45 protein-coding genes (1 of these 45 running past the window's edge) are annotated in these 57,671 nt (G+C 58.5%); 26 read left to right on the top strand and 19 right to left on the bottom strand.

The window, feature by feature from the left end; all coding sequences use genetic code 11:
• Both modA and Q1A00_RS11875 read right to left on the bottom strand, forming a co-directional pair.
• Positions 1-91, bottom strand: the 5' portion of a protein-coding gene (modA, locus tag Q1A00_RS11880; protein WP_299756982.1) for a molybdate ABC transporter substrate-binding protein. 698 nt of this gene lie to the left of the window's left edge; only the first 91 of its 789 coding nucleotides appear in the window; its start codon is at positions 89-91; its stop codon lies off the left edge, out of view.
• Between the two features lie 13 nt (positions 92-104).
• A complete protein-coding gene (locus Q1A00_RS11875; RefSeq protein WP_299645020.1) occupies positions 105-653 on the bottom strand; it encodes a PadR family transcriptional regulator in 549 nt (182 codons plus the stop codon).
• A gap of 305 nt (positions 654-958) precedes the next feature.
• Between Q1A00_RS11875 and Q1A00_RS11870 the strand changes: the two genes are divergently transcribed.
• A complete protein-coding gene (locus Q1A00_RS11870) occupies positions 959-1,882 on the top strand; it encodes a molybdopterin-dependent oxidoreductase (RefSeq protein ID WP_299756979.1) in 924 nt (307 codons plus the stop codon).
• 47 nt (positions 1,883-1,929) lie between these two features.
• Here the strand turns inward: Q1A00_RS11870 and Q1A00_RS11865 are convergent, their stop codons facing one another.
• From Q1A00_RS11865 to Q1A00_RS11835, 7 genes are all read right to left on the bottom strand, one after another.
• Positions 1,930-3,549: a glycine--tRNA ligase gene (locus Q1A00_RS11865; protein WP_299645018.1), complete on the bottom strand. Its 1,620-nt coding sequence runs from the start codon at positions 3,547-3,549 to the stop codon at positions 1,930-1,932.
• A gap of 209 nt (positions 3,550-3,758) precedes the next feature.
• A complete protein-coding gene (locus Q1A00_RS11860; protein WP_299756976.1) occupies positions 3,759-5,099 on the bottom strand; it encodes an RNA-guided endonuclease TnpB family protein in 1,341 nt (446 codons plus the stop codon).
• 189 nt (positions 5,100-5,288) lie between these two features.
• Positions 5,289-5,921: an IS607 family transposase gene (locus Q1A00_RS11855; RefSeq protein WP_299756972.1), complete on the bottom strand. Its 633-nt coding sequence runs from the start codon at positions 5,919-5,921 to the stop codon at positions 5,289-5,291.
• Between the two features lie 57 nt (positions 5,922-5,978).
• A complete protein-coding gene (locus Q1A00_RS11850) occupies positions 5,979-6,950 on the bottom strand; it encodes a hydrogenase (protein ID WP_298406973.1) in 972 nt (323 codons plus the stop codon).
• Positions 6,951-7,072: 122 nt separating this feature from the next.
• Entirely contained in the window at positions 7,073-7,747 is a 675-nt protein-coding gene (gene hypB / locus Q1A00_RS11845; RefSeq protein ID WP_298490592.1) for a hydrogenase nickel incorporation protein HypB, read from the bottom strand.
• Positions 7,744-8,088 (bottom strand): hydrogenase maturation nickel metallochaperone HypA, encoded by a 345-nt coding sequence (hypA, locus tag Q1A00_RS11840; RefSeq protein ID WP_298406979.1) that lies wholly within the window; start codon positions 8,086-8,088, stop codon positions 7,744-7,746. Before hypA ends, hypB begins: the two co-directional genes overlap by 4 nt.
• Positions 8,089-8,190: 102 nt before the next feature.
• The gene (locus tag Q1A00_RS11835) at positions 8,191-9,054 is read right to left on the bottom strand and encodes a DUF1641 domain-containing protein (protein ID WP_298406981.1); all 864 of its coding nucleotides are present in this window, start codon (positions 9,052-9,054) and stop codon (positions 8,191-8,193) included.
• 366 nt (positions 9,055-9,420) lie between these two features.
• On the opposite strand from Q1A00_RS11835, the gene hypF reads away from it, so the two are divergent.
• The 3 genes from hypF to Q1A00_RS11820 all read left to right on the top strand — a co-directional run bounded on the left by hypF (position 9,421) and on the right by Q1A00_RS11820 (position 17,828).
• Complete coding sequence (gene hypF, locus Q1A00_RS11830; RefSeq protein WP_299756967.1) at positions 9,421-11,748, top strand: carbamoyltransferase HypF; 2,328 nt, start codon at positions 9,421-9,423, stop codon at positions 11,746-11,748.
• Positions 11,748-14,135, top strand: a complete 2,388-nt coding sequence (locus tag Q1A00_RS11825) for a DNA methyltransferase (RefSeq protein WP_299756964.1) — start codon at positions 11,748-11,750, stop codon at positions 14,133-14,135. The genes hypF and Q1A00_RS11825 overlap by 1 nt, the downstream gene beginning before the upstream one ends.
• Before the next feature lie 336 nt (positions 14,136-14,471).
• A complete protein-coding gene (locus Q1A00_RS11820) occupies positions 14,472-17,828 on the top strand; it encodes an ExeM/NucH family extracellular endonuclease (RefSeq protein ID WP_298406990.1) in 3,357 nt (1,118 codons plus the stop codon).
• Between the two features lie 188 nt (positions 17,829-18,016).
• Here the strand turns inward: Q1A00_RS11820 and Q1A00_RS11815 are convergent, their stop codons facing one another.
• A complete protein-coding gene (locus Q1A00_RS11815) occupies positions 18,017-18,490 on the bottom strand; it encodes a glutathione peroxidase (protein WP_298406992.1) in 474 nt (157 codons plus the stop codon).
• A 301-nt stretch (positions 18,491-18,791) separates the two neighbouring features.
• On the opposite strand from Q1A00_RS11815, the gene Q1A00_RS11810 reads away from it, so the two are divergent.
• From Q1A00_RS11810 to Q1A00_RS11775, 8 genes are all read left to right on the top strand, one after another.
• A complete protein-coding gene (locus Q1A00_RS11810; RefSeq protein WP_298406995.1) occupies positions 18,792-20,345 on the top strand; it encodes an ATP-binding protein in 1,554 nt (517 codons plus the stop codon).
• Positions 20,346-20,360: 15 nt separating this feature from the next.
• Positions 20,361-20,993: a metallophosphoesterase gene (locus Q1A00_RS11805; protein ID WP_298406998.1), complete on the top strand. Its 633-nt coding sequence runs from the start codon at positions 20,361-20,363 to the stop codon at positions 20,991-20,993.
• Between the two features lie 445 nt (positions 20,994-21,438).
• Complete coding sequence (locus Q1A00_RS11800) at positions 21,439-22,353, top strand: DUF4032 domain-containing protein (protein WP_298407001.1); 915 nt, start codon at positions 21,439-21,441, stop codon at positions 22,351-22,353.
• A gap of 51 nt (positions 22,354-22,404) precedes the next feature.
• Positions 22,405-24,903 (top strand): glycosyltransferase family 39 protein, encoded by a 2,499-nt coding sequence (locus Q1A00_RS11795; RefSeq protein WP_299756959.1) that lies wholly within the window; start codon positions 22,405-22,407, stop codon positions 24,901-24,903.
• A complete protein-coding gene (locus tag Q1A00_RS11790; protein WP_298490591.1) occupies positions 24,900-26,015 on the top strand; it encodes a winged helix DNA-binding domain-containing protein in 1,116 nt (371 codons plus the stop codon). Before Q1A00_RS11795 ends, Q1A00_RS11790 begins: the two co-directional genes overlap by 4 nt.
• A complete protein-coding gene (locus Q1A00_RS11785; RefSeq protein WP_299756957.1) occupies positions 26,006-26,830 on the top strand; it encodes a ligase in 825 nt (274 codons plus the stop codon). Before Q1A00_RS11790 ends, Q1A00_RS11785 begins: the two co-directional genes overlap by 10 nt.
• 132 nt (positions 26,831-26,962) lie before the next feature.
• Positions 26,963-28,141: a serine hydrolase gene (locus Q1A00_RS11780; RefSeq protein WP_298407011.1), complete on the top strand. Its 1,179-nt coding sequence runs from the start codon at positions 26,963-26,965 to the stop codon at positions 28,139-28,141.
• 756 nt (positions 28,142-28,897) lie between these two features.
• Positions 28,898-30,325: a hypothetical protein gene (locus Q1A00_RS11775; protein WP_298407012.1), complete on the top strand. Its 1,428-nt coding sequence runs from the start codon at positions 28,898-28,900 to the stop codon at positions 30,323-30,325.
• Positions 30,326-30,549: 224 nt separating this feature from the next.
• Here the strand turns inward: Q1A00_RS11775 and Q1A00_RS11770 are convergent, their stop codons facing one another.
• Positions 30,550-31,926 carry an FAD-binding oxidoreductase gene (locus Q1A00_RS11770; RefSeq protein WP_298407014.1) on the bottom strand — a complete coding sequence of 459 codons (1,377 nt, stop codon included), beginning with the start codon at positions 31,924-31,926 and terminating at the stop codon, positions 30,550-30,552.
• 236 nt (positions 31,927-32,162) lie between these two features.
• On the opposite strand from Q1A00_RS11770, the gene fni reads away from it, so the two are divergent.
• Positions 32,163-33,203 (top strand): type 2 isopentenyl-diphosphate Delta-isomerase, encoded by a 1,041-nt coding sequence (gene fni, locus Q1A00_RS11765; protein ID WP_298407016.1) that lies wholly within the window; start codon positions 32,163-32,165, stop codon positions 33,201-33,203.
• Between the two features lie 18 nt (positions 33,204-33,221).
• Positions 33,222-34,400, top strand: a complete 1,179-nt coding sequence (gene recF / locus Q1A00_RS11760; protein ID WP_298407018.1) for a DNA replication/repair protein RecF — start codon at positions 33,222-33,224, stop codon at positions 34,398-34,400.
• On the opposite strand, the gene malQ is transcribed toward recF, so the two are convergent.
• Entirely contained in the window at positions 34,382-35,896 is a 1,515-nt protein-coding gene (gene malQ, locus Q1A00_RS11755; RefSeq protein WP_298407019.1) for a 4-alpha-glucanotransferase, read from the bottom strand. The two genes, recF and malQ, sit on opposite strands and share 19 nt — an antisense overlap.
• A gap of 57 nt (positions 35,897-35,953) precedes the next feature.
• Here malQ and Q1A00_RS11750 point away from each other — a divergent pair, with 57 nt between their 5' ends.
• Positions 35,954-36,358 carry a hypothetical protein gene (locus Q1A00_RS11750; RefSeq protein ID WP_299756953.1) on the top strand — a complete coding sequence of 135 codons (405 nt, stop codon included), beginning with the start codon at positions 35,954-35,956 and terminating at the stop codon, positions 36,356-36,358.
• 36 nt (positions 36,359-36,394) lie between these two features.
• On the opposite strand, the gene Q1A00_RS11745 is transcribed toward Q1A00_RS11750, so the two are convergent.
• Complete coding sequence (locus Q1A00_RS11745; RefSeq protein WP_298482808.1) at positions 36,395-36,898, bottom strand: hypothetical protein; 504 nt, start codon at positions 36,896-36,898, stop codon at positions 36,395-36,397.
• Between the two features lie 423 nt (positions 36,899-37,321).
• Between Q1A00_RS11745 and Q1A00_RS11740 the strand changes: the two genes are divergently transcribed.
• The 4 genes from Q1A00_RS11740 (at position 37,322) to Q1A00_RS11725 (ending at position 42,170) form a co-directional block, all read left to right on the top strand.
• On the top strand, positions 37,322-38,539 hold the full coding sequence (locus Q1A00_RS11740; protein WP_298407027.1) for a BMP family protein: 1,218 nt from the start codon (positions 37,322-37,324) through the stop codon (positions 38,537-38,539).
• A 63-nt stretch (positions 38,540-38,602) separates the two neighbouring features.
• A complete protein-coding gene (locus Q1A00_RS11735) occupies positions 38,603-40,102 on the top strand; it encodes an ABC transporter ATP-binding protein (protein ID WP_298407029.1) in 1,500 nt (499 codons plus the stop codon).
• A 34-nt stretch (positions 40,103-40,136) separates the two neighbouring features.
• Positions 40,137-41,159 carry an ABC transporter permease gene (locus Q1A00_RS11730; protein ID WP_298407031.1) on the top strand — a complete coding sequence of 341 codons (1,023 nt, stop codon included), beginning with the start codon at positions 40,137-40,139 and terminating at the stop codon, positions 41,157-41,159.
• Positions 41,160-41,183: 24 nt separating this feature from the next.
• A complete protein-coding gene (locus Q1A00_RS11725) occupies positions 41,184-42,170 on the top strand; it encodes an ABC transporter permease (protein ID WP_298407033.1) in 987 nt (328 codons plus the stop codon).
• Between the two features lie 39 nt (positions 42,171-42,209).
• Here Q1A00_RS11725 and glgA read toward each other — a convergent pair whose 3' ends face one another.
• The gene (gene glgA / locus Q1A00_RS11720) at positions 42,210-43,424 is read right to left on the bottom strand and encodes a glycogen synthase (protein ID WP_299756947.1); all 1,215 of its coding nucleotides are present in this window, start codon (positions 43,422-43,424) and stop codon (positions 42,210-42,212) included.
• Positions 43,425-43,536: 112 nt separating this feature from the next.
• On the opposite strand from glgA, the gene Q1A00_RS11715 reads away from it, so the two are divergent.
• The gene (locus Q1A00_RS11715; RefSeq protein ID WP_366144868.1) at positions 43,537-44,148 is read left to right on the top strand and encodes a LysE family transporter; all 612 of its coding nucleotides are present in this window, start codon (positions 43,537-43,539) and stop codon (positions 44,146-44,148) included.
• 86 nt (positions 44,149-44,234) lie between these two features.
• Positions 44,235-44,876: a thiamine diphosphokinase gene (locus tag Q1A00_RS11710; RefSeq protein ID WP_298407039.1), complete on the top strand. Its 642-nt coding sequence runs from the start codon at positions 44,235-44,237 to the stop codon at positions 44,874-44,876.
• A gap of 48 nt (positions 44,877-44,924) precedes the next feature.
• Here Q1A00_RS11710 and tyrS read toward each other — a convergent pair whose 3' ends face one another.
• A complete protein-coding gene (gene tyrS / locus Q1A00_RS11705) occupies positions 44,925-46,097 on the bottom strand; it encodes a tyrosine--tRNA ligase (RefSeq protein WP_298407041.1) in 1,173 nt (390 codons plus the stop codon).
• A 129-nt stretch (positions 46,098-46,226) separates the two neighbouring features.
• Positions 46,227-47,549 (bottom strand): response regulator, encoded by a 1,323-nt coding sequence (locus Q1A00_RS11700; RefSeq protein ID WP_299756943.1) that lies wholly within the window; start codon positions 47,547-47,549, stop codon positions 46,227-46,229.
• Between the two features lie 240 nt (positions 47,550-47,789).
• Between Q1A00_RS11700 and Q1A00_RS11695 the strand changes: the two genes are divergently transcribed.
• Together Q1A00_RS11695 and glnA are read left to right on the top strand one after the other, a co-directional pair.
• On the top strand, positions 47,790-49,442 hold the full coding sequence (locus Q1A00_RS11695; protein ID WP_298490590.1) for a DEAD/DEAH box helicase: 1,653 nt from the start codon (positions 47,790-47,792) through the stop codon (positions 49,440-49,442).
• A 140-nt stretch (positions 49,443-49,582) separates the two neighbouring features.
• Positions 49,583-50,917, top strand: a complete 1,335-nt coding sequence (gene glnA, locus Q1A00_RS11690) for a type I glutamate--ammonia ligase (RefSeq protein WP_298407047.1) — start codon at positions 49,583-49,585, stop codon at positions 50,915-50,917.
• Between the two features lie 27 nt (positions 50,918-50,944).
• Here glnA and Q1A00_RS11685 read toward each other — a convergent pair whose 3' ends face one another.
• Both Q1A00_RS11685 and Q1A00_RS11680 read right to left on the bottom strand, forming a co-directional pair.
• Positions 50,945-51,559, bottom strand: coding sequence for a TetR/AcrR family transcriptional regulator (locus tag Q1A00_RS11685; protein WP_298407049.1), 615 nt, complete (start codon positions 51,557-51,559; stop codon positions 50,945-50,947).
• A 48-nt stretch (positions 51,560-51,607) separates the two neighbouring features.
• Entirely contained in the window at positions 51,608-52,990 is a 1,383-nt protein-coding gene (locus Q1A00_RS11680) for an MFS transporter (RefSeq protein WP_299756938.1), read from the bottom strand.
• Between the two features lie 139 nt (positions 52,991-53,129).
• On the opposite strand from Q1A00_RS11680, the gene Q1A00_RS11675 reads away from it, so the two are divergent.
• The 3 genes from Q1A00_RS11675 to Q1A00_RS11665 are packed head-to-tail and all read left to right on the top strand — an operon-like array spanning position 53,130 to position 56,829.
• Positions 53,130-54,533, top strand: coding sequence for a lactate racemase domain-containing protein (locus Q1A00_RS11675; RefSeq protein WP_298482800.1), 1,404 nt, complete (start codon positions 53,130-53,132; stop codon positions 54,531-54,533).
• A 7-nt stretch (positions 54,534-54,540) separates the two neighbouring features.
• Entirely contained in the window at positions 54,541-55,578 is a 1,038-nt protein-coding gene (locus Q1A00_RS11670; RefSeq protein WP_299756935.1) for a peptidase C39 family protein, read from the top strand.
• Between the two features lie 48 nt (positions 55,579-55,626).
• Entirely contained in the window at positions 55,627-56,829 is a 1,203-nt protein-coding gene (locus Q1A00_RS11665; RefSeq protein ID WP_298482798.1) for a glycosyltransferase family 4 protein, read from the top strand.
• Positions 56,830-57,103: 274 nt separating this feature from the next.
• On the opposite strand, the gene Q1A00_RS11660 is transcribed toward Q1A00_RS11665, so the two are convergent.
• A partial coding sequence (locus tag Q1A00_RS11660; RefSeq protein WP_299756932.1) for a tetratricopeptide repeat protein occupies positions 57,104-57,671 on the bottom strand: 568 nt, incomplete at its 5' end.

Below are 57,671 nucleotides of genomic sequence, written 5' to 3'. Positions count from 1 at the left end.
CCGTAATCTCGGTAGATGCAGTCGCTTGGGATGCACCACAGGCGGTTAACATCCAAAGTGCGAGCAACAATATGCTCAATGATTGCGTCATACCACCGTTCCTCTTAGCTTTCAATCACCTCTACCGACTGTTGGCATTTTTCCAACCATACCAACACAGCCTGCAACTGGCCCATGCGGTACTGTAATACCACCCGTTCAAACGAATCGGCTGGCAATCCCTTGCTTTTAGCCTCGTACTCAGCCAGCCAATCCCGGCAACAAACAATCTGCCGCGTCAGTAACTGCGTCGCTACGACTGGCCCTTCACGCCGGGCAAAGTAGTATTTGGCCAAAAATTCCAACCGGATGTCACGGCCACGCGGCACCGGCGTGCTTAACCATTCGGTAAAGGTGGCTTCACCCTGCTCGGTCAACGAGAGGATTTTGCGCGGTGGCCGGCTGCCCTGTCCTTCGAGATGGCAACTGAGATATCCTTCCGCTTCAAGCCGATCAAGCACGGCGTAGAGATGGCTTTGCTTAATTCGCCAGATACAGCCTAACCCATCACACGCTTGAACTTGCTGAAATAATTCATACGGATGCATGGGGCGCTGTCGCACGAACCCCAGCAGAGCTAGCTCAATGGTGAGGGGCTGTTTCTGTGAAGGCATCGCTTACCCCTTGCCGCCGCTGACTACCGTTGCGCAGATACTCATCGCAGCAACGTTACCTTAGAACGCTGCTGAAATCAGGCCCGACCATGAGCTGTGAAGCTAGCGTCACGCAACGTGTTGTGATTTTGTATTTTGAATACTCACAGTATGAACACTATACCGTAACCTTTCATCCCTCGTCAAATTGACCAGCACGGCTAAACGTTTTGTAGTCTCGACACCGGTAATTGTCATCATTTTTGCAGCCGGCGCCACTATACTGCCGGTAGTTGACCAAGCACTCTAACCTAACGGATGCTCGTATGTCACTTGAGACGTTCCCGTTCACCTCGCCAATCCAATCGCTGGTCAAAGACAACCGGCTCCGCCAGCGCTCCGACCACCCGCTGATCCTTGACCCACCACTTGCGATCCTCGATGCAACAGTGACGAGCATTGAGCACTTCTTTGCGCGCAACCAGCAACCGATACCAGATCTTAGCGCAGCCACTTGGGAATTAACGATTGATGGGCTCGTCCGGCATCCACTGGTAATTGATTACCACGACCTGCTCCACAAACCGGTCAGCAGCTTCTTTGCAGTACTCATTGGGCGCGATGATGGCAGCGACGATAGTTACGCCGCGATTGCCAACGCCGAGTGGATCGGCGTGCCAGTTGCGCTCTTGCTGGAAGCTGCCGGCGTCAAGCCGCAGGCGGCTTTTGCCGCCTGTTCGAGCTATGGTACGCAGCCGCAGGTATGTTATGTCCCGCTTGCTAAACTCTGGCAAGATGCGATGCTGGCGTATGCGGTCAATGGCCAACCGCTGCCGGCACTGCACGGCGGGCCGGTACGGCTGGTTGTGCCCGGCTGGGCTGGCGCGTATTGGATGAAATGGATCGAGCGGATCACACTGATCTCAACCGAAGCAGCGCCGCCTGCCGCGCACCGCGATGGTTCGTTAGCCATTGACTGCCGGCTGTTCAATCTCGGTGAGGTCATCCAAGGAAACAATCACCAACCGCTACGCGGGGTGGCATGGTCGGCGGGGCAGGGCATTGCCCGCGTGGCATTGGCGGTTGACGATGGGCCGTGGCATCCAGCCACCCTCGCTAGCGATCTTGGCCCGCGCGCATGGCGACAGTTTAGTTATCACGATCCGGCGGCCATCAGCCTGAGCCGCCAGATAGCGGTACAGATCACCGATGGGGCCGGCCAGACCGTAGTGTACCATTGGCTTCTGTAGCGCCGCACGGTCATACAAACCGTACCGCCGCGCGGTGCTACCGGGAGCTATACGCGAAGCTTGTCGCGGAGATATGCCTCGAGTTCGGCGATCGGCACCCGCTCTTGAGTCATGGTATCGCGATCGCGCACCGTGACTGTGTCGGCCAAGGCCGGGTCTTTGCCCTGCCCGATGGTGTCGAAATCGACTGTGATGCAGAAAGGCGTGCCAATCTCGTCTTGCCGGCGGTAAAGTTTGCCAATCGCGCCGGTGTCGTCATAGACGGTGCGCATCTCGCCGCCAAGCTGCAACCGGCGGCGCACCTCTTTGGCGGTGGCGACCAGTTGGTCGTGGTTGCGCTTGAGCGGGAAGACTGCCGCTTTGATTGGCGCCAGCCGCGGCTTGAGCCGCAAGACAGTGCGGTAATGCTCGTCGATCAGCGGTTGGGCTTGCCCGCGCAGTTTCTTGCCCACCTCAATCTGATCCGCTCCCGGCATCGCCAGCAACTGCTCGACTTCGGGCAACCGCTCGGCCAACGCTTGGCTGAGTTCTTCGCCACGGGCCAGAATTGCATCACGTGACTCGGCGCTAATCTTCTCGTTGCGACCAACCGACTTGAGGAACGATTGCAGCGCCTCGCCAACCATCACTAGCTTGTCATCCGGCAAGGCTTTGGTCAACTCTTCGGCATACCCTTCACACAACACCGCCAGCATAGCACGCCCCACCCCTGCCGACGGCTCGATCACATACGGCACCACGTGCCGGCCACTAGCCTGATCGAAGTAGGTCAGGCGGGCAATGCTATCCTCGTTGCGATTGACGCGCGCGGTCAGGTTAAGCTGATCTTGATCCTTGCTGTGCGAGCCGAGATCGTAATCGGTGCGATTGGCAATCCCCTCAATCTCTTGCACACCGATATTGGGATAGTCGTACATCAGGTCGAAGGTGCGTTTCGAGTAGTGAGCCAGCTCATCGGCGGGCACATCGTAGATCGTGATCCGACGGCGCGGAATGCCGATCTGCTCCCACCACGCCAACCGCGCTTCGAGCCAACGCTGATGCCAAGCTTCGTCGGTGCCGGGCATCACGAAATACTCAATCTCCATCTGCTCGAACTCGCGCACGCGGAAGAGGAAGTTGCGCGGGTTGATCTCATTGCGAAACGCCTTGCCAACTTGAGCAATCCCAAACGGCAGTTTGCGGGCTGTGGTGGTGAGCACGTTAGCAAAATTCACAAAAATGCCCTGCGCGGTTTCCGGGCGCAGATACGCGAACGAGCCGCTATCGGCCACCGGCCCGATCTGGGTGCGGAACATCATGTTGAACGGGCGCGGCTCGGTGAGATCACGCGAACCGCAATTGGGACAAACGCCGTCGATATGGTCGGCGCGCCAGCGCATCTTACACACACGGCAATCAACTAGCGGATCGTTGAAGGTCTCTTCGTGACCAGAATACTTCCAGACCAACCGGTTCATCAAGATCGCGGCATCCAGACCCTCCATATCATCGCGCTCATAGACGTTGGTGCGCCACCAATCGGCGATGATATTATTTTTCAATTCAACCCCGAGCGGGCCGTAATCATACACCCCCTGCAACCCGCCATAAATCTCGCTGCTGGGGAAGATAAAGCCGCGACGCTTGGCCAGCGCCACAATCTGATCGAGTGATGTAGCCGGCACAGCGATTCCTCCTTCGCACACAATAAAAAAAACCGGGCGAACATGTCGCTCGGGGACGCATCACACCTGACGCGCGGTTCCACCCCGGTTAGCGGCGCTTGCCGCTCACCTCAACGCCAATTACGGCTCCCCGGCGCCGTTCCGCCATTCTGAGCCGCCGGGCTCGCACCGTCCCCGGCTCGCTGGACGCTCATCGCGACGTACTGCTATCAAAAAAGTGCGCAAACCTGCGCACGATTCTTTTCCTGCCCCGAAGCGTCTTGCAGACCGCATTCGTATCTGGCAGGCGTTACTTTCCCGACTACAAGAGAGACCGCCTCTCTTGCAGTGCCGCCGTTACCGGCCAAGCTCGCCACGGGTAGGGCAGTTACGGTTGCCAGCCGTTGCAGGTTGAGCGCAGCATTGAGGTCGCGGTCATGGTGTGCACCGCATTGCGGGCAATCCCAATCACGGTCGCTCAATGTCAGCGCGTCGTTTTTGTAACCACAGACCGAACACAGGCGGCTGCTCGGATACCAGCGATTGGCGACGATCATCCGGGTTCCGTAGCGTTTGGCCTTGTATTCGATCTGCGAGCGGAACATGCCAAAGCCCACATCACTGATGGCGCGGGCGAGTTTATCGTTCGCCAGCATCCCCTTGACGTGCAAATCCTCGATCACCACCGCTTGGTTTTCGCGGCAAAGCCGAGTTGTAAGCTTGTGGACAAAGTCTGTTCGGATATTGGCAATGCGAGCATGTAGTCTTGCCACTATCTGAGCTGATTTCCTGCAATTGTTCGAGAGCGTTAGTCGCATGCCTTTTGGCATGCGCTGCTTAGGCAGAAAACCAGCATGTATTTTCGCCGCTTCGACCTTACGGCTCAACCGCCTGCTGCGAATGCGCAACCTGCGCAAGGCTGATGTGAGCGGCTTCGGAGCTTGGATAGCCTCACCGCTGGAGAGCGTAGCTGCCGACTTGATGCCCAGATCAACGCCGACGGTGCCATGCGCCGTCCTTCTACGGTAAAACTGCGCATCAGGCACATCGACATGGATTGCGACATACCAACGATCCGCCGTGCGCGACACCGTCGCACCCAGGATTTTTCCCGAAAAGCGCAACGTTTCGGTCATCAATACGTCGCCGATCTTGGGCAAGCGGATGGTCTTGCCATCGAGCTTGAACTTGTCGTTCGCAACGTAGCAACTGTCACGGCAACGACCCTTCTTCTTGAACTGTGGGGCGTGCGCCGGTTTTCCTGCTTTGATGTCGGCGAAGAACCGATCCCATGCGTTTGCCAGATGAGCAAATGGTCGTGCATGGGCATCCCGATGGATGCCACGCAACCAAGGCTGACCGTTTTCATCGAGCCATTGTGGATCGCTGTATTTGATGGCGTTGAACTGCTTTTTCAGCGCCATCGCATTCGGCTTGAGGCCTGCCTCATATTGCTTGTTCCACTCAGCCAGCGCCCAGTTCCAGACGCGCCGTGCCGCACCGCAAGCGCGCTTGAAGTAGTCCACCTGCTCTGGTGTCGGGCAAAGGGCGATTTTGTGGGTCAGGTGCATGGCTTACTCATATTTCTCGTCAGGAGAACGTCAGACTACCACGCCAGTCTCGACGCATCCGACCCGACCGTCGACATCTTCTGGTCTTCAACGCCCTCAATGGCTGTTGCCACAGCAGAAGATATGCGTTCGTCATGTCGCGTGAATGCCTCTTTGGGAAGCACATCGCTGTTCAGCGGGAAATCTGATTCAATTCGATACGTCATGAGCTGCATCTTGGTTCAGCGCTTCGTTCAGGTGTTTCCGGTAGTTCCGCAATCCGGAAAGCCTAGACGAAAAGCAATGCACAATGGTCATCAGGTCTTGCACCATTTCCTGTTCTGGCGCGAGACGCTCTTGATTGAGCACCAGCACCTCGCATCCGTGGGATGGTGCGTCGTGCTCAAACCACTCGAAACCGAAGCGAGTACGCCGGTCACGGTGGGCAAGGATCAGGGTCTTCATTTCCCGCCGACCACGTTCGTCCATCAGCTTCAGAACCTTCTTACGCTTAACGGTGAGACCACCGCCTCCTTCCTCGATGAATTCGACATGTGCCAACCCCTTTGCTACCACAAACTCTTCCAGCACCTTGCGCTGATGTGCCAAGTCCGGCTTCGGTGCCGCACTTGATACACGGCAGGAAGCGACGATCCGCGTTGGCTCGGATACCGCCTGCCGCACGCCAATGAACTCACGCAACGGTGTCTCGGTGTAACGACGGCGATTGCTGCCTGTTCGTGCCACCGGAATCAACCGCCCTTCGCGTTCGCATCGCTGCAAGGTTTTGACCGAACAGCCCAGCAACTTCGCCGCCCTGCCTCTATTCATGGTGGTTTCCATAAACACAATGATACACTATTGCGCACTATATGCAATACTAGAGTCGAGCTCCCTAGCTTATACAACAAACATATCCTCTTTTGCCCACTTCGGCGCTGCCACTCGCGCCGCCGCTGCGAGGGCCATATAGCTGACCGGATCGGTGCCGGTTGGCACTTCCTTCGGAATCGCGCCACTGATCTTCTGGGTCTTGAAGACGGTGCCGGGGGCCAGATCAAAGAAGGGGAACTCTGGCTCGGTGCAGCCGGTGCAGGGCATACCGGCGCGAGTCTTCGACGACTGGCGATTCCAGAGGATGCGGTTGCAGGGCGAGCGGGTCATCGGGCCGCGGCAGCCAAACTCGTAGAAGAGACAGCCAGTGCGGGTGCCCTGCCCAAATTCGAGCGTCGATTGCTTGTACTCGAAGAACTGCACACGGGTGCAGCCGGTTTGGGTGAAGCTGGTAAAGAAGGTCTGTGGGCGTTGCAAATCATCGAGCGCGATGTCGGCAGCGCGGCCACTGGCGACGGCGACCAGAATCTGCGTCACCCAATCGGGGTGGGCAGGGCAGCCGGGGATGTTAATCACCGGCAAGCCAGCCTTCGAGCGCCAGTTGGGGCCAAGAAAGCCACCGAGTTCACGCTTGTGGAATTGGAGACCAGTAGACTGGCTGGGGTTGGGGGCCATCGCCGGGATGCCACCCCAGCAGGCGCAATCGCCGATTGCAACCACAATGCCGGCCTGTGCAGCCAACTCGCGTACCCATTCTTGCATCGGGCGATCGGCGAACATGTTGTAGCGGCCAGTGCCGTTTGGCGCCTGTATCACCGATCCTTCAAAGACAAAGATATCGAGCGGGCGCGCGCCGCTGGTGCAATCGTGGAAAATCCGCTTTGCGTTTTCGCCCAACTCCATCCCAAGCGACGGGTGCCAGAGAATCTCGATACCGAAATCGGTCACCAGATCGCAGGCGCTAGGCTCCTCGGCGTTGAGGAACGACATCGTGTTGCCGCTACAAGCGCCACCCTGTAGCCAAAGCAGTGTTGCCATTCAACCGTCTCCTTGTCATCACAACTACAACCCGGAACCAAAAGCTACATCGCGATGATAGTAAGAACCACAAACTTACTTATCCGACTATCAAAACCTTTGGTACGCTTTGCGCCTTTGCGTTAACCCCTTTGCGCCTCGAAACGCTCGCGAAGCCATACTAGCCACTCATCGAGACCACCTTCGTGACGGGCAGATGTCGCAATGATCGGCGCGAGCGGGTTAACAGCGCGAATATTCTCTTCGGCCATTGCGCGATCAAATCCCACCGGCTCAGCTAAATCCATCTTGGTCAACAACACTGCATCGGCAGTAGCGAAGGTTGAAGGGTACTTCAAAGGTTTATCTTCGCCCTCGGTTGTCGAAAGCAGCACGACTCGGGTTGCTTCACCGAGGTCATATCCTGATGGGCAAACCAGATTACCAACGTTCTCGATAAACAGTAGATCAAGCTCGTTCAAATCCCAACCTTCAAGGTGGCGCGCAACGATGTCTGCCTCAAGATGACACATATCACCGGTCTGAATTTGACGCACCAAACCGCCACTCCGGGCTAATCGGCGGGCGTCGTTATCGGTGGCGAGATCGCCAACCAGTGCCGCTACCCGGTATTCGGCCAGCAGCGCGCGCATCGTCGCTTCGAGCAGGCTGGTCTTGCCGGCGCCGGGGCTAGAGAGCAGGTTGACTACAAACACACCAGCGGCGTGAAAGCGGCTGCGCAGCTCGGCGGCGAGTTGGTCATTCTTGCTCAACACACCCTGTCGAATCTCGATCAACCGTTTGGCTTCGTAACTCATGGCGTCTCCAATGCCACTAATTCCAATTCGCGCCCGTGAACGATCTGGCCGGAGGGTTGGTTGCACTGCGGGCAACGAAACAAGCGCGGGTTCGGTAAGGTCACTTCGGTGTTGCAGGTGGGGCAAAAGACTGTTACTGGCACCTCTTCGATCATCAATTCGGCGTTGGCCAGAGGCGTGCCTTCGGCGGCGATGGCAAAACTGAAGCGCAGCGCATCGGCGACCACGCCGGCCAGTGCGCCTATTCGTAAATGAACGGCGCTGATCTCATCTGCGCCAGCTTCGGCAGCGGCGGCGCTGGCAATCTTCACGATGTTGTAGGCGATAGATAATTCGTGCATAGGTTTTGAATGTAAAGGCGCAACGTGCGCAAAGGACACAGCTTAAGCATAGCAGTACTCTTCCCGCCTTTGCGTTGGCGTCCTTAGCGTCTTGGCGCTCCTTCACTTCAACGAACTGCCAAAGCGGCGACCAAATTCGACGATCAGGCCAGCGGCGCGTTGTACATCGGGGTCGCGCAAAGCGCGGAGTAGCCCGAATAGACCGACGGGTTTTGGTGACTGGCGCAACGTCTCGCGGCTGGCAACGAAGGCGTCGCCGGCTTCGCCGACCAGTTTCACCGTGTCTGGGTGGAACACCCCCGAATCGAGTAGGGCATCGAATTCGGCAGAGGCAATGAACGGCTCGATCTTCTCAATCACCTCGATAAAGTTAGGGGCAACTGCCACAAGTCGCGGGAAGTACGGCAAGAAGGCGATAAAGGCATCTATCAGCTTATCAGGCGTGATCGCGCTATTGCTCAGCACAACACGCAATTCTTCGACCGAACTACGGATATTCTCGGTCAGCTCATCACCACGGGCAAGCAGGTGATCAAGTGCGCTCACAAGGAAGGCGAGTAACTCGCTCTGGCTGAGCAATCGGTCGAGTGCCGCGAGGGTTTGTGGTTTGCTAAGCGTGACGAGCAAGCGCTGAAAGGCCGGTTGGCTAGTGAGCGTTGCGAGTTGCTCAACCGTATCGGTCAACTGCGGCAACGTGCGCGCCAGCCGCACCAGTTGGCCGGCGATCTCGCCACTCTCCGCCGGCAGCGCCGCGCGCAACTCTTGCATACTAGCCGCCACATTATCGGCGATCACTTCACCGCGTTGCAAGAGACTATCAACTGCACCTGCTGAAAAAGCAAGCAATTCGGCGTGGTCGAGTAAGCGGTGAAGGGCAGCAGCCGTCTGCGGTTCGTTCAGCCGGTCGAGTAAGGCGGCGGCGTTCAGCGGACGGTCGGCATACGTGGCGGCGCCATTGCTGCTCATGGTGTTCCTCTTACAACAGTGATTGATGGCGAGTACCAACAATTGGTTGACGCTTAGAAGTCTGTACCTCCTTCGCGTCTCTGTTCCAGATTCAGCGCATCTTGGCGAGTGGCGGCATAGCCAATTTGTAGAGTGTAGAACGTGACTATTAGCACAAATTATAATCGTCGCGAACTGTTAACGTCAAGTAGCAGCTTCATAACCATAGGTTACGACAGCGGTGCATTTGTTCGTAGGTATGGTGTGCAAAACCATAAGTCAGCGTTGCATAGAGATGTTGGGATAATAGTCCATTCTGACTTCCTCTCCTTCCACGCTTTGCACCCTCGCGCCTTTGCGTTTATCATCCATCGTATGGAACCAGCAATGATCAATTATCAGCAGCGGCGCTGGCGGATCAGTGTGCGCGGCATCGTGCAAGGCGTCGGCTTCCGGCCCTTTGTGTTTGGCTTGGCTGAACGTTGGGGGCTGGCCGGTTTTGTGCGCAACGATAGCGCCGGCGTGACGATTGAAATCGAGGGTGAGGAGGGCTTGTTGCACGAGTTTGTAACGGCGCTGCAACGCGAAGCGCCGCCTCTCGCCCGCATCGAGCAGGTGAGCGTTGAGCCGCTGGCGTTATTGGGCGAGCGCGAGTTTGTGATCGCGGCCAGCCAAACGCAGGCCCAACGCCGCACGCTGATCGCGCCCGATACCGCTACCTGCGCCGATTGCCTGCGCGAGATTACCGATCCAACTGATCGCCGCTATCGCTATGCGTTTACCAACTGCACTAACTGCGGCCCGCGTTTTACCATCGTGCTCGATGTGCCCTACGACCGCGCCAACACGACGATGCGTAGCTTCCCGCTCTGCGCGCGGTGCCGAGCCGAGTACGAAGACCCGCGTGACCGCCGATTTCACGCTCAGCCAACGGCGTGTCCGGTGTGTGGGCCGCAGGTGCGGTTTTTCAGGGGTGCAAGCGGGGTAGAGATGGATTCGCATTCCGATCCGCTGATCGCGGCGGCGACCGCGCTTGCGCACGGTCAGATCGTGGCGATCAAGGGGTTGGGCGGCTACCATCTGGCCTGCGCCGCCGATGACGAGGCGGCGGTGCGCCGGTTGCGCCAGCGTAAGCAACGTGAGGCACGACCGTTGGCAGTGATGGCGTGTGATGTGGAAATGACCGCACGGCTCTGCGTGATCGATCCGCAATCACATGCCTTGCTGACGAGTCCGGCCCGCCCGATTGTGCTGATGCCGCGCCGGCCTGACGCGCCGGTTGCGCCGTCGGTTGCGCCGGGGATGCAGACGTTAGGGGTGATGTTGCCCTACACGCCGTTGCACTATCTTCTGTTGGCCGATTATGCTGCGGTCATTGGTTCGCAGCGGGTGGCGGCGATTGTGCTAACCAGCGGCAATCTGAGTGATGAGCCGATTGCGTATGAAGATGAGGATGCAGCGCAGCGGTTGGGTGCAATCGCTGATGCCTTCCTGACCCACAACCGCCCGATCCACATGCGCTGCGACGATAGTGTGGCGCGCGTAGCCGCCGGCGGGCCGCTCCTCATCCGTCGCTCGCGCGGGTATGCACCTACGCCGATCACGCTGGCTCACGAGCTGCCCTGCCCGATCCTCGCCTGCGGCGGCCATCTCAAGAACACCTTCGCTCTCGCTCGCGGGCGCGAGGTCTTTCTGAGTCATCACATTGGCGATCTCGAAAATCTGCCTACGCTGCGCTCGTTCCACGAGGGGATTGCTCACTTTCAACGGTTGTTTGAGATTGTGCCCGAGGTAGTGGCTTTCGATCTGCACCCCGGCTATCTAGCTACCCAAGCGGCACTCGCAATGCCAATTGAACGTAAGATTGGCGTGCAACATCACCACGCCCATATTGCCGCTGTGCTGGCCGAATACGGTCACACCGGGCCGGTAATCGGGATTGCCGCCGATGGCAGCGGCTATGGGCCGGACGGAACAGTGTGGGGGGGTGAGGTGCTGGTAGCGACCTGTGCCGAGTATGAGCGTGTCGGTCATCTTAGGCCGCTGACCTTGCCCGGTGGTGAGCAGGCGGTGCGCCAGCCGTGGCGGGTGGCAGCAGCGGCGCTGGCTCAGCTCTACGGCCCTGATTTCTGGCGACTTGCGCTACCGTTTACCCGGCAGCTCGATCAAGCGGCGTGGCAGGTGTTGGCCCGTATGATTGAACGGAGCCTCAATAGCCCGCGCACTTCAAGCCTTGGGCGGCTCTTCGACGCTGCCGCCGCACTGGCCGGCATGGGCCAGATTGCCCGTTACGAAGGCGAGCTGGCTATTCTCTTCGAGCAGATCGCCGATCCACAACAGCCGCCTTATCCAATGCCACTCCGCGAACCGGCCATTACTGGCGGGCCGTTTATACTTGACGGACTAGCGCTGCTGGCGGCGCTGGTTGATGATCTGCGGGCCGGGGTTGCACCGGCGGCAATCGCCGGTCGGGTGCATCACGGGGTTGCGCAGGCGCTCTTGGCGGCTTGCCGGCGGGTGCGCGATGAGCGCGGTCTCACGACTGTCGCCCTCAGCGGCGGCGTGTTGCAAAATGTCTTACTTCTGGAGACGCTGGCCGATGCGTTGCGCGCCGATGGCTTTACTGTACTGATCCCGCGCCTTGCCCCGCCGAACGATGGCGGCTTGGCGTTGGGGCAGGTGGCAGTGGCTGGGGCGCGGTTGAGGTGTGCGTGATGGAACATTGTCTCACTTCCGAACGAATCGCTGCCCATTTCTACACCGAACTGCAACCGTCTTACGTCAGCTTACACGCTCGCATACAGGGCATTGCATGTGAACACGAGCGGCGCTGGTATGCGACGGTGCTGCTGTCACGGCTGATTGTGCTCTGGTTCATCCAAACCCAAGGCTGGCTTGACCGCAACCCGGCGTATCTGCCTGAACAGCTAGCGTGGAGTCGTACCCACTTCGGCCCGGATCGTTATTACCGTGATGTGTTACGCGCGCTCTGGTTCGATGGGCTGGGCCGCGTGCGTGATGAGCGCGACGCAGCGACCAACCGTCTGCTCGGTGATGTTCCTTACCTTGGGAGCAACCTCTTTGTTCCGCATCCACTCGAAGTGCAGCATGGCGATACAATCACCATTCCAGACAGTGTGTTCGAGCAGCTTTTCACCTTTTTCAGTCAGTGGTGCTGGTATGTGCATGGCCGACCGGGGCGGCACGAACGCGAGATCGATCCTGAGATTGTGGGTTACGCACTCGAACAAGCCATCAACCAAAAGGAGCTAGGCGCCTATTATACACACGACGACGTTAGCGCCTACATTTGTCGCGCCACTATCATCCCGGCGCTGTTCGATAAGGCCGGGCTGTCGTTAGCACCGCTCGCCTTAGCGCAGAACATCCGCCGCTACATCTACCCAGCGATGCAGCAAGCCGTCCCCTTACCAACCGAAACTGACCGTGAACAAGCTGCGCGGCATTCCCAAGTAGCGGCCATTGTCGCGGCGGCAACCAGCGGCCAGCTTGTCACGATCAACGATGCGATCACCGCCAACCTTGACCTTACCGCGCTCATGGCCGATCTGATCTCGCAGCTCGATCCGCATCGCCTCTTGGCCCTCTTCACCGCACTCGTCGGCGATCCGCACGGCGGGTACCCTCCGCTCAGCGTGCTTGATCCAACGGTTGGCTCAGGCGCATTCTTGCTCGCCGCCCTGCGTGTACTGACACCGATCTACCATGCTGTGCTTGGACGGATAGCCACTATTCAACCAGATTGGCTCGCATCACACGAAATAGGCGCTGACGCTCATCGCAGCGACCAGATTATCAAATGGATTGTGGCACATAATCTGTACGGCGTTGATCTCATGCCAGAAGCGATTGAGGTCTGCAAATTGCGCCTCCTGCTTGTGCTTATTGCCGAATATGCTAACGTGGGCCTGCGCACACCGTTGCCCAACCTCGACCACACTATCCGGCTAGGTAACGCGCTGGTGGGAGAGGGAAACGGCTCTATCGAGGCGCACCCGTCGCCTGCTCAATATCACCACACCCAAACCTTCAATTGGCATGAGGCGTTCCCTACAATTCTTGCCAATGGCGGGTTTGACGTGATTGTCGGTAACCCGCCCTACCTTCCCTACCGTAACGTCAAACACAACTACCGCATTGTAGAGTATCAGACGGCAGGCAGCGGCAACCTCTACGCCTTTGTCATCGAACGCGCATTGCAGTTGCTTAAGCCGCACGGCAGATTTGGCATGATCGTCCCGATCGCGTCGGTCTCAACCGAGAGGATGCGGCCGCTGCAACAGCTCTACCGCAGCTATACTCAGTGGCATAGTCACTATGCAGTGCGACCGGGAAAGCTCTTTGCCGGTGTTGATATGAACCTCACCATCACGCTCTTACATCAGTCGGACGGTGAAGCGCGCGTGTACAGCACTACCTACCACCGTTGGTTCAATCGCCCACCGAGCGACCGACCGTTTCTCTTCGCCAAGCTGAGCTACTGCCGTTGGGATGGTATCACTACCCATGCCAACCCACTCCCCAAGATCGGCTCACCGATTGAGATTGCCATCCTGACCACTATGCATCAACACCGGAAAAAACTCAAAGACTTCATTGTCGAACACGGCACACCGATCTACTACCATTCTGGCGGTCGTTATTGGCGCAAAGCCTTGCCCGAAAAACTCTCATCCCACTATAAACCTATCACGGTACCCGTCCATCTGCGACCGATCGTATTCGCCTTGCTCAATAGCCAACTCTTTTACTGGTATTGGATTGTTAATTCCAACTGCATGGATGTTGTCGCTCGTGAAGTTTTGGAACTTCCGGTTTTTGATCTGAATCTGGTGGATGTGGAACCGTACTGCACCCTTGAACGCGAACTACTCGCGGTCTACGCGGCTCACCGCTGTCACCGCATCCGTCGTGGCGAGAGGATCAACACCGGTGAAATCAACTTCGACGCTAAACCGGCCAAACCGATCCTCGACCGGATCGACCGTCAGCTTGGTCGAGATTACGGTTTTAACGCCGAAGCAGTCGATTTTATTCTCAATTACGACATCAAATACCGAATGGGGCGAACGATCGATTAAGGTAAAGGGCACAAAGGAGGTAACCGCAGAGGCGCAAGGGGAACGTAATCATGCTCTGTATCTTTGCGGTCTTCGCGTCTTAGCGTTATGCCTCCTCTGCACAGCACTGCACGTGACGTTTTGTTCATCATGACAATGACAAAAATGTCATGAAATCGTTTATCGATCCCAACAATTCCTTAACACTGATTTCAAGGTTTACTGCTATCATTGCTACGCTTGATTATTCAACCATTGCGACGTGGTGTACCTTGTCTGCATCCCCTCGCAAACCCGCCGCATGGCCGTGTCGCTGCTGGGTAGTATGTTCGCCTGTCATTCAACGAGGTGCAGGGTATGCATGCTGCATTTGGCGGAATCCGCCGCTGGGTCGGGTTATTGCTCGTAATCGCGTTTGTGTTCGTACCGTTCGGGGTTGGGCTACCGGTCGTGCGCGCAGTAAGCGCCGATTTGGTCATTAGCCAAGTGTATGGCGGCGGTGGCAATAGTGGTGCGCCGTACACAAACGACTTTGTTGAACTCTTCAACCGTGGTACAACAACCGTCTCGCTGAGTGGGTTATCGATTCAATACGCCAGTGCCACCGGCACCGGCAATTTTGGCAACAATCCGGTCGTGCTTTTAAGCGGGTCGCTCGCTCCCGGCCAATACTATCTCGTACAATTGGCCGGTGGTGCGGCGGGCGCACCGCTGCCGACGCCCAATGCGACTGGTGCAATCAATGCAAGCGCGAGCGCTGGCAAGTTTGCGCTCGTCAATAGCACCAGCGGCCTTGCCTGCAACGGCGGTTCAACGCCGTGTACGCCGGCGCAGTTGGCGCTGATTATCGATCTAGTCGGTTACGGCAATGCGAACTTTTTTGAAGGTGCGCCTGCGCCAACGCTAAGCAATACCACGGCTGCGCTGCGCAACGGCAATGGTTGTGTCGAGACCGATAACAACGCGAGCGATTTCAGCGCCGGGCCACCCAATCCGCGCAATACCAGTAGTCCGGCCAATCCGTGTAGCGTGCCACCGCCTCCGCCGCCGATGACGGGCAATTGTCCCGATGTGCCGAATGTGAGCCTGATCAGCCAGATTCAGGGCACGATCGACATTTCGCCCTGTGTGAGTGAAGAGGTACTGGTTGAAGGCGTCGTGGTCGGTGACTTTGAAGGGCCATCACCCAATCTGCGCGGCTTTTACGTGCAAGAAGAGGTTGCCGATTGGGACGCTGACCCACTGACGTCAGAGGGTATCTTTGTCTTCAACGGCAACAACAATAACGTGAACCTCGGCGATCTGGTGCGGGTACGTGGCACAGTCAGCGAATTTCAGGGCCAAACCCAGATCAGCGCCACGCAGATCACCGTCGTCGGCACCGGTACCGTCGATCCCGTTGATGTAACGATGCCTTTCCCCAGCGCCGATTATCTCGAACGCTACGAGGGCATGCTGGTGCGCTTCCCGATGAAGTTGGTCGTTACTGAGCATTTCCAGCTTGGTCGGTTTGGGCAGGTGGTGATGTCAGCGGAAGCACGCCTCTACCAGCCGACCAGCCTTTACCCGCCGGGGCCGTTGGCAGCGGCAGTGCAAGCGGCTAACGACCTGAACCGGATCATTGTCGATGACAATCTCCAAAACCAGAACCCCGACCCGATCCTGTTTGGTCGCGGCGGTAATCCGCTCAGCGCGAGCAATACGCTACGCGGCGGTGATAGTGTGACCGGTCTCATCGGGGTGATGACCTATACGTGGTCGGGCAATGCGGCGAGCGGTAATGCCTACCGAGTACGGCCGGTCGGCGATCTAAGCGATCTGTGGCCGGGGGGTGGCGTGCCGGCTTTTGCCGCCGATAATCCGCGACCGACTGCACCTCCCAGCGTTGGCGGTAGCATCACCGTCGTCGGTATGAACCTCCTCAACTACTTCAATACCTTCAGCGGCTGCACCAATGGGCTGACCGGTAGTCCAACCGGTTGCCGCGGAGCCGAGAATGCTACTGAGTTTGCCCGCCAGACAAACAAGACTGTCGCGGCCATTGTTGCACTCAACCCTACTGTGCTAGGTGTGATAGAGATAGAGAATGACGGCTATGGCCCGAATAGCGCCATCGCCGATCTGGTCAACCGGCTCAATGCAGTGACTGCGCCGGGGACGTATGCGTTTATTGATGTGGACGCAGCAACCGGGCAGGTTGATGCGTTGGGGAACGATGCGATCAAGGTCGGTATCATCTACCAGCCAGCGCTAGTCACGCCGGTTGGCCAGACGGCGGCGCTCAACACGCCGGCATTTATCACCGGCGGCGACAGCGCACCACGCAATCGGGCGGCGCTGGCGCAAGCATTTGCCGAGAATGCCAGTGGCGCACGGTTTGTAGTCACGGTCAACCACTTCAAGAGCAAGGGCAGCGCCTGCGATACCCCTGATGCCGGTGATGGGCAAGGTAACTGCAACATCGTGCGCACCAATGCGGCCAACGAGCTGGCAGCATGGTTGGCAACTGACCCAACCGGGGTGAACGATCCAGACGTGTTGATCATCGGCGATCTCAACAGCTATGCCAAAGAGGATCCCATCCGGGCGCTGGAGGCGCAAGGCTACGAAAATGTGATCGAGCGCTTCGGCGGGCCAAATGCGTATTCGTATGTCTTCAACGGTCAGTGGGGCTATCTCGACTACGCACTGGCAAACGCCAGCCTGAGCGCCCAAGTGAGCGGTGTAGCTGAATGGCATATCAATGCCGATGAGCCGTCGGTCCTCGATTACAACACGAACTTCAAATCGGCCAACCAGATCAACACGCTCTATGCACCCGACTTTTACCGCACCTCGGATCACGATCCAGTGGTTGTTGGTCTCAACCTTGATGGTACACCGCCGGTCACGGCGGCTAGCATCAACGGCCCAACGAATCCGCTCTGCCCGGCCAACTGCTACGCTGGTAACGTCACAATCACGCTGAGTGCGACCGATGATCGGTCAGGTGTGGCTGCGATCACCTACCGCGTGAATGGTGGTACGTTCCAGCCCTACACCGATCCGTTCACGCTCAGCGGCGAGGGTACCTACACGGTCGAGTTCTTTGCCCGCGATGGAGCCGGGAATGTTGAACCAGTACAAACCGTTACAGTGGAGGTGCGTCCCTTTCCGGGTTCACCTACCCTTGATACGTTCGACCGGGCCAACGGTCGCTTGGGATCGAACTGGAGTGGCGCAACCCAGCTTGACCAGTACCGGATTGATGGCAATGCGGTGACAGTCGAGAAGGGCGGGCTTGCGTTGTGGCGGCCAACTATGTTTGGGCCAGATCAAGAAGCCTTCATGCGGTTGACGGCGATCGACCCGAATGGTCAGCACCACACGCTGGCCCTGAAGGTGCGCGGGAGTGGCGGACGGAATGGCGCGCTGTTGGTGAGTTACGATGCGGTCAACCAACACGTGGTCGTCGAGGCCTTCGTACCGGGACAGGGTTTCGTGACTGTTGCCACCTTTGCTGCAACTGTTGCTAACGGTGACACTCTCGGTGCGCGGGCACGGGCCGATGGCACCGTTGAGGTTTTTGTGCGCTGTGCACGGATCGGTGTGGCTGATACCCGACCTGCTGCCGGTAACCGTTACGTAGGCACTGGTGGCCGGATCGGCGTCTGGTTCTACAACAGCGGCGGCGCCGGATTTGATGACTTCGGCGGCGGCGATCTCGTGCCATAAGGTTGGAACAATATGGAGTGCGGCAGTCAAACTGCCGCATTCCACAACGCAATATAGCGGAACACAACATCTCGGTATGTAGTGCGGCAGTGCCACTAGCGAGAGAATAGAGACGGGATGTGAAAATGGCATGCGGCAGCTTGGCTGCCGCATGCCACATGAGCAACCGCCAAGATCCCATCATTTCATCATAGTAACTCTACCATCTCGCGCTCAACCACGCCAACAGTATCGGTCGGCGCAAAGCGGCGCACCACACGACCGTTACGGTCAATCAGAAACTTCGTGAAATTCCACTTGATGGCAGTGCTGCCGAACAACCCCGGCTGCTGCTCTTTGAGATAAGCAAAGAGCGGATGGGTGTCTGGCCCATTCACGTGGATCTTCGCAAAGAGCGGAAACGTTACTGCATAATTGCGGGCGCAAAAGGATTTGATCGTCGCTTCATCATCAGGTTCTTGATTGAAATCGTTGCTCGGAAACCCAAGCACTACCAACCCGCGCTCGCGATAGCGCCGGTAGAGCGATTCGAGATCACCGTATTGGGGGGTAAGACCGCAGTGGCTGGCAACATTGACGATCAACAATACTTTGCCGCGATAAACCGAAAGGGCGAGCAGATCACCGTCGCTAGTGTAGGCTGAGAATTCGTAGATGCTCATCAGCGATGGCTTTAAATATTTGAAATTTCAAAAATGGACCTTAAATAGTATGATCGGATTTCGCCGAATTGTCAACCCGTCATACCGGCGGGCAATGTGGTATGCTGATGGCAATCGGTACAGGCATCGCTCCCGCTGTCGAGGGTGATGGCTTCGCCGCCGGCGGCGGCTCGTGAGGATAAGTGATGAGCGACGAGGATTGATCCCGCAGCAATCTTTTCATGCAATAACAAACGAGAAATTCTGTACAGACAGCCTAAAAAACTCTTATCAATTTACTTAAATTTCGTATCGTAGGTGTATGACTGATATCAACGACAAACTTGCCCCAACTACCCTTGCCTCTACCCCCGACCAATCTCCGGCGGTGCCAGTGCGCTGGCTGCCGTGGCAGCGTTTGCGACAGAGCTTGGTCGCTGTCCCGTTTCGGGTGCGGTTGACGTTGCTCTACACCAGTCTCTTCTCACTTGCGCTGCTTGTGATTGGGATTGGTGTGCATTTTGCGGTGGCGCAAGCACTCTACTCCGGCGTCCAACGTGATCTCACGTCGGCGACCCAACAAGTGCGAGCAATCCTTAACGCAGTTGGGTTGCAAAGCATTCGCACCCCGAGTGGCCAGTTGCAACTCTTTCTCGATCGGGATTTCATTCAGCTTTTTACTAATCGCAATATCGGCGCACAATTTTTTCGGCCTGATGGTACGTTGGTGAGCAACACTCCGAATCTCGAACCATATATGCTGCCGTTGCCGCCGGAAGCGTTGCAATTAACCTCAACCGATACGAACGGGATCACCATTGTGCGCGATGTCAACGGCGTACCGGTCAAATCACTGATTACTCCGGTTGTCTTACGTGATGGGCAATTGCTCGGTTTCTTGCAAGTCTCCCGCCCGCTTGATGATGTAGCTGATACGTTGACGCTCTTGCAGCAAATTCTGCTTGGCGGCGGGATGATTGCCTTGATCGTAACGGGTATTGGAGCGATGTATCTGTCGAAGCGAGCGTTACGCCCAATTGAGCAGATCACTTTGACCGCGCAGAGCATTGTGCGGGCCGAGGATCTCGGTCGCCGGATTCCCGAACCGGCCCAACGCGATGAGCTTCACCAATTGACCGTGACAATTAACGAGTTGTTATCGCGTCTTGAACAGCTCTTTTCCACGCAGCAGCGGTTTGTGGCCGACGTTAGCCACGAGTTACGCACACCCTTGACGGTGATGCAGGGCAATCTCGAAGTGCTCGATCGTGGTGCCGGCGATGATCCGGCTTTGCTCAAAGAGGTGATCGGCGATATGCGGCGCGAAACAGCACGTTTAATCCGCATGGTGAATGATCTGTTGCTGCTCGCCCAAAGCGAGACGCATGTCGCGTTGCGCCACGAGCCGGTTGAGCTTGACACCTTGCTGCTTGAGGTGTTTCGCGAGCTGCGCCCGCTAGCCGGTCAGGTGCGGTTACGGATCGGCGCTGAGGATCAGATATTGGTCTATGGCGATCGTGATCGGATTAAGCAGGCGTTGTTGAATTTAGGGGTGAATGCGTTGCAATACACCCCACCGGGAGGGTTGGTGGTGTTAGGTCTCGAACGCTACGAGCAGTTTGCCTGTCTGAGCGTAGCCGATACCGGTGTTGGCATCAGCGAAGCTGAACTTACCCATATTTTTGACCGCTTCTACCGGGTTGATCGCTCGCGTTCGCGCCATAGCGGCGGGGCCGGGTTGGGGTTGTCGATCGTGAAGTGGGTCGCCGAAGCGCACGGTGGCTATGTGACAGTGGCGAGCGAAGTGGGGCGCGGCAGCACGTTCGCCATCTATTTGCCGTTGCCCGATCCGGTTGCGTTGTCTGGCGCAGAATAGAGTACAATAGGCGGCATGCGCACGCTTACGATTAGCGACGAAGTCGTCCCTGCTGTCTATAGTCTGAATATCAAACAACGCTTCGCTGATGTCCAACTCGTGCTGGCCTGCGGTGATCTACCGATCTACTATCTCGAGTTTGTGGTGACAATGCTCGGCCAGCCTTGCTTCTACGTCTGGGGTAATCACGACTCGCCAGAAGTGCAGGCTGATGGACAAGTTGTCAGTTATGCGCGCGGTGCACTCTGCGTGGAAGATCGGGTAGTCTACCATCAAGGACTGTTGATCGGCGGTTTGGGCGGTTCGATCCGCTACAAGCCCGATGGTCATCACCAATACACTGAAACGCAGATGATGCTGCGGGTATGGCAAATGGTGCCGCGCTTATTGCTCAACCGGCTGCGCTACGGTCGCTATCTCGACATCCTGCTCACCCATGCCCCTCCACTCGGTATTCACAACGGCCCCGATTATCCCCATCGCGGCTTTCGGGCATTGTTGTTCATGATGCAGTGGTTCCGTCCCCGCTACCTCATCCATGGTCACATCCATCTTTCCTACGGGTTTGGTCACACGACTGAAACGAAGTATGGAGATACGCTGGTCATCAATACGGCCGGCTATCGGGTACTCGATATTGTGGTGTGAAGTTGAGCAGGGTATCGTAGGGGTGATTGTCAGTATGCCTATCGAATACCCTCGCGAGCAGAGCGCACGGCGTAGGGCGGCATTTGTTCCATCCATTATATTATAGAGTGCGGAGTAAATGCCGCCCTACAGTTAGAGTAACTTATCTATCATATGGCGGCATAAATGCCGCCCTCCAATTAGGGCAACTTATTTCCGCAGGGTGGTGTTTACTCTGCCCCTCCCCCCTCTTCCCGCAGGGGGAGAGGGGAATGGTGTTTTTGGTAGGGCGTGGACACCGTAGGGATGGGTTTGCAATCCGTCCCTACCTTACCAAGACAGTTTTCTGAGCAACCTTCTATGTTGCAATCACATCCATCCCATGGTACGCTACCCGTGACAACGGCCGCCGACGCTGTCGGTCGATCACCTAATAGGGTTATCATGAGACCGAAAGGAGTGGCCAATGTCAGCCATTCAAGCGATCGTTCACGACGAATTCACCCGCATTCGCCGCGACCAGATGCTGCGCGAGCTGCTGGCGCTGATTACGCGCCGTCCCAACGAGCTGTTGCCGTTCGATGAGGTGCGAGCGCGGCTAAATGTCCGTGGCCAACACTACCTTGGTCATCAGACGGTGCCGCTCGATAAGATCATCGGCAGCGAGGGCCGGTACAGCGATTTCGACCGTCAGTTTGCGCCTCGACATAATGCTAATCGATTCCGCTGGATGAGCATCGATCGTGCTCATCACGAAGGAACACCGTTGCCGTCAGTCGAACTGTATAAATTGGGTGATATTTATTTTGTAAAAGACGGCCATCACCGTATCTCGGTGGCGCGCTTTCAAGGCCAGCGCGAGATTGACGCGATTGTCACCGAGCTGGTGGTTGATGTGCCGCTCGATCCCAATCTCAGCTTGCGCGATTTGCTCTTGAAAGAGGAGTATAGCGACTTTCTAGAGTGGACTGGTCTAGCCAATTTGCGCCCCGATCAGCGGATCGAGTTTAGCGAACCCGGTGGTTATCTCGATTTGGTGCGCCATATTAATGCCCATCGCTACTATCTGGGCCAAGAGTTGGGGCGGCCAATATCGCGCGAGGAGGCGGTGGCGAGTTGGTACGATAACGTCTACATGCCGGTGATTGAGGTTATCCGGGCGCAGAATGCGCTACGCTACTTCCCCGGTCGCACCGAGGCCGACCTCTACCGCTGGATCATGGATCACCGCTGGTATCTGCGTGAACGCAACGGCGGCGCCGATCCGGGGCCGTTGGTGGCAGCGTCGGATTATGTACGGCTTTTTGGCCGGCGCAGTTTGGCGGCGATTACCGATTGGCTGTTGGGTGCGTTGCGGGGGAAGGCTGCCGGTGCAATCTAAGCGATTAATCTCTCGCAGCCGCGGTTGCGCCGTTTCCGATAGGAAGCTATAATGCGCAGCGTGATTAGAACGCTTGCACGCCCAACCCTTTCGTTCCAACCAGCCTTGTTGTTGCCAGTGGCGTTGACGCTCATCGCCATTGGTTTGTTATGCTTCTCGCCTATTCGTACCTCACACGCTTGGCGCGTTGGTGAAGATCACGAGCCGGTGCTTGTTGGTTTTTATACCAACGAGCAGAATGAGACTGACCTTTTTCGTTGGTCGCAACCGCGGGCTGCATTATTTCTCTACGGCTATCGCGGCGTGCCGGCACTGGTCGAGTTGCGCTTGGCTGCGCCGCGCCAGCCGGGTGTTTCTCATGAACAGGTAACCTTTTCGTCTCAAGATGGGCCATTAGGCATTACGACAGTAGCACCGTATTGGCGGCGCTATCATTTCCTCGTTCCGACCAATCCTATTGGCGAGACCACCCTGCGCTGGGAAACTCAACCATACGTTGCGTTGCCTGATGTACGTGAGTTGGGCGTGGTATTAAGCAGTGTGAGTCAGGTACCCTTGGCTGATCGTCCCCCGCTCAGTGCTCAGACGATTACTTGGAGTATTCTGCCATTGCTGGCATGGATGGTAGGTATTGCTTGGCGTTGGCCACCTTATTGGCGCAATTGTGCTGCATGTTTAGCCCTGTTGCCGGCAGTTGGGTTAGCGTGGTGGCCGGTTACGGCTGAGTATTGGTTGCCAATGTTACCGTGGCCGTGGTGGCCAGTGGTTCCATTGCTGGTATTGGTGATGTGGCCTGTGCTTACTGGTGGTTGGTATTTGATGTGGCGTCCTGTTCATCTATGGGTTGCGTCTCGACCGTTAGTAGGCTGGAGTGGGCTGGCAATCGCCTTTGCGAGTATCCTAGTCTTACGCGCTGGCGCATCTGTATGGCTGTTCCTACCGCTTGCCATCGTCGGTGTCGGTGTGGCATGGCCGCTCTTCACCAATCAGGAGGATGTGTCTTCATGGCCGATTGGTAAGTTACTGGTTGTTATCACTGGTATTGCCTTAGCAACACGACTAGTAGGGCTCGAGCAAATGCCACTGGCGTTGTGGCGTGATGAAGCACGTCATGGGCTGCTCGCTTTGCAGATTTGGACAGAGCCAACCTTTCGTCCGATTTATGTGCCGGGTTTCGCCGATCTACCAGCGCTGCTCTTTTATCTGATGGCGCCGGTGGTGGGGATGCTGGGACCAAATATGTGGAGTGTGCGCCTAGTGAGCGCAGTTGCCGGCGCCTTGACACCGCTGGCACTCTACTGGTTTGCTGCGCCATTGATTGGCCGGCGAGCGGCAATGTTGGGTGCAGCCTTGCTGGCTTGGGCCTCGTGGTCATTAAGTATGAGCCGCTGGGCCTTCCCTGCCACGCTCGATCATCTGCTGGTGCTGACGGCGGCTGGATTACTGTGGCGTGGCCTTGATCCGGTGCGGCGCGGTTGGTGGTGGTACGTAGCCGGTGCAGCGGCGTTAGGGGGGCTGGCTGTTTATACCTATCACACCGGACGGCTTGCACCGGTGGCATTGATAGTCGTGGTGCTCATTCGGTTGGGCCGCGATCCAACACGCTGGCGGCTGGTCTGGTCGCGGTTGGTGCTGGCAGCGCTGTTGGGGGCACTCGTCATTGCACCCCTCGTCTGGTACATTCTCAATGACAGCACCGGTTTTAATCAGCGCGTTGGCATAGTCTCAATTTTCCAAGCGAGTGATCTTTACCGTCACCGTCCACTTGATTTTCTTGCCGAGAACATTGTTCGCTACGGCTTGATGTGGCACGTGCAGGGTGAAGCCAATGGTCGCCACCATTTGCCGCTGGTGCCGATGGTTGATCCGGTGGTTGGCCTGCTCTTGCTAATCGGCGTGGGCTTGGCGTGGCGCGCGCGGCGCACGTCGGCAGTTGTATTGCTGGCGCTGTGGCTGCTGTATTACCTGCCGGGCTTGTTGAGTTTCAACGCGCCGCATGCGATGCGCTCGCTCGGCACCCTCGCACCGGCCTGCGCGCTGGCCGGGTGGGGGCTGAGCCGGTTGGCAGCCGGTGCGCAGTGGCGGCACTGGTTAATCCCCGCCGCGCTGGCGGCAAGTTTGGCCGTGAACCTGTGGGTCTACTTCGGTCAGATGCCGCACGACCCACGAGTGTATGGCAAGTTTGATCGAGCCGAGACGGTGATGGCCCAGCTTGTGCGTCGCGCTGCTGCGCCTCATGATGCCGCTCAGACCGTGCCCGTCTATCTGCCGCGCGAGTGGGCGCTCAGCGATACTGTGCGGTTTCTGACAGCACATTTACCGCTAGAACAACGGCCACGAATTTGGCGCGGCACGCTTGATCCTGACAGCGATGCGCTGGTCATCTTGCCTGCTTTTGCCAATCCTGATGAAGTTGCTGCAGTCTTGAGCGCACTTGGCCCAACCGCCGTCGAGATTGTGCCAACCCCTACCATTCCCGCCAACGCCGAACCGCTGGTGCGCGTCTTTGCTCGCGGTGCGGCCGCCCGTGCTGTGATGAGGTCGCCATGAAAGCGGCGGTTGATCTGCGTGTTGCCCAAGCAACAGTGGCCCGGTTTGTGAACAATGGCTTGCTGACACCGTTTATCAGCCCGGAAGCTGCCGCTATCCACCTCGCTGGGGTGCAGGCCCAGATGTTGCCTGCCGCTGGGTTGGCGCTATGGAATCGCGTGCCGGCGTTCACGGCGGCTCAACTGGATCATCTGCTCTACCACGAACGTTCACTGGTGCGGTTGTGGGGCCAGCGTGGGACGTTGCATCTCTACGCGGCGACTGATTGGCCGCTGATTTACGCGGCGCAGGCGGGCCGCGCCACCTATTGGGAGCAAGAGGCGCTGCGCGATGGCTGGGATGCGGCAGAGTATGAGGCGTTTATCGAACGCGTTGCGCGCTGGTTGGCCGAGCACGAGACGATGGGGCGCAGCGATTTGCGCCGTCTCGTCCCCGAGATTGATGATCGCCATTTATCAGGCTGGGGCGGCATCTTTGCGATTCTCACGCGGCGTGGTCTAGCTTGTAACGCTGCACCAACTGGTGGTGAAGCCCGTATGGCTCACCGACTGCGCTGGCGGCCTGATCTTCGCTGGGATCCGCCGGCAACCGAGACGGCCAATGCCGAGTTGATGCGCCGCTATCTGGCTGCATTTGGGCCAGCAACGCTGGCCGATATGACTTGCTGGCGTGGGCGCACGCAGGCCGAGATCAAGCGTTGGTTGGCACTGTTGGGTGATGAGGTGGTGAAGATGACGGTTGCCGGTAAGCCGGCGTGGTGGTTACAGAGCCAACTGGATCGTCTGCATGAATTGCCGGAGCCGGCTGAATTGCCGCCGCATCTGCTTGGTCGGTTCGATCCACTCTTGCTCGCAACCCGCGATCGAAGTTGGTTGGTCGATGCGGTTGACTACAAACAGGTTTGGCGGCCAGCCGGTCACGTTGAGGCAACCATTCTCCTCGCGGGGCGAATTGCCGGAACATGGCGGTACGATTGGCGTGGAGCGGCGATGGTTGTGACGCTCCGTCCGTTCGCTCCTCTGCCGCCAGCGGTACGGACGCAGATCGAGATGTTGGCGGCTGCTGTTGCCGCCCATTTCGCCGCACCATTAAGGGAATGTGTATGGGTGTGATGAATGAGTGGCGTTTGTTACCGCCGGCGCAGGGCGATCCGGCCAGTGAATTAGCCGCCAGTGCCGCGATGCTGGCCGGGTTGGTCACAACGCAGCAACCGGCCATTCGCTGGTACGCAGCCGCTGCCAACCCAGCGCTGGTGATCGGTTCTGGTCAGAAATTGAGCGATATTGATCGAGCAGCATTGGCGCAAGCCGGTATCACGCTCCACCGGCGAGCGAGCGGCGGCACGGCTGTGCTTTTTGTGCCCGGTTTTTTGATGCAAGACATCGTACTCCCGGTGACACATCCACTTGCCCACCTCGACGTAAGCGAGTCGTACCGCTGGTTGGGTGAGGTGTGGCAAGCGACCTTGGCCCAGTTTGGCGTAGCAACAACCATGATCGAGATCGCTGCCGCCCGCGCTGACCGGGCGACACTCGATCCGCTGGTGGCGCGCGCGTGTTTTGGCGGCCAATCGCCTTATGAATTGCTGGTAGGCGGACGCAAACTGGTTGGCTTCGCTCAGATCCGCCGGCGCGAAGGGATGCTGTTTCAAGTTGGCCTCTACACCCATTGGCCGGGAGCGCAATTGGTGGCGCTGTTGGCTATCTCTGAGCCTGAACGCCGCCGCTTGACGGAGCGGCTGGCGGACCGCGTGACCGATTTGGCGTCTGTCTGCGCCAACCCGCCCGGTCTAGCATCCTTGGCTAACGCATTTGCCGCCGCGCTCCATCAGCGGTACGATGTAACTATCGCGCCCTCCGCTTGGACGGCAGCGGAATTGGCAGTGATGGCGGCGGCGCAGACCCGGTTTGCGCCGTTGGGCGGGTGAAGTGGGGAAGGATTTCCCGCTGAGGCCGTAGGTGCGCGGAAGTGGATCCCATCCTTTGCGCCCCTTTACGCGCTTCACGCCGTTGCGTTTGACGACTCTGCGGCTTTGCGAGCTTTGCGTCTTGGTATGTCTATGCGCTGCTTGACCATCGCGCTATCTCTGCTCGCCATCATCGCACTGACCGCCTGCGGTCAGCGCGATCCGGTTATCTCGGCATGGGCACCGGTTGGGCCACAGCCGACCATCTTGCCCAGCGTCACTCCTGACCGTCCACTTCCTGCCAGCACGCCGTTAGTGGCGGTGATGGAACCGGTGCGCCCGACTCCCACCCCGAGCTTGGTTGATATTGCCACCCACATTGACCTCTACTTGCGCGATCTGACCGAAAAAGGCCAATTCCGCGGGTCGGTGCTGGCAGCCACACAGGGGCGCATCTTGGTGGCGCGTGGCTATGGGCAGGCCAACGTCGAGCGCGATTTGCCCAATACGGCCCAGAGCCGCTTCCGCATCGCTTCGATCACCAAGCCGTTCACGGCGCTGGCGATTATGCAATTGCAAGTGGCGGGCAAACTTAACGTCAACGAATCGGTGTGCCGTTACCTGCCCGACTGCCCGCCGGTATGGCAACCGATCACGCTCCACCATCTGCTCACCCACACTGCCGGCATCCCCAACTACACCGACTTCCGCGACTTCGAGCAACTCGAACGCTCACCGGTCACACCCACCCAGCTCGTTGCTCGCTTTCGTAATCTACCGCTCGACTTCGCACCGGGCAGTGCCTTTCGCTACGGCAATTCCAACTACGTTGTGCTGGGGTTGGTGATCGAAGCGGTTAGCGGCCAATCCTACGCCGACTATATCCGCGCCAACATCTTCGTGCCAGCGGCCATGGCCGACAGCGGCTATGACAGCGGCGACGCCTCGGCCCTCAACGGTACGGTTGGCTATATCGGGCCGGGGGCGGAACGGGCCATCCCAATTGATACCAGCAATCTCTACAGTGCCGGCGGCCTCTACTCGTCCGTCGAAGACCTCTACCGATTTGTGACTGCGCTCAACAGTGGGCAGTTGCTACCTGCTACCGAACTGGCGCAGATGTATACACCAGTGCGCAACAACTACGGCTATGGCTGGAAGATCGAAGATCGCAACGGGCGCAGGGTGATCTACCACCCCGGCTTTATGTCAGGGGCTGTCACCCATCTCGCCTACTACCCCGACACGCAGAGCGTGGTGATCGTCCTGAGCAACATGGAACGCACCAATGCCGACGCGATTGCCGCGACCATCGGCGCGATGCTACCGTGAGGTAAGGCAACGGTCTCAAAGAGGTACATGCCCACGATCAGGCTGGATCCCGTGACGCAGCGGCGTTGTCTGGCCCACCTGTCGTGCCCCAGTCTGCAAAACCACCGGCAAGGGTTGGCTGGCTACCGCAGATACACTTCGAGCGTGCGGGGCGTAGATGTGACATTTCCGGCTAATAGGCATTGCCAGTGCATGATAGCCGGAAAAATGCTATATTTATTTGTCAATGGAATGGGTCTCATCAAGCCGAGCCATTGTCATCGCGAGCCGCCAAAGGTGACAAAGCAATCCCCCGCGAGAGCGGGAGATGGATTCTGAGCGATGGCTCATACGATAAAGAGAAAGGCGGTCTGCGGTGTATGAGACGCATGATTAATTAATTTTCGACTGCTCCAGTAGCGTTGGAACCGCTTTACAGCAGTCGTGTTCCAAACGAGTCTACGAGGGTCTCTTCCATATTTAGAGCACCGATCCGCCGATCGATATAGCGAAAGAAGAGACAGTTACTCTCGGTTTGTTTCCTTCGCCACGAATCCGTTTTCATCTCTGTTTTCATCTCCCTGATGCAAGAAGACAGATTGATCTCGCAGATTATGATGTTAATATTACCCTGCCGGCTCTTAATATGAGCGGTAAGGCATTGTTTACTAATACAGACTGGGTATAGCATAGGTTATTGACATTCCCGGCTCCTCATTTTGTTAGCAGAACCTAACCTCCCACACCGGCCCGAAAACCTTTACTAAGGGGTGAACTATGAATCGGCTTGCACGTTCAGTGGAGATACTCGTCGGTGTGATGATTGTGGTTGTGCTCTCCGTGATCCTGTTTGTGACCTTTGGTAATGCACCAGAAACTACTCAACTCTCGCCGATGGTAGAACCCTCGCCGGTAGCAGCAACGGCATATCCGGTTGTTGAGTCATTGCCTGCCAAACCATACCCATCACCACTTGAGCCTGCGCCCACGAGTGAATCGTCTTATCCACCGCTCGATGCGACACCAGTCGCACGACCGTCGCTCCCAGTGTGTGACTTTACTGAAAGCTCGCCGGATCCTGCCGGCATATCCGGCAAGATCATCGATCGCTTTGGCGCACCCCAACTGGTACAAGCGTCGGTCACTGGTATTAGGGGCTGGATTGATGATCAACATATGCTTGTTATGTACGAACAACACTCAGTTTCTGAGAACTCTCTTTTTAAGAACTCTTTCTATGAGTTAAATCTCGCAACCGGTGAAATGCGCACGTATGTAAACCAAGGTACAGGTATATTGAATCATCCAGTTTGGATTACCAGTACTCGCGCTATCGCATATTTCTCGACAACTATGATCGACACTGATGACAGCCAAATGGACCGTTTTCGGGCCGATCTCCTCGTTACCTTTGTCGATTCAGAGCAGACAATCCTAGTTGCCTCGGATGTTATCCCTACATTAGCGCTAGCGCCGGACAGCCAGCGGTTGTGGTACTTTTTGCGCACCGATCCGTTGCAGCCCTACATCTACGATGTACAACTGAATACCAGTCAACCGGCGCCATTTCACCTCTCATCATTCCTGTCTCCCAAACCTGATCTCGAATGGATTATACACAGCGACCCGCCGCTCTTTAAGCTGGCGTGGCATCCTGATGGGGTGCAATTACTTATCTATTCACAATACTGGACACTCTTGTTGAACCATCAAACTGGTCACGTATGTGAAGTTGAATTGATTGATAGCGAGAACTACAAACCTGAAATAATAAATCTACCGCCTTGGCCGGTTTCTGTCCAATGGAGTCCAGATGGGAACTATTTAGCAATCATGTTAACCACGCATTTTAGATTATCCACCCTTCATACTGATCTGATGGTGCTGAACTTCGCCACGAACGAGCGGTATACACTCAGTTTAGGCGACCTAGTGCCTCCGTATTACCAGCGACGAATTATCGATCTTACGTGGTCGCCGGATAGCCGTTACATTGCAGTATTAGCATTGGTCAATCGGCCTAACAGCTATGAGCCAGCCACCGGCTTGTTTGTAGTTGAGGCTGTAACTGGAGCATCAACACGCATCTTGCCCGATTACCTGTTCGGGCCAACATGGGGCGATCAGTTGGCATGGCACCCAACTAGCGAATGGCTAGCCGTAGCAGATTGGGACGGGTTGAGTCTGATACCGGTTTACCCGTAATATTGCTGTTTCCAGTGCGGTGTTTTCTGGTATCTTGGGGAAAAACTACTGTCATTGCGAATGGGAATAGAAGCAGCACTCCGCGCTGTCCCCGCGCCGCAAAGCAATCCCCCGCGAGAGCGGGAGATGGATTCTGAGCGATGGCTCCTGCTTGAGCAGGTGCTTGCTGCCGGCGCAGCGCGCCCGCGCAATGCCAAGCGAACACCGCCCCAGCGCATCCCCCCTCACAACTGTCCGGTCTCGCTCCAGTGCGCCAGTTGCTCCCGATAGGCCGGGTCAGCGTAGCGGGCCGGATGAAAGTCGGCAGCGTATGCCGGTAACGGCCCACCGACAATATGAGCGGCGAGCAGTTCGGCGGCCGCTACGGCGGCCATAATGCCGTAACCGGCCAGAGCACCAATAACGAACGCGCCTTCAAGCGGTAGCGGCCCGATCAGAGGCCGGTTTTCCGGTGTGCAGGTGTAGTAGCCGCCATCGAGGTAGGCACGGGGGAGGCGGTCACGATAGGCGCGCAAGCTAGGCAGCATCACCGTCATGCCGCGCAGCGCAATCTCAAAGAAGGTATCATCAAGCGGCACGGGAAAGTGCGCTGTTCGCGTATAGTGGTCGTGTGGATGATAATCCCACAGCAAGAGTACCTGCTGGCTATTGCCCTCGCCTTCGGGTCGGCAGTGTACACCTGCCGGTAGCGGGTTAGCTAGCCATGCCGTGGCCGGATCGGCCCGCAGCTCGTGTCGCTCTGCTTCATTCCAGTCAAGCTGAATTGGATCACTCCAAATCAGTAACGGCGCAGTTCGTGGCACAACACCAAGTGAGTCGCTAAAGGCGGCTTTGAGGTGGAGCTGGTTGTGTACTGGCAGCTCAATGCCAAGCAGGTCGCCGATTGCCGCGAGATGCGGGCCGGCAGCATTGACGAAACGCGGCGTAGCGATCAGTTGGGTACCGCCGGGAGTAGCCACTGCAACTCCGCTCACACGGCCGCCAGTTTGCGCTACTGCGGTTACTTGCCCGCGAATGAGCAACACCCCGGCGTTGCGGGCTTCTTCTAGCAGCAGCGCTCCTAGTTGTTGCGCGCTCAACCAGCCGCAGCGACGAGGATGCAGTACTGCTACTGTCGCTGGACTGAGGGCGGGGAAGTGTCGCCGAATAAGATCAGGGTCGAGCAAGAGATCGGCCCCATCCGGTGCATCCCGCCAGTCGTGACCGGTGTAGGGCTGGTAATCGGCATCGATTCGGTTGTGAATCCGCAGTGGACCGGCCCCGTTGCGTGCAATCATTGCTGCCTGTGTCTGCCACTGCTCGGCCCGTTGTCGATCAGCCGTTGCGTAGAGGTAACCGCGTCGGTTAAGCCGAATCCGATTCGCGCTCGCAAGTGCCAACGCTTCCAAGTGGTCAATGCTGCGGTTCATCAACGCTACCATCGCTGCATCGGGCCACCAGTTGCGGTAACATTCGGTTGATTTATCGCTGGTTAGCGCCAGCGGATCACCGGCTTCAACCAGCACCACTCTGCGCCACCCATGCGTAACCGCTAATTGATGGGCCAGCGCAACCCCGGCAATCCCCGCTCCACAGATGACAACGGTGGCTGTAGACGCCATATTCGCCTCACGATCATTACGCCACGATGCGGACACTAAGGCTATTGTAGCCGAAATAACGCAATGGCCTACCTGAGCATCTTCACCTAAACCGTGCCAATCCGTACCCTATTGCCTATTCCCCACTCCCTACTTCTCACCCCCTCGTTTGACTCACCTCTCTTTTGTTGGTATGATCGCTCTAAAGGGGTGAAATTGCCGGTTTCCTTCCCCCTTGTTTGCCTCAGGAGTTCCCTATGCCCGGTGATGACAAAACCGAATCGCGCAAAGTTGATCATATTCGGATTGTGCTAAACGAAGATGTCGCTGCCAAGGGTGTCGTCACCGGTTTCGCCGCTTACCGTCTGCCCCACCGCGCGTTGCCCGAACTCGATCTTAACGAGGTTGACACCCGCACTACGTTTCTTGGAAAGTCGATAGCTGCACCGTTGCTGATTAGCTCGATGACGGGTGGTACGTCCAGTGCCGAGCGGATTAATCTTGCTTTAGCCGAAGCTGCTGAGTATCTCGGCCTGCCGATGGGGGTCGGCTCGCAACGGGCCGCAGTGATGGATCCGCGCCTCGCCAGCACCTATCAGGTGCGTCGAGTTGCGCCGCGTGTTCCGTTGCTGGCCAATGTCGGCGCGGTGCAGCTCAACTATGGTTTTACCGTCGATCATTGCCGCCGCGCGGTTGAGATGATCGAGGCTGACGCGCTGATTTTGCATCTCAACCCGCTGCAAGAGGCCGTGCAACCCGAAGGCGATGTCAATTTCAAGGGATTGCTGAATAAGATCGAAGAGGTGTGCCACCGACTCGAAGTGCCGGTGATTGTCAAGGAAGTCGGCAATGGGATCGGCGCTGCCGACGCGATCCGGCTCTACGAGGTCGGCGTGCGGATTATCGATGTGGCCGGCGCCGGCGGCACCAGTTGGAGCGAGGTGGAACGCTTCCGCCAACCCAACGATACTGGCCGCCGGGTGGCCAGCGCGTTTGCCGATTGGGGCTTGCCGACGACCGAGTGTATACGTGAAGTGCGGGCGGCATTACCCGACGTGACGTTAATTGCGTCGGGCGGGATACGGAGTGGGGTTGATGTCGCGAAAGCGATCGCGCTTGGCGCCGATCTTGCCGGTACGGCCCGTCCGGCTCTGTTTGATGCGATTAATGAACGTGGCGCTGAGGCGGTGATCGAGGGGCTAAGTGCTTTTATTCGCGAGCTGCGGGTGGCGATGTTCTGTAGCGGCTGTGCGAACTTGCGCGCCTTGCGCAATCTGCGCCTCGGCGAACGCGGTTAGCCCGCATCGCACCAGTGTATGTTCGTTCATCACCTTACCTTGCGCGATTTCCGCAATTATCGGCGGCAAGATCTAGCTTTGCCGCCGGCAACGATCCTCTTGTACGGCCCCAACGCTGCCGGTAAGACGAGCCTGCTCGAAGCGATCTTTTACCTTGCTACAACTCGTTCGCCCCGTCTCAGCAGTGATCGCGAGTTGGTGCGATGGGAGGCAGTTGGTGAAGCAGGAACGCCACCTTTTGCTCGTATCGCTGCTGATGTCGAGCGTCGAGTCGGGGCGGTACAGCTCGAGGTGCTGGTGCAGCGTCGTACTGATGATGACGGTCAGTTGATCAATGGCGCTCAGAAACTGGTGCGGATCGATAAGCGACCGGCACGGGCAATTGATCTGATTGGTCAGTTGCGGGTGGTGCTGTTTATGCCGACCGACCTCATGCTAGTGGACGGTCCGCCCGCCGAACGGCGGCGCTACCTTGACATTACGCTCTCGCAGCTCGATCCGCACTATGTACGCACCTTGGCCCACTACCAAAAGCTGTTACTTCAGCGCAACAGCCTGCTGCGCGCGTGGCGCGAACAGCGCCGGTTGCCGCGCAATGTCAATACCGAATTAGCTTTTTGGGATCAGGAACTGGCCGCTGCCGGCGGCTATCTGTTGGCCGAGCGGTTGCGGGCCGTGGTTGAATTAGGCGCCTTGGCCGGCCCGCTCTATCGCGCGATCAGCGGTGGCGAGCACGAGGTGCAGATTGAGTATGCAGCAAGTGTCGATCTCGGCCAAGACCACGACGCCGGTAGCTTGGCTTATCGGCTACGACAAGCATTCGAGGCACAGCGCGCCGATGAATTGGCACGTGGTCAGACGCTCTGCGGGCCGCACCGCGATGACCTGATCTTCCGGGTGGCCGGGGTCGATCTGGGCCGATACGGCTCGCGCGGCCAGCAACGCGCGATTGCTCTGGCGCTCAAAATTGGCGAGGCCGAGTTGATGCGCCAGCGCGGCGGCGATGCACCGGTGTTGCTACTCGATGATGTGTTGAGTGAACTCGATGCCCAACGCCGCGCGCACCTGCTCGACCTTATCCAGCGTCCCGGCCAGCAGACGCTGCTCACCGCCACCGATCTCAGCGATTTCAGTGCCGATTTTCTGACTGCTGCCCGCCGCTTTCGCATCGAAGACGGTCAGGTCTTTGCCGGTTGAAGCCGCCCGTAGGCGCGGGTGAGGCTGCGTAATTGGTGCGCCAACTCCTCGCTTAATGCCGCTGCCGCACAGCGCCATGCCCAATTGCCGCCTAACCGGCCGGGGGTATTCATGCGCGCCTCTGAACCCAGTCGCAACACATCTTGTAGTGGCGTAATCGCGTAATTCGCAACCGACATCAACCCCAGCCGCATCAGATCCCACGCAATGTCAACCGTCTGCTCATCGCGGCCAAGGTAGGTTAGCACGGCGGCGCGGGTGTTGACATCGAGCGTTGCAAACCACCCCACACTCGTGTCGTTATCGTGCGTGCCGGTATAGACGACATAATTTGCGGTGTAGTTGTGCGGCAAGTACGGATTGGCTGCGTCATCGCCGAACGCAAACTGTAAGACCTTCATGCCGGGCAGGTCAAACGCGCACCGCAGCGCCTCAACTTCCGGCGTAATCAGGCCAAGGTCTTCGGCAATGATCGGCAGATCACCCAACTCAGCCTGTAATGTCTTGAACAAATCAGCCCCCGGCCCTTGCACCCAGCGGCCATCGACCGCCGTCGGCGCGCTGGCCGGTACTTCCCAGTAGGCTTCAAAGCCGCGGAAATGGTCAAGGCGCAGCACGTCATACAGCGTGAACGCCTGCCGCATCCGCGCTACCCACCAGCGGTAGCCGGTTTCAGCCATCTTATCCCAGCGATAGAGCGGATTACCCCACCGTTGGCCGGTGGCGCTGAAATAATCCGGTGGCACGCCGGCCACCACTGTCGGCATCCCGCTGCTATCGACAAAAAAGAGGTCGCGGTTGGCCCATACGTCAGCGCTATCATCGGCGACGAAGATCGGTGCATCGCCGATGATCAACACGCCGCGCTGATTGGCATACTCTTTCAAGGCCTGCCATTGGCGGAAGAAGAGAAACTGCACGTACTGGTGATATTCAATCGCGCCGGCCAACTCGCGGCGCATACACTCCAGCGCCGCCGGCTGCCGGTCGCGCAGTTCGGGTTGCCAGTCGTGCCAGCTTCCGCCGCCCTGCGCCTCTTTGATAGCCATGAATAAGGCGTAATCGGCCAACCATTCAGCATTCGCGGCGCAAAAGGCGGTATATGCTTGGTGGAACCGGGTGCCGTGCCCGCTGCGGAACCGCTCAAAGCTGCTGCGCAACAACGCTTGTTTGGCCGGGATAAGCGCGCCAAAATCCACCCGATCGCTCGGCAAGCTGCCGAGCGTCGCCCGCGCTTCGGCTGAAGTCAGCAAACCGTGATCGATCAGATCATCAATGTTAATCAATAACGGATTACCGGCAAAAGCCGAAAAACACTGATAAGGCGAATCTCCGTAACCGGTTGGACCGAGGGGTAACACCTGCCAGAGTGTTTGCCCTGCTGCCGCCAAAAAATCGACAAACCGGTACGCCATCGGTCCCAGATCGCCAATACCCCATGGGCCGGGGAGCGATGAGGGATGGAGCAAAATGCCGCTTGCGCGTGGCAGTTGCATAACGGTACCCCAATGCCTAAAGAACGAACTAGCCGGTATTGTAGCATACCGTTGCAGATGCAATCAATATCACCGGCTCCGCGGCAAGGGCGCGATGATCTTAAGGCAGGCGCGGTTTGGTTCACCGGTTGCCACCACGCGGAAAAAGCCTATCGTGCGCTGCCCGCTATCAACGCTGTCAAAGGTAATCGCCCAAGTGGCGGGAAGTGCATCGGCTGGTATGAGGTGACAGTAGGTCTCGGTAAAGCTGCCGCTCGTCAGATTAACCCGCTTAGCAACCGGCACCCTACTGCCGTCAGCTCGAAACGTAGTGAGGCTGACTTAGCGGTCGTGGCTGTAGCCGCTACCGCGCGCAGCAAGCGCGCTTCCGGCGGTGAGCGTGGTAGGATTGATGACCATCACCCCCATATTGCGCGGCAACGGTGGCGGGTTGGCGCGATTACTCGTCACATTACGGTCTAATAGCGTCACAACGATTTGTCTGGTCATACCGGCGATCTACATGTGCGCGCGCTCGAACCACTGGGTAAGGTAGCAGTTATTGCTGCCTTCAGCTACCTGCTCACGACTAACAGCGCTGATTGGCAACCCGAAGAATGCAATCCGCTCGGCATCAGTGTATTCACGTTCGTTGTCGAGGTTAAGACCATTGCTTTCCCAAAAATTCCGAAACTCGCCGCAGAGGGTGAAACCGGTCTCAGCAAAGAGCCGGCAATCCGGCGGTACGCTCGCCGGCGGCTTAGCTGGCAGGGTGAGGGTGCGGTTAAGCTGGGTGAGCCGTTCCCAGCCGGTCATTTGGAGTGTGATGTTGGCCGGATCGGTGTTGCCTAACGGCTGCTGCATCATGACGCGCTCGAAGGGTTGGGTCAAGACGGCGGTACCACCAACTGTCTCGCTCCGCGCCGACCCGGGTAGCCAAAGAGACGAAGGGCGTTCCCACTCTGCCACCGATCGCGTCGCGGTCGGTGCGCTGCCAAAAATCGGCAAAGGATGCGTCGACACACTCCGCAACGTCCTCGAAACAAATTGGACCGGCTGTATGTATAGAGTTGAGGGGGCGAGAAAGATGCACAGCAGGACCGCAAGAGGCAACAAGTGACTATTCATAAGCGGCCCTTTCCGGTTGAAGTCGTACCGCTAGTATAGCACAGGCTTAACGGTTCGCCTAAAGATGCCCGGCTGGCACTTCCCTTCCCCGCCCTCCCTGCGCAATTGACAGTCACTTCTATCTCGGCTATACTCGACCCGTAATCGGGCGCTCCAGATAGCGTCCTGATCGGCAATGCAGCCGGCAGGGAGCCCTCCCCGTCAGAGGTGCGAATCTGCGCAAAACCGTCTCGGCGCAGCGATGACCATTGTCGTCATCGGTTGCGCCGCTTCGTTGTTATGGTGCAAGGTTTGCAGATGCTACCAAGGAGACGACCGATGAGAAACCGTTCTGTTCGTTGGCTGGTGTTGGCCCTCACGCTGCTCAGCCTGATCCTGACGGCATGTGGCACGCAGCCAGCTGCCGAGCCAACCGCTACTCCGGCTGCGCCTGCCGAAGCGTTTACCTTCGGCATGGTGCTAGTGGGGCCGATCAATGATGGTGGTTGGAATCAGGCTCACTACGAAGGCGCCCAATATGTGGTCGAAAAAGTACCCGGCGTCAAGTTCATCTACATCGACAAGGTCAATCCTGCCGATCGTCCGAATGTGAAGGTTGAACAGGCGATCGAAGAACTGATTGGCCAAGGGGCGCGTTTGATCATCACCAACTCGGCTGAGTTTGCTGATGGCACGAATATCGCGGCGGCGGCGCATCCTGATGTGTTCTTTATCCACGCCTCCGGCGATAAGGTGCTGACCGGCGAAGCGCCGCCGAACGTGCGCAATCTGATGGGCCGCATGGAGTACGGCAAGATGATTGCCGGTTGCGCGGCTGCCTTGACTACCGAAGCCGGCAAGCTGGCCTACCTCGGTCCCTTGATCGACCCCGAAACTCGCCGCTTGGTCAACTCAACCTACCTCGGCGCGCGCTATTGCTGGGAAACCTACCGTGGCCGCCCAGCCAGCGAGCTAGCTTTTAAGGTGACGTGGATCGGTTTCTGGTTCAACATTCCCGGCGTGACCCTCGACCCGACTAAGGTGGCGAACGACTTCATCAATGAGGGGTACGATGTGATTCTCTCTGGCATTGACACTACCGAGGGGATTGTTGAAGCGAATAAGGCAACCCAAGCTGGCAAGCGGGTATTTGCCGTGCCTTACGATTTTAAGGGTGCGTGCGCGCAGGGTGAGGCAGTGTGTCTCGGTGTGCCTTACTTCAACTGGGGGCCTGACTACAAGCGGCTGGTGGAGCTGGCCCGCGCCGGCAAGTGGGAACCGGCATGGGAGTGGACGGGGCCGAATTGGAGCAATCTCAACGATCCTGACACCAGCATGATCGGTTTTGTCAAAGGCCCTGCCCTCAGCGCCGAGAATGCGGCCAAGCTTGATGAGTTTATCGCCAAGCTGGCCGACGGCAGCCTGAACCTGTTCACCGGTCCACTGTTTTATCAGGACGGCACCGTGTTCGTGCCGGAAGGGCAGGTTGCCGACGACAAGACGATTTGGTATACCCAGCAGTTGTTGGCCGGCATCGAGGGCCAAAGCGCACCGTAATCAATAAAATAATGTAGAGACGGACGTTCGTCCGTCTCTACATTCTTAATTTTTTATGGAATCATGCACATCGCGGTTGAACATCTGACCAAACGGTTTGGCTCGGTTTGCGCAAACGACCGGTTGACGGTTTCCTTTGCCGCCGGCCAAATCCACGGCGTGCTGGGCGAGAATGGCGCCGGCAAGAGCACGCTGATGAAGCTGTTGTCCGGCTACATTCAGCCTGACGAAGGGCGGATTGTGTTTAATGATATGCCCCGTCGTCTGCGCGGGCCGGGTGATGCGTTGGCTGCTGGCGTGGGAATGGTGCAGCAAGAGCCACTCGATATTCCGGCGTTTACCGTGCTGGAAAATCTGCTTTGCGCGGCCCCACCGGGGATATTTCGTTCGCGCCGTGCCGCACAGACGGCGCTGCTTGAGCTGGCCGGACGGTTGGGTTTTCCGGTTGATCCGGCGGCGCGGCTCGACCAGTTGACCATTGGACAGCGCCAACAAGTTGAGATTATGCGCCTGCTATTGTGCGGCGCGCAGGTACTCATCCTCGACGAACCAACGACTGGCATTACTGCCGCACAGGCGCGGGCTTTGTTTGCGGCGTTGCGCCAGATTGCCGCCGAAGGCCGCACCGTGCTGTTTGTGTCGCATAAGCTGGAAGAGGTAGCTGAGCTCTGCCATACCGTGACCGTTTTGCGCAACGGCCAAGTCGTGCCTCCCGGCCAGTTGCCTATGCCGCAACCCCAAGAGTATCTGCTGGTATTGATGTTTGGCGAGTCCGGCGCTGCGCCGCCGATCTATCGCCCCTTGCCGGCTATTGATGCGCCGCCAGTCTGGGAACTGCGCAATATTACCGTGCGCAGTGGGGCATTGCACTTGGTTGAGCTGAACCACCGCTTTCCTGCTGGGCGGATTATCGGCTTAGCCGGCCTCGATGGTAGCGGCCAGCAAGTCTTGTTGCGCCTGCTCGCCGGCCAGCAAGCGCCTGATCGCGGGCAGGTGTTGGTGAATGGACGTGATTTGACCGGCGCAGGAGCGCTTGCGTTTCGCCAAGCCGGGGTGGAATATCTGCCGGCTGACCGATTGCACGATGGCATGATTGGCGCGTTGTCGTTGGCCGATCACTTTGCGTTGCTCCAACGCGATGGGTTGTTGGTCGATCGCCGCCGCGCCGAAGAGCTAGCCCGGCAGGCGATTGCCGATTATCAGATCAAGGCAACGCCGGTGACACCGATTGCCTCACTCTCTGGCGGCAATCAGCAGCGAGCGATGCTCGCCCTCATTCCACCTACTGCGTGCGGCATTTTGGCCGAACAACCGACCCGTGGTCTTGATGTCGCCTCGGCGCGCGCGATCTGGAGCCGGTTGCAAGCGCGCCGTGATGATGGGTGTTGTATTATCTTCTCCTCGCCCGATCTCGATGAAATCATGGAATACAGCGACGAGGTAATCGTCTGTTTTGCCGGACGGATCGGGCCGCCGATACCGCGCGCATTGCTCTCGGCTAGCCGCTTGGCCGAGTTGATCGGCGGGGTTGGCTTTGATGCGCTGGTTAATGTGGCGCGATAATGGCGGTCACGGATAGTTGCCACGGATGGATGGGATGCGTACAGATCGGTTGAAATTAGTGGCCAGCCTCACTCGGCCCGTGTTAGCTTTGGTTGCCGCTTTTGCGCTCACCACGCTGGCCCTGCTCAGCACCGGTGTCTCGCCATTGGAGGCATACCGTCTCGTGCTGTTCGGCGCGTTCAGCACCCCGGTGCGGTTGAGCGATATGATTATGCTGGCCGCGCCGCTGTTGTTGTGCGCGGTAGGCTTGAGTATTACCTTTGCCGGCGGGCTGTACAATCTCGGCGTCGAGGGCCAGATGATCGCCGGCGCGATTGCGGCGATGGTGCCGTTGCGCCTCTGGCCAGATTGGCCGCCGCTCCTGCTTTGGCTGCTGTCTGGACTGAGCGGTGCTACCGGTGGCGTGGTGTGGGCCTTGCTGATCGGCGCTTTACGTCAGTATGCCAACGTCAGCGAGATCTTCGCCGGCTTGGGCATGAATTTTCTCGCCAGCGGACTGGCGCTCTATATGGTGCTGGGACCGTGGCGGCGGCAGACTTCGGCTTCGCTATCGGGCACCGATCTGTTGCCGCGCGATCTCTGGCTGCCGACGATCGACCGGCTGCGCTTGGCTCCCGCCGCGCCGTTGATCGCGTTGCTTGCATTAGCAGTCGTTTGGTGGGCATTGACCAAAACGCGCTGGGGGTTAGAGGTGCGCGCAGTTGGTCTCAATCCGGCGGCGGCTGGGAGGTTGGGCGTGGCTGCCGCGCGCCGGATGGCTGAAACGCTCGCAGCATGCGGCGCGTTGGCCGGTATTGCTGGGATGTTGCAGGTGGTGGCAGTGCATCACGCGTTGATCCCCAATATTTCGAGCGGGATTGGGTTGTTGGGATTGCTGGTGGCGTTGTTGGCGCGGGCCGATCCGCGCTGGCTATTGCCGATTGCGGTAGCATTTGCTTCCTTTACCGTTGGCAGTATTCAATTACCGTTGACGTTGGGGATCGATAGCGCAATTGCCGGGGTCTTACAGGGGGCGCTGGTGCTGTTTGCGTTGGTCGCTCGCGCGCGGGTGCGTTAGCCGTCACATCATCGTGAGTTTGCTATGGATCAACTCTGGATCGATCTCGCCGCTGTGCTGGCCGCTGCTGCGCCGCTGGTGATCGCCGCGATGGGTGAGACGCTCAGCGAGCGGGCTGGCGTGATTAACCTTTCGCTCGATGGGACGATGCTGTTAGCGGCGATGACTGGCTTTGCAGTGGCGTTGACCACCGGCAATCTGCTGTTGGGTTTTGCTGCGGCAGCGCTGGTCGGCGCAGCGATTGCTGCGGTGCTCGGCCTATTCAGCCTCACCCTCGGCCAATCACAGACCGCAGTTGGTTTTGTGTTGGCGCTGCTCTGCACCGATCTCTCGTCGTTTCTTGGCGCGCCCTTTGTGCGGGTGCCCGGCCCGGCGGTACCCTTTACGCCGATTCCCGCGCTGGCCGATGTGCCGGTGTTGGGGACGCTCTTTTTTCGTCACGACCCGGTGATCTACGCGAGTTTTCTGATCATTCCGGCTACGGCGTATCTGCTCTACGGTACCCGGCTTGGCTTGATTGTGCGTGCGCTCGGCGAGCGTCCGGCGGCGGTGTATGCCCGTGGCATTGATGTCATCCGCTGGCGTTACGCGATGCTGATCACCGGTGGCGCATTGGTTGGCATTGCCGGCGCCGCTTTTTCGCTCGATCTCAAGCAAGGCTGGAGCTATCGCCATACCTTCGGTGCCGGCTGGATTGTGCTGGCGATCGTGATCTTTGGCGGCTGGCGACCGTGGCGGGTTGCGTTGGGATGCTATCTCTTCGCTGTGCTCGAGATTGTCGCCACCCGCTCGCAGAGCGCATTACCGAACTTTCCTACCCAGATCATACAGGTTGCTCCATTTGTACTGATGATCTTTGTGCTGGCTTTGGTCAATTTGGCTTCATCACCGGCGGCAATGCGCCGGGCGGCAACGTTGCCGCAGATTTGGCAACGGCCGTTGCTCGGCGCGATTAACCGCCTGCGCGCCACCGCACCCGCCGCCCTCGGTCAGCCATTCGAACGGCCATAAAAGTACGGGCACAGCACCGCTGTGCCCTTTAGCACGGCTCTACGATAACAACGACCGGTACAGGGCTACCGTCTGTTGTGCAATGGCATCCCAACTGAACACCTGCTCGACCCGCCGCCGGCCCGCTTGGCCGAATCGTTCGCGCAGCGCGGGATCGGCCAGCAACCGGTTGATCGCCGCGGCTAATTCTGCCGAAAACGCTGCCGGATCGACCGGATCGAAACTGCCCGGTTTGAGGTTGGGATCAACTAGTAGACCGGTCTCTTCAGGCACGACGACCTCTTTGATCCCGCCCACCGCTGAAGCGACCACTGCCGTCTCGCAGGCCATCGCTTCCAGATTGATAATGCCAAACGGCTCGTACACGCTGGGGCAGCAGAAGACGGCGGCGTGCGAATAGAACTGGATCACGTCTTGGCGCGGTAGCATCTCACGAATCCAGATCACGCCGGGCCGCTGCGCGCTCACTGCCGCCACTCGATCTTCCATCTCGATGCCAATCTCTTTCGTGTCGGGAGCACCGGCACAGAGCACCACCTGCGCTGATGGATCGATCTGTGGAATGGCATTGACCAGATGGATAATTCCCTTTTGACGGGTAATCCGCCCGACAAACAACACAAAGGGCCGACTAGGATCAACTCCGTACCGTTCGAGCGCATCGGTCGCGCTCGTTTTACGGTATTCGTTCAGATCAATCCCGTTGTAGATGACATGTACGCGGGCCGGATCGATGTTAAACAGCCGCAGAATATCATTCCGCGTCTCTTGCGAGACGGCCACCACCGCGTTGGCCTGCTCGATTGCAGTGCGTTCGATCCACGAGCTGAGGTGGTAGGCGTTGCCCAATTGCTCAATCTTCCACGGTCGCAATGGTTCGAGCGAGTGAATCGTCAACACATACGGAATACCCCACAGCTTGCTGGCGAAGAGACCGGCCAGATCGGTGTACCACGTGTGGCAATGCACCACACTAGCATCGAGATTGTCTTTCGCCATCGCCAACGAGCGGGCCACCGCATCAACCGCACTGGCAAAACGCGGGTCTGTGTTCTGGCCCGCCTCTTCCCAACGCGGATAGCCGTGTACGGTCAGATTCGGATCATCAACCCGCTGATCGCCAAAACAACGTACTTCGACAGGTACAATCCGTGAGAGCGCTCGGCTCAGATATTCGACATGCACTCCGGCCCCGCCGTAGATGTACGGCGGGTATTCGTTGGTAAAGATCGCCACCCGGCGTAGTTCAGGCATAGTGAGCCTCTTGAACTAGTGCAACGGTGAACCAATACCTTCAGTATACATCCTTTTGTCGAGCGCAAATCAGACGAGATCGCGTATAATGCGCCGAAAAGAAGGGAAGATGATGATCGAGCTGTTCATTCGCGGTGTGCTGTTTGGGTTGACGATTGCAGCGCCGGTTGGCCCCATTGGCGTACTGTGCATTCGACGGACGATTGCTGATGGTCGAGTCGCCGGCTTTGTCAGCGGGTTGGGTGCAGCAACGGCTGATGCCCTCTATGGTTCGATCGCGGCGTTGGGGTTGCAGGCGCTCAGTCTGTGGTTACTCGGCATTAGTCCAATCCTACGTATGGTAGGTGGTGTGGTGTTGCTCTGGATCGGTCTGAGCACGATGCTGGCGCGACCGCAGCCGATCGTTGCCCAACCGGAACCGTCGCGCCGTGGACTCCTTGGTGCGTATGTGTCTACCCTCTGCTTGACCCTTACCAACCCGGCGACGATCTTGATTTTTACGGTGATCTTCGCTGGTCTCGGTCTGAGCACCGGCGCCGGCGGCTTGGCCGGATGGGCGTTGGTGGCAGGGGTTGCGCTTGGCTCTGCGCTCTGGTGGACGATCCTGAGCGGCGGGGTAGGTTTGGTGCGTGGACGTGTTACGCCACCGATGTTGCGGGTGATCAATGTGGTATCGGGAGTGGTGATTGGCGGGTTTGGGGTGGCAGCTTTGCTTGTCAAATAAGGGGGCACAGCAGTACTGTATTGTACACTTCGCATCATGCGGGGGGCGCAGCGCCGCTACACCCGGACGATGTAAGGTTGAGCATTATGTACGTTGTGATCGTAGCCAATGCGCCGGGGCTTGATCTATCGCCATACCGGCATCAGCTAGCGGCTGCCGAGCGGCTGATCGCTGCTGATGGTGGCGGAACGGCGCTCTTTGCCCACGGCTATACGCCGCATCTGCTGATCGGCGACCTTGATTCGATTACTCCTGAAGTATTAGCCGCCTATCAAGCGCAGGGGGTGGCGATTGAACGCCACCGTCCCGACAAAGACGAGACTGATTTAGAATTGGCATTACTAGCAGCGGTGAAGCTTGGAGCAAGCCAGATCGATATACTCGGCGCGCTCGGCGGGAGGTGGGATCAGTCGCTGGCCAATGTGTCGTTGTTAGGCATGGCTGAGCTGCGTGAGCGGCAGGTGCGGCTGATCGATCAGTCGCAACAAATTTGGCTCGTGCGTGACGAGAGTGTGATCCCCGGTGCAGTGGGCGATACCGTCTCGCTGCTGCCATTCGGCGGCGATGCACACGGCATCACCACCGAAGGCTTAGCGTACTCTTTGCGCAATGGTTCGTTGCTGCATGATCGGGCGCGCGGCGTGAGCAATGTCATCACGGCAACGCCGGCGCGGGTGCAGGTGCGCGATGGCAGCTTGCTGATCGTGTGGACAGCGCGCGCGCCGTGAGGATGCACGATTGGGCAGAGGGAAGGGGCCACACGGCGGTGTGGCCTCCTACACGACACGCACAAACTTGCGCCGGCCCACCTGCACCACTACATTCGCGCCGGGGTTGAGGGTCAGGGTATACCCTTCGACCCGCTCGCCATCGACCCGCACGCCGCCGCCGTCGATCAAGCGGCGCGCTTCGCTCTTGCTCGGTGCAAGGCCGGCGGCGACCAACACCTCAACGATGCCGGCAGGCGCTTTGATGGCAAAGTTCGGAATGTCTTCCGGCAGCTCACGTTCGACAAACTGACGGACGAAGGCCGCTTCGGCTGCCGCCGCCGCCGCTTGGTCGTGGAACTGGGCCACAATCTCGCGCGCCAGTCGCATCTTGAGATCGCGAGGATTGACCTGCCCGGCGGCCATTGCCATCTTCATCTCGTGAACCTCGGCCATCGGCACGTCAGTCAGCACTTCAAAGTAAAGGGGCAACACCTCGTCGCTCATTGACATAATACGACCGTACATCTCGGCAGGCGGCATGCGAATATCGACCGTATTGTTAAACGTCTTCGACATCTTGCGCCCGTCAGTACCGGGAATGAGCGGTACGAGGAAGACTTGCTGCGGTGTCATGCCCAACTGCGCCATCAGTTCGCGCCCGGCCAGAATGTTAAACTTTTGGTCGGTGCCGCCAAACTCGACATCGGCCTTGATGGCGACCGAATCGTAGGCTTGCAGCATCGGGTACATCAGTTCGAGAATCGTCAGCGGCGCGCCGGTCTCGTAGCGTTTGCGGAAGGTCTCGTGTGACAGCATTTGGGCCAGCGTGAAGCGTCCGGCCAAATCAAGCGCATGTTCCAGCGTAAATTGGCCAAACCACTCGCTCTGCCAGCGCACCTCGGTGCGTTGACGGTCAACCACCCGGAAAAACTGCTCCATGTAGGTCTCGGCGTTGGCGCGTACCTCAGCAGCCGACAAGCGGGTGCGCGTTTCATCGCGCCCGCTCGGATCACCAATCTGCGCCGTCCAGTCGCCGACGATCAGCACAACCTGATGGCCCAATTCTTGAAACGCGCGCAATTTACGCAGACCCACCGCGTGCCCGATATGCATATCGGGCTTCGTCGGATCGAACCCTTGTTTCAGGCGCAGCGGCGTCCCGCTTTGCAGGCGGGTGCGTAATTCGCTTTCGACAATGACTTCGGCAACGCCGCGACTCAGCAGTTCGGACACATCCATGCTCAACGCTCCCAATGGCAGCGACATTGCCCTGCAACGTCGCTACGAGGCAGATATACAACGATACGCGCTTCCAGTCGCTTCAAACGCCGTGCATGCTAACAGGCGAGCGGACTGGTGTCAAGCGCGTCATTCCGGATAGCTGGCTAATGCTGCCAATGCGGTTTGTAACTGATCGGAGAGGTCAAGTGGATTATTGCCCAACCATATGACGGCCACTGCGCCGGCGGCAGAAGCGGCCATAGCGGTAGCTTGATCGTGAACAAGTGCGATCAGCGAGGCGCTATGGTTGAGTTGTTGCCATAGGGAGAGGGAGGCCGCATCAATCACTTCAGCCACCACAAGACACGGATGCGGATGGTGCGCCAGCAAGCCTTGCGCCGCAACCTCAGTGTCGGCGATCAGCAACCGGTAGCCGCGCACATTCAGCGTGGCGACAATAGCAGCGCGCGCAACTTCATTCCGGCAAACAATCAGAGCATCCGGCGAATGACCGCCACGCCGATCGGTGAGCGGGCTAGTTGGGGTGTCGTCGCTCCGACGGTCAATCTTGTAACTGCTGCCAGAGACCTGCTTGGCCGCCCGTTTGAGTTCAGCCGCAACCCGGCTCATCTCATCAACATTGGCAAACGAACGCAGGTACGTCGTTACAACTGCAATTGACAGGCTAATAATGCCAAACTGACGTGGCACGCCATAGCGATCGGTCGCGAGCAGATACCCGCGCTGCAAGTCGGCTTCGTCGTAGAGGGAACGGATCCGCTCATCAAATACCCGAATGATGCGTTGACACAACGCTTCTGGGTCTGTGCCAAAATGGAGAATAACAAAATCATCGCCGCCAATGTGACCAAGGAAGTCACCGGGATCGATCTGCTCTTGCAAGACGCTGGCTAACAGATGGATCGCCCGATCACCGCGGGCAAACCCGTAGACATCGTTGAACGCTTTAAAATTGTCGAGATCGATATACATTAAGGCAAATGCGCCCTGCTGTTCGAGCTGGCGGCTGATCTCAGCCTGAATCGCGACATTGCCGGGCAGACCGGTCAGCGGATTACGGGTCGGCAATTGCGCTGCCCGGCGCAAGTGAGAGCGCACTCGAGCCAGCAACACTTCCCGATCGTACGGTTTGACGATATAATCGTCAGCACCGGTTTCCAACCCCTCTACCACACGCGCCGATTCGCCAACAGCAGTCAAGATCAGCATCGGCAGGTGGGCGGTGCGCGTGTCGTTACGCAACTGGCGAATCGCTTCCAGCCCATCCATCAAGGGCATGAGCAAGTCGGCGATGATCAGATCCGGCGGTTGCTCCTGCGCGCGCCGCACCAATTCGTCGCCGTTCCTGACAAGCTGCACATCATAGCCCTCGCTGGTCAGTATCTCTTGCAGAAGCATGCCTACATCCGATTCGTCTTCGGCGACGAGAATTCGGGCCGGTGCTGTCATGTCACGCTCCCACTAGATCACTCGAAAAAGCATCAACTGACAGATGTTTATATTATTAATTCCTCGTTCAGCGTTTATAGCATACCATACTCAGACGAGCGCCGTGAAGACCTTATTTTTGTGATGCATGCCTTATCTTGCGCTGAAAGGGCTTCTCAAGAACGAGATTTATGCTATAATATTAATCTTGCGTGGCGTATTTAATGCCACAACATGATTGTATTTGTGAAACGGAATACCATGACGACGTTTGCTGAGTTGGGCCTGAGCGATGCGCTGATCGCTACTTTGAGCGGGTTGGGCTATGACGAACCAACCCCTATTCAGGCACAGACCATTCCACTGCTTCTTGCCGGTCGCGATGTGATCGCTCAGGCCCAGACCGGCACCGGGAAGACGGCAGCGTTTGCGCTGCCCATAATTGAACGGGTTACGGATGACTTGACGGTGCAGGCATTGGTGCTTGCGCCGACGCGCGAGCTGGCCATACAGGTGGCTGAGGCGATCCATCGCTACGGCCGCCATCGGGCGCTGCGAGTGTTGCCGATTTACGGCGGCCAGCCGATCGAACGGCAATTGCGCGGGCTGGCGCAAGGGGTGCAAGTGGTAGTCGGTACGCCGGGCCGGGTGCTCGATCATCTCCGCCGTGGTTCGCTCCGCTTCGATCATTTGCGGATGGTCGTGCTCGACGAGGCTGACGAGATGCTCGATATGGGCTTCGCCGAGGAGTTAGAGGCAATCCTGCAACTGGTTCCCGCCGAGCGGCAGACGGCGCTCTTCTCGGCGACTTTGCCCCCCGCTGTGCAGAATCTGACCTTGCGTTATACGCGCCAGCCGGTGCGGGTAAGCATTGCTGGCGAGCAGTTGGCGGCGCCGCGTATTCGCCAGATCTACTACGAGGTGTTGGCCCGCGATAAGCTCGATGCACTGTGCCGGGTGCTCGACGCCGAGATGCCGCAGTTGGCGATTGTCTTCTGCCGCACCCGCCAAGAGGCCGACGATATTGGCGAACGGCTGCAAGGGCGCGGCTATGCCGCCGAGTCGCTCCACGGCGATCTGAGTCAAGCGGTGCGCGACCGGGTGATGCGCCGGTTTCGCGATGGTCAGCTCGATGTGCTGGTCGCTACCGATGTCGCTGCGCGTGGGCTTGACATCGCCGAAGTGAGCCATGTCATTAATTACGATGTGCCAACCGATCCCGAAAGTTACGTGCATCGGATTGGCCGCACCGGCCGGGCTGGGCGTGATGGAGTGGCGATTACCTTTATTACGCCGCGTGAGCGCCGGATGCTGCAAACGATTGAACGGGTGACCCGCACTCGGATCGAACGGCGTGCAATGCCGACACTGGCCGATGTGGCTGCCCGCCGTCGCGCCGCTCTCCGCGATCAGTTGCGCGAGGTGGTGGCAACCTCCGATCTTGACAGCTATACGGCGCTGGTTGATGAGCTGGCCGCCACCCACGATCTGCGCACCTTGGCTGCGGCTGCAATCAAATTGCTGCTCAACGAAGCTGAGACCGAGCAGGTTGATACGATTACGCGCTTAGACCCTGCGCCTGCCGAACGCGCCGGACGGGCCGAACGCGCGTCGCGGGCCAAGCGAGGCGATACCGCTGAGCGGTCTCACCGTAGTGAGACGGGAATGGCGCGCATTCAGATCAACCTTGGTCGTAATGATCAGGTGCGCCCTGCCGATATTGTCGGCGCGATTGCGAACGAGGCGGGTGTGCCCGGTCGCAGTATCGGCGCGATCGAGGTGCGCGCGCGTGTGAGCTTTGTCGAAGTTCCCCGCCGCACCGCCCGGCAAGTATTGCAGGCCCTTAACCGCACAAGCTTGCGCGGCCAGCGCATCCGCGCGACCTTGGCCGATGAAACGCCGGTCGCGGCATAGGGGTGGGGCAGGAGCGACGTAGGGGCGGCGTAGGGGCATAGCGACGCTATGCCTCTATGCCGTCCTTTTTCTAGTGTGGTATAGTACAAGAAACGTGTTATCCGCTTATCCGCCTACCCTAGTAAGGAGGAGCGCAGCCCATGAGCGATGATCCGCGCGACATGCTGCTGCGCCGCGTCGCTGCTGATAATGTCGCTTTTGTGAATTTGCAGTTCACCGATGTGTTGGGCATCGGCAAGACCGTAACCATCCCGGTTGAAGAATTGCCCGATGCCCTCGACCACGGTGTCTGGTTCGATGGCTCGTCGATCGAGGGGTTCGCCCGAATGGTCGAGAGCGATATGTATCTCGTGCCTGATCGCTCGACCTATGCCGTAGTGCCGTGGGATCGGCATGAAGGTATGATTACGGCGCGCTTGATCTGTTCGGTCTATACTCCCGACGGCAAACCATTCGCCGGTGATCCGCGCAATGTGTTGAGCCGGATGCTTGACCAAGCGGCGGCAGCCGGCTACCGCTTCATGGTAGCGCCGGAGCTTGAGTTTTTCTTGTTCAAGACCGATCCCAACGGGCGTATTCTAGAGCCGCACGATAAAGCGGGTTATTTTGATGTCTCAACCGATCTAGCAACCCATATCCGTCGCCAGATGGCTCGCACCTTGCAAGCGATGGGGATTACGGTCGAAGCGGTGCATCACGAAGTCGCCCCCGGCCAGCACGAGATCGACTTGCGGTATGCCGATGCGCTGCGTTCGGCAGATCATCTGGTGACGGCACGAGTGGCGCTCAAGGCGGTAGCGCAGCTCAACGGTCTGCACGCGACGTTTATGCCAAAACCGATGGCCAGCGTTAACGGTAGCGGCATGCATGTTCACCAGAGCCTACTGGATGTCGAGAGCGGTAAAAATCTCTTTGCCGATCCCGATGATCCCTACGGTTTGTCGCCGCTTGCCCGTCATTTCATTGCCGGCCTGCTGGCCCACGCTCGCGGGATGTGCGTCTTGCTCGCACCGCTGGTCAATTCCTACAAACGGCTTGTGCCCGGATTCGAGGCGCCGGTGCATATTTCGTGGGGCCGCACCAATCGCTCGGCATTGGTGCGCGTGCCGCGCATCACCTCCGGTCGCTATCAAGCGACTCGAATCGAGCTGCGTTGTCCTGATCCGGCCTGCAATCCTTACCTTGCATACGCAGCGATGCTGGCCGCCGGCCTCGATGGTATCAAGCGCAAGTTGCCGCTGCGCGACGCTGCCGAAGAAGATCTCTTCCACGTTGATCCGCGCGCGCGCGGGTTGGCGACATTGCCAACCTCGCTTGGCGCGGCGCTTGATGCCCTTCGCGAAGATGAGGTCATTCTCGAAGCGATTGGCCCCTCGGTCGCCGAGCGTTTCCTCGATGCCAAACAACAGGAGTGGGAGAGTTACCGTGCTTACGTGTCGCAATGGGAAATTGACCGGTACTTGGCTATTTTCTGATCGCGCATAACCGCAGCGGGTGAGCAATCACTTGCCCGCTGCAGTCGTAGGGTCTGTAGATTGGGCGAGGCCGTCAAAAAACGTGGTGATGATCAGATCGGCAATCGCCTCCCCCTGCTCGCCAATCCTCGCCTGCTCGGTGTGGAAGAAGGGGTAGAGCATACCCATCAACAACCACGTGGCTACATGGGGGTCAACCGGACGCAATTCACCGCGGTCGATGCCGGCCCGGATCATCGCCGTAATCGGCGCAATCAGACCGTTGGCGTAGCAGCGTTCGACACTGGTGCGCGCAGTTTCGCTTAGGCGCGGCAGATCGTGGTTGCTCAGCCGTACCAACGCGCGCTGGGCCGGCGCTTGGGCAAAGAGTCCACGCACGAGCGCCGTCAATTGCGATCGAGTATCTGGTTTGCATTCAGCAGTGGCGACGAGCGCTGCCATCTCATCGGCCCAATTGGTCAACACCGCCACCAGCAGGTCTTCTTTATCACGAAAGTGATGGTAGAGACCAGCTTTCGATAAGCCTGCCGCTTCGGCAATTTCACGCATAGCGATGCCTTCGTAGCCATACGTGACGATTAATCGCGCTGCTTCGTCAATAATCCGGTTGCGGATTTGCTCAGAGTTATGTTGCCGGTTCATAGAAGTTTATGGTTGGGCACAGCAGCGCTGTGCCCGTACAGCTCTTTATTAATGCGCATGGGCCAGTGCACTAGCACGCTCGGCAGCCCGGCTCTTGAGACCTAAGGCGGCCAAGGTAAGTAGGAGCATAACGATTCCGATTGAGAAGAATGCTAACCCGTATCCCCCTACCGCGCCGCCGCCAGCGGCTGCGATCAGACCGACCAACACCGCTCCTAAAAGTTGGCCGCTGCCCATCGTGACGGTTAGCAACCCTTGTGCCGCGGCCCGTTCGTTGGCCGGTACCTCATTTAACAGAATATACCGTAATGCCGCTCCAAGCAAGATCGCAAGCCCAATCCCCATCACGACCGAGGCAAGGTAGAAGGCGATGATGCTGGCCGGCCAGCCGCCGAGAATAATGAGTCCAATCCCACTAAAGACGACGCCAATGGTAACAACGATCCGCGAGCCGAATTGATCAAGCATCCGTCCCGATACTGGTGAACCAACCGCCATCGCTAACACCACCGGCAGGAGCATGAAACTGGCAGTGGAGCTGCTCACACCGTAAGCTGCGGTTACCAGCGCCGGCACGAAGACAATCGCCGACTCGGCGATGCCGGCCCCGATCGCTAATGCTGCCGTCAGCCAGATTTGGCGTGAACGGAAGATCGTTGGTTGCAGAATCGGTTCTGCTGCTCGCCGTTCAACCGCGATAAAGAGTGGCACAAACACAATGGCGATGATCAATGCGCCGATTGCCAGCCACGGCAATTCGCCTGCCCGCAATAACGCCGGATCGAGTTCGGTTAAGCCGTAAGCTAAACCGGTGAGCATGACCGCCAGCGTCGCCAACCCGGCCACGTCAAAGGGCGCAGTGGTGTCACGTGTCCGTCCCGGCAGCAGCTTAGCGCTGAAGGCGATGAGTATGGCTGCGATCGGTAAGTTGATTAAGAAGAGCCACTGCCAACCGAGCAGCAATAGCAAGCCGCCAAGGATCGGCCCAATGAGGAATGCGATCCCGAATACCGCACCGATCAGACCGAGCGCCGAACCGCGCCGTTCGGGCGGAAAGGTATCGCCGATCACTGCGCTAGCAACTGGAAAGATGCCGCCGGCGCTAAACCCTTGGACGAGACGCCCAACTAGCAGGATGGTAAAGGATGGCGCAAGCGCCACGAGGAGCGAACCAAGCGCAAAACCGCTCAGACTGGCAATGTACAGCGCTCGCCGGCCAAACCGGTCTGAGAGGGCAGCAATTGGCGGTGTGCCGATCAAGTTCCCCAATACATAGATCGAGAAGACCCACGACAATACCCGCTCATCGGCGCTAAAGACCGTTTGAATTGATGGCAAGGCCGGCCCAACGATGGCAATGTCGAGTGCTGCCATCAATACGCCGAAGAAGAGCAAACCGAGGATTTGGTTGCGTTGGCGTTCGTTTGCCATACGTGAACATACTCCTTTGTTCCACCTTTGTTCCATGAAAAGAACCGACCGACCGGTCGGTAAGTAGTATAGCATAGACGCCGCTCCTTGTCTACCGGCCGGCCGGTTGGGAAATCAAAGACCGTAGCTACGCACGGACGTGTGCATCGGTATCACCGATAATGACCCGTGCGTCTCTCCAACGACGATTGCGCCGGACGAGCCAATGGCCGGTGTGGTACAATCGGGCGAGGGTTCGTTACTGCACAATGGTTGGCCGATGCAAATCACACTCAACATCGAAGGCATTCACGCCGATACGCCACTGCCGTCGCTCTGGCGCGTGCGCCAGCGTTGGCAGACAACGCCGCTGGCCGATGTGGCGGCAGTGGTGCGCGCCGAGCTCGACCGGCTAGGACTAGCGGCGCAGCTTCGATCCGGTATGCGCGTTGCCGTCACTGCCGGTAGCCGCGGCATCGCCAACATTGTGCCAATAACCGCTGCTGCGGTGCGCTGGTTGCGCGACCACGGTGCTGAGCCGTTTGTCGTGCCGGCTATGGGCAGTCACGGTGGTGCGACGGCTGAGGGTCAAACGGCGCTGCTCGCCGCACTCGGCATGACCGAGCAATCTATCGGTTGCCCGATTCGGGCCACGATGGAGGTGGTTGAGTTAGGACGGATCGCCGATGGCACGCCGGTCTATATGGATCGTTTTGCCGCCGAAGCAGATGGCGTGTTGGTGATTAATCGCATCAAGCCCCATACCTCATTCAGAGCGCCAATTGAGAGCGGATTGGCCAAGATGTGCGCCGTTGGCTTAGGCAAGCGCCAAGGAGCCGAGATTGTCCATCGCACGGCGGTCTATGGTCTGAAAGAGCAACTTGTGCCGATGGCGCGCGTGGTGGTTGAGCGTGGCAAAGTGCTGGCTGGTCTGGCGATTCTCGAGGATGCACGCGATCAGACGGCGGCCATTGTCGCGCTCCCTCCCGCTGAGATTGGCGGTGCTGGCGAAGCGGCGCTGCTTGCGCGCAGCAAAGAGATGGTGGCGCGCTTGCCGTTCGACCGGCTGGATGTGCTGGTTGTTGACCGGATCGGGAAGAATATTAGTGGCACCGGCATGGATACCAACGTGATCGGGCGGTTGCCCATCCCCGGCGAACCGCCGCCGGAACGCCCTGTCATTCATGTGATCGTAGTGCTTGATCTAACCCCTGAAACGCACGGCAACGCCAACGGGATCGGGTTGGCCGATATTACCACCGCGCGTCTTGCCGCGAACATCGATTTTCATGCCACCTATGTTAATGTCTTGACTGCTGGGCTAGTCGGTCTGTGTAAAGGCAGCTTACCGATTACCTTGCCGACTGAGCGCGATGCGGTAGCGATGGCAATCAAGACGTGCGGCCAGCCTGATCCGGCGGCGGTACGGTTAGTGCGCATTCCTGATACATTACATTTGGAAGAGTTGCTGGTCAGCGCAGCTTTGCTACCGGAGGTCGCTGCCCATCCCGATCTCGACGTGCTTGGTCCCGTTGAATGGGTGCTTGATAGCGCCGAAGGATAGATTTGCAATGCCACACCATCTTCTCCACCATTGGGACGAACCGGCACTTGATGCGTGGGAACGGGCTGCACCGTTACCCGCCGATGATCCGCACGCGCGGATTGCGCTGATCAGTCCACCGCTCGCAGTGGCTGAGGCGGTTGCCATCATTCCGAGCTGGGCCGCCGATACCCCATCTGAGAGCTGGATCGAATTGCAACTACGCGTGCAGCAGGACAGTCAGTGGAGTGGTTGGTACCGCTTGGCGGCGTGGGACGATACCGGCGCGCGGCGTACCAGTTTTGACGCGCAACGGAATGAACGTGGTTTTGTCGCCATCGATACCTTGCAACTGGTGACGCCAGCGCAAGCAGTGCAGGCGCGGGTGTTGCTCTGTGGCTTGCCCGGCGCCGATATGCCTGCATTGAGCGATCTCTTTCTCTGTATCACCACGACCGAGTCGCCTGCCCCACCTTCCCAGCCGTCGGCCCGTTCAGCGATTGCGCTGCCACTCTTGCTCTGCCAGTACGACTATCCCGGCGGCGAAGGCTGGTGCAGCCCAACGGCGGTTCACATGGTGTTGGCCTATTGGCAGGCGCAATTGGCCGATCCGCGTCTTGCCCCCTTCGCCGATGGCGCGACGTTGCCTGATCTCACTGCGGCTGGCATCTTCGATCCGGGTTGGGAAGGCACCGGCAACTGGTCGTTCAATACGGCATTCGCGGCGCGCTTTGGCATGCGCGCTTACGTCACCCGTTTCGATACGCTCGAACAAATCGGGCGCTGGACCGCAGCCGGCGTGCCGGTGATTATCAGTTTGGCGTGGGAAGCGGGCCAGATCGACGATGCGCCGAGCCGCACCAGCGGTCATCTGACGGTGGTGCGCGGCTTTACCGATACGCACGCGCTGATCGCTGAACCAGCCGGGCGCGACCGGCTGCTGCGCGCGTACCCGCAAGACCAACTAGCGGCGGCGTGGCAGGCCAATTCGAGCGGGACGGTTTATCTGATCTATCCGCCCGATTGGCCGTATCCTGCACCCGGGCCTAACGATGCGTGGGTCTAGACCTCTTCACCATATGGGCATAGCGCCGTTATGCCCTTATGAGACGTTATGCATATTCTGATGCTCTCGCCCTATCCGCCGTATCCGCCGCGCGGCGGCGGTGCGTTGCGGATCTACCATCTGCTGCGCGGGTTAGCGGCTCGCCATACGGTCACACTGCTCTCTTTCGCCCCCGACGAAGCGGCGGCACAAGCGATGCAGCCGTTGCGCGATCTCGCCGATGTGCGGATCGTGATCGGGCCGCTGGCCCGCTCGTTGGGCCAGCGCGCACTGACGACATTGGTAAGCCCTTGGCCCGATATGGCGCTACGCAACGCGAGCACGGCCTATTCGGCCACCTTGGCTGAATTATTGGCGAATGAGCAATTTGAGGTAGTGCTAGCCGAGAGCATCGAAATGGCACCGTACCTGTTGCAGGCGCGCCATAGCGGCGCGCGTCTAGTGCTCGACGAATTTAACGCTGAGTACCTGCTCCAACGCCGCGCCGCGCTCAACGACCTACGTCGTGCGCCGCGTCCTAAAGCGATAATTGGCGGCGGCTACTCGTTGATCCAGTGGTTCAAGCTAGCTGCCTTCGAGCGGCACGTGTTGCAGACCATCGATCGCGCTCTGGTGGTTTCGGCGGAAGATGCCGCAGCATTGCGCCGGTTAGCGCCAAATGCCCAGTTGCACCTTGTTCCCAACGGCGTCGATTGCAGCCATTTCGCGCCGTTGGCTGCGCTGCCCACCAACGATCTCATCTTCATTGGCACGCTCGACTACCGACCCAACGTCGATGCCGTCCTTTGGTTTACCCATGAGGTGTTGCCGCGTATCCACCAGCACCATCCAGCTCTACGTTTGCGGCTCATCGGGCGCCGGCCCCATCCGAGCCTGATCGCGCTTCACGACAACCAGACTATCATCGTCACCGGTGAAGTCGCTGACACTCGTCCGGCGTTGGCTGGCGCTGCCGCAGTCGTCATCCCGATGCGGATTGGGGGTGGTTCGCGGTTGAAGTTGCTCGAAGCGCTGGCGATGGCCGCGCCGGTGGTGAGCACCACTATGGGGGCAGAGGGGATTCCCGGCTTACGTGATGGCGAACATCTGTTGCTAGCCGATACGCCAGAAACGATGGCAGTGGCGGTAAATCGGTTGGTCAACGACCGGCCCTTTGCGCAACGGCTTGGCCAAGCAGGCCGGGCCTTCGTCTGCGCCGGCTATGACTGGTCAAAGATCGTGCCGCAGCTCGAAGCAGCGTTACAGGCGTAGCATAGGAAAGGCGCTAAGCACGCAAAGGGCGCCAAGGGGGTAACGCAAAGGGCTAAAACGATCATGTGCGAAGAAGCGCGACGATATGGCGTTGGCATACAGCGCATCCTGCTCTTCGGTAGCCGTGTGCGCGGTGCGGCTCGCTATAGCGATGGGGATTTTTTGCTGATCGTGGATCAGCTAGCATCATCCTCGCCCTCTGTGGTGCAAAACCTTTAGTGAAACATAGCATCCGATATGTTTCACTAGCCTCAGCGATCCAAAAAAACACCCGTTATACTCCCGTCACCTGCGCCAGCAACCCCGCATCCGGCTCACAACCTTGTTTTTGGCACGCAGCAACATAGTTGCGCACCATGTCATCAATCGCCTTGGCAAACGCTGTCGGCTGCGCGAGGTAAAATGGGAGCAGCGTGTGCAACGCCTCCTCATAGGCCGGCAGCGCCTCTTCGATGCGATTCAGGGCTGTGAGGCGGTCACCCAGCAGATTAAGACTGATAGCCAGCTTGGGGCGGAAGGCGTCCGGCTGGGCCGCGGTCAGGTTGCGATAGAGATCGACCGCTTCTTCCGTTGCCGCCAGCGCCTCCGCGTACCGCCCGACCGCCGCCAGATGCGCACCGAGGGGCGACAGGCTCCCAGCGAGGTCAGGGCGGAAGGCGTCCGGCTGGGCCGCGGCAAGGTTGCGCCGGATGTCGACCGCTTCTTCCGTTGCCGCCAGCGCCTCCGCGTACCGCCCGACCGTCGCCAGACGATTGCCGAGGTTCGACAGGCTCGCAGCGAGGGTAGGGCGGAAGGCGTCCGGCTGGGCCGCGGTCAGGTTGCGATAGAGATCGACCGCTTCG

The sequence above is a fragment of the uncultured Chloroflexus sp. genome (assembly GCF_938091255.1).
In the GTDB taxonomy this organism is placed as follows: domain Bacteria; phylum Chloroflexota; class Chloroflexia; order Chloroflexales; family Chloroflexaceae; genus Chloroflexus.
This window is presented reverse-complemented; position numbering and strand designations above follow the sequence as displayed.

What these genes read in the sequence shown, in the direction of transcription:
- Q1A00_RS11775 (WP_298407012.1), top strand. Translation starts at nt 28,898, where the DNA reads ATGAATCGGCTTGCACGTTCAGTGGAGATACTCGTCGGTGTGATGATT.
- glgA (WP_299756947.1), bottom strand. Translation starts at nt 43,424, where the DNA reads ATGCCTGAACTACGCCGGGTGGCGATCTTTACCAACGAATACCCGCCG.
- Q1A00_RS11875 (WP_299645020.1), bottom strand. Translation starts at nt 653, where the DNA reads ATGCCTTCACAGAAACAGCCCCTCACCATTGAGCTAGCTCTGCTGGGG.
- Q1A00_RS11700 (WP_299756943.1), bottom strand. Translation starts at nt 47,549, where the DNA reads ATGACAGCACCGGCCCGAATTCTCGTCGCCGAAGACGAATCGGATGTA.
- Q1A00_RS11805 (WP_298406998.1), top strand. Translation starts at nt 20,361, where the DNA reads ATGCGCACGCTTACGATTAGCGACGAAGTCGTCCCTGCTGTCTATAGT.
- recF (WP_298407018.1), top strand. Translation starts at nt 33,222, where the DNA reads ATGTTCGTTCATCACCTTACCTTGCGCGATTTCCGCAATTATCGGCGG.
- Q1A00_RS11825 (WP_299756964.1), top strand. Translation starts at nt 11,748, where the DNA reads ATGGAACATTGTCTCACTTCCGAACGAATCGCTGCCCATTTCTACACC.
- Q1A00_RS11685 (WP_298407049.1), bottom strand. Translation starts at nt 51,559, where the DNA reads ATGAACCGGCAACATAACTCTGAGCAAATCCGCAACCGGATTATTGAC.
- Q1A00_RS11820 (WP_298406990.1), top strand. Translation starts at nt 14,472, where the DNA reads ATGCATGCTGCATTTGGCGGAATCCGCCGCTGGGTCGGGTTATTGCTC.
- Q1A00_RS11770 (WP_298407014.1), bottom strand. Translation starts at nt 31,926, where the DNA reads ATGGCGTCTACAGCCACCGTTGTCATCTGTGGAGCGGGGATTGCCGGG.
- Q1A00_RS11695 (WP_298490590.1), top strand. Translation starts at nt 47,790, where the DNA reads ATGACGACGTTTGCTGAGTTGGGCCTGAGCGATGCGCTGATCGCTACT.
- hypB (WP_298490592.1), bottom strand. Translation starts at nt 7,747, where the DNA reads ATGAGTTACGAAGCCAAACGGTTGATCGAGATTCGACAGGGTGTGTTG.
- Q1A00_RS11780 (WP_298407011.1), top strand. Translation starts at nt 26,963, where the DNA reads ATGCGCTGCTTGACCATCGCGCTATCTCTGCTCGCCATCATCGCACTG.
- malQ (WP_298407019.1), bottom strand. Translation starts at nt 35,896, where the DNA reads ATGCAACTGCCACGCGCAAGCGGCATTTTGCTCCATCCCTCATCGCTC.
- Q1A00_RS11785 (WP_299756957.1), top strand. Translation starts at nt 26,006, where the DNA reads ATGGGTGTGATGAATGAGTGGCGTTTGTTACCGCCGGCGCAGGGCGAT.
- Q1A00_RS11790 (WP_298490591.1), top strand. Translation starts at nt 24,900, where the DNA reads ATGAAAGCGGCGGTTGATCTGCGTGTTGCCCAAGCAACAGTGGCCCGG.
- Q1A00_RS11710 (WP_298407039.1), top strand. Translation starts at nt 44,235, where the DNA reads ATGTACGTTGTGATCGTAGCCAATGCGCCGGGGCTTGATCTATCGCCA.
- Q1A00_RS11860 (WP_299756976.1), bottom strand. Translation starts at nt 5,099, where the DNA reads ATGCACCTGACCCACAAAATCGCCCTTTGCCCGACACCAGAGCAGGTG.
- Q1A00_RS11735 (WP_298407029.1), top strand. Translation starts at nt 38,603, where the DNA reads ATGCACATCGCGGTTGAACATCTGACCAAACGGTTTGGCTCGGTTTGC.
- hypF (WP_299756967.1), top strand. Translation starts at nt 9,421, where the DNA reads ATGATCAATTATCAGCAGCGGCGCTGGCGGATCAGTGTGCGCGGCATC.
- Q1A00_RS11850 (WP_298406973.1), bottom strand. Translation starts at nt 6,950, where the DNA reads ATGGCAACACTGCTTTGGCTACAGGGTGGCGCTTGTAGCGGCAACACG.
- Q1A00_RS11730 (WP_298407031.1), top strand. Translation starts at nt 40,137, where the DNA reads ATGCGTACAGATCGGTTGAAATTAGTGGCCAGCCTCACTCGGCCCGTG.
- Q1A00_RS11795 (WP_299756959.1), top strand. Translation starts at nt 22,405, where the DNA reads ATGCGCAGCGTGATTAGAACGCTTGCACGCCCAACCCTTTCGTTCCAA.
- glnA (WP_298407047.1), top strand. Translation starts at nt 49,583, where the DNA reads ATGAGCGATGATCCGCGCGACATGCTGCTGCGCCGCGTCGCTGCTGAT.
- Q1A00_RS11835 (WP_298406981.1), bottom strand. Translation starts at nt 9,054, where the DNA reads ATGAGCAGCAATGGCGCCGCCACGTATGCCGACCGTCCGCTGAACGCC.
- Q1A00_RS11870 (WP_299756979.1), top strand. Translation starts at nt 959, where the DNA reads ATGTCACTTGAGACGTTCCCGTTCACCTCGCCAATCCAATCGCTGGTC.
- Q1A00_RS11680 (WP_299756938.1), bottom strand. Translation starts at nt 52,990, where the DNA reads ATGGCAAACGAACGCCAACGCAACCAAATCCTCGGTTTGCTCTTCTTC.
- Q1A00_RS11740 (WP_298407027.1), top strand. Translation starts at nt 37,322, where the DNA reads ATGAGAAACCGTTCTGTTCGTTGGCTGGTGTTGGCCCTCACGCTGCTC.
- hypA (WP_298406979.1), bottom strand. Translation starts at nt 8,088, where the DNA reads ATGCACGAATTATCTATCGCCTACAACATCGTGAAGATTGCCAGCGCC.
- Q1A00_RS11670 (WP_299756935.1), top strand. Translation starts at nt 54,541, where the DNA reads ATGCCACACCATCTTCTCCACCATTGGGACGAACCGGCACTTGATGCG.
- Q1A00_RS11750 (WP_299756953.1), top strand. Translation starts at nt 35,954, where the DNA reads ATGCAATCAATATCACCGGCTCCGCGGCAAGGGCGCGATGATCTTAAG.
- Q1A00_RS11855 (WP_299756972.1), bottom strand. Translation starts at nt 5,921, where the DNA reads ATGGAAACCACCATGAATAGAGGCAGGGCGGCGAAGTTGCTGGGCTGT.
- Q1A00_RS11800 (WP_298407001.1), top strand. Translation starts at nt 21,439, where the DNA reads ATGTCAGCCATTCAAGCGATCGTTCACGACGAATTCACCCGCATTCGC.
- fni (WP_298407016.1), top strand. Translation starts at nt 32,163, where the DNA reads ATGCCCGGTGATGACAAAACCGAATCGCGCAAAGTTGATCATATTCGG.
- Q1A00_RS11810 (WP_298406995.1), top strand. Translation starts at nt 18,792, where the DNA reads ATGACTGATATCAACGACAAACTTGCCCCAACTACCCTTGCCTCTACC.
- Q1A00_RS11715 (WP_366144868.1), top strand. Translation starts at nt 43,537, where the DNA reads ATGATCGAGCTGTTCATTCGCGGTGTGCTGTTTGGGTTGACGATTGCA.
- Q1A00_RS11815 (WP_298406992.1), bottom strand. Translation starts at nt 18,490, where the DNA reads ATGAGCATCTACGAATTCTCAGCCTACACTAGCGACGGTGATCTGCTC.
- tyrS (WP_298407041.1), bottom strand. Translation starts at nt 46,097, where the DNA reads ATGGATGTGTCCGAACTGCTGAGTCGCGGCGTTGCCGAAGTCATTGTC.
- Q1A00_RS11725 (WP_298407033.1), top strand. Translation starts at nt 41,184, where the DNA reads ATGGATCAACTCTGGATCGATCTCGCCGCTGTGCTGGCCGCTGCTGCG.
- Q1A00_RS11665 (WP_298482798.1), top strand. Translation starts at nt 55,627, where the DNA reads ATGCATATTCTGATGCTCTCGCCCTATCCGCCGTATCCGCCGCGCGGC.